Below are 55,572 nucleotides of genomic sequence, written 5' to 3' on the forward strand. Positions count from 1 at the left end.
TCACCTGGTTTGAGGGCCTTGAGGACGTCCGCGCCCTCGTCCCGGCCGACCAGCGCGTAGCCCTTGATCGGTGTGTCGCTCGGGCTGCCGACCGTGCGGACCACATCGTCTTCGACGATGACCTCGGCCGTGTTGGACGCACCTTGGGTGGCGCGCGCTCTGCTGTACGTGCCCCACAACGGGTTGAAGACGCCGATGCCGTCCACGTCGATCTTCGCGCTGTTGAGCTGCGTCACCTTGTGCGTGCCGTTGAGCGTGCCTTCGAAGAAGGTCTCCATCACGCTGCCGATGCCTGCCGCGTCGATGCCGACGGCACGGCCGTTGCCCGACTTCCGCAGCCGCCCGTCCTGGACGCCGACGCCTTCCGGCGCGTTGCTGTTGTCGATGTCGAAGAAGTCGCCGTTGATCGCCGCGACCGCCTCGGGTGCCTGCTGCGACAGGGGAGCGGCCCGCGTGACGGTGCCGGGGTCGACGTACCCGACCCGGACCTGCGCGAGGTCGACGCTCAGCGCGTCACCCCGGACCCACCCGTCCGGCTCGTACCAGTCGAACGAGGTGAGCGTGACGCTCGGCGCGACCGGTCTCTCGGTGCGCGCGGTCTCGATGCGTCTGGCGACGTCGGCGTGAGCGGGGGCAACGGGTGCCAGGAGGGCGGCGGTGATGATCACCGCAAGTGCACGTCTCGTCACGCCCCGGAACCTAGACTGGCCCGGTGAAGAACCGCCTGACGGTCTGCGCCTCGCACCTCGTCACCCTGCCGGGCGCACCGCACGGCCCGGTGCGTTCGGCGATCGCCACGGCTCGTGACGCCGTGAGCGCGTTCGACCCGGACCTGGTCGTCTTCTTCGGCACCGACCACCGCCGTGCGTTCCGCACGGTCGTCCCGACGTTCGCCGTGGTGCTGTCCGCCACCGCCCAAGGCGACGTCGCAGGACCGGTCGGCTCCTACGACGTGCCTTCTTCTTCGGGCCGCGCGCTGGTCGCCGACCTGGTGGCGCACGAGTTCGACGTGGCCACGGCCTACGAGGCAGCCCTGGACCACGCCTTCGGCCACACCGCCCGCGACCTGCTCGGCACGATCACGGCCAAGCCGGTCCTGCCGATCTTCGTCAACTGCGCCTCCCCGCCCCACGCGACGTTCCGCCGCGCCGCGTCGCTGGGCCGGCGGGTGGGCGAGTTCTTCGCGGACCGGCGAGTGCTCTACGTCGGCTCCGGCGGCCTGGCTCACGACCTGCCGGGGTTCCGCGAACCCGAAACCGGCGTGGTGCTCACGGAGGAGGAGCGCCAAGCCTGGATCAAGGACGTCAACGAACGCGCACGCCGCGAAGGCACCGTGCGCGCGTTGGTGCGCAAGTGGGACGAGGAGTTCCTCGACGGCATCGGCGGCACCTCCTGGGACTGGCTCGACTCGATCGGGGCCGACCTGGTGGAGCGCGGGGGGAACGGTGCCGCCGAGTGCCTGACGTGGACGGCCGCGTGGGCCGCGGGCGGGCGGCCGCTGCGGACGCTGGCGCACGAGTTCGACACCAGCGGCCGCGCGGTCGTCATGTCTCAGGCGTGACGTCGATCGTCGAGAGTTCGTCCGCCTCCGCGTGGTAGAGGCGGCCGAGGTCGATGAGCAGCGTGCCGAGTTCGCGGTAGTGCGCGGCCCGTTCCGGGTCGGGAAGCAGGCCGCAGGTGCGCAGCATGTTCTGGGCGAGGAGTTCTCCGAACTGTGGATAACTCTTCACCACCTCACGCGAAAGGCGTTGAAGAGAAGTCCTCAGCAGGTCCTCGGTCAGGATTTCCGCGGCCACGGCAGGATCCCCTCGGTCTCACGCCAGATGCTGTCGCAGTCCCAGCACGTCGGCCATGTGTTCTTTTCTTTCCATAGGCTCCGCTGCTGCGGCACATAAGGGGTGCCGCACAGCGTATCGCCAGGTAGCTCGCGCGGGATGGCGTGCCGTCGCCCTTCTTGAGGCGTCCATTGGAATCTCACGTTAATTAGTGTCCGTCTTGGAGGTCTTCCAAGCGAACGCCCTTTTGGGTTATGTTGGCTTCAAATGTTCTGAAGCGGGTGAGAATGGGTCTACGGTCCTCGCCATGCCAAAAAGATACTCGACCGCGCGGGGTCGTGAGTTCGGTGACGGGCTGCGCGCGGCCATCGCCGCGACGGGAATGACGGCGCGCGCCATCGCTGAGATCGTGGATTGGAACGAGGCCAAGGTCTCGGACGCCGCCAACGGCAAAGGAGGCATCACCGAGCTCGAGCTCGCCCTGTTGCTCGGGGCCTGCCGGACGCCGTCGGCGGAGCGGGTGCACCTGCACAAGCTCTTCAACGCCACCGGGGTCAGGGGGTGGCTGCAGGAGCACGGCGCGGTCGAGCCGATCACGCCGAGGACGCTGGTCGAACACGAGGCCAAGGCCAAGACGCTCGTGAGCTGGTTGCCGCTGCTGGTGCACGGCATGTTGCAGACACCCGACTACGCGCGTGCGGTGATCGCGGCGAACGCCAACGTGCCCGCGGCAGAGGTGGAGGCGCGCGTCGCTGCTCGGGTGGAGCGGAAGGAGGCGCTCCGGTCACGCATGTCGGCGACCTTCTACATCCACGAATCCGTGCTCAGGACGCCGGTCGGTGGAGAAGAGGTCATGCGTGCTCAGTTGCGGCACCTGGAAAAGGTGTCGGAACGGCCGCACGTGGTCGTCAGGGTCGTGCCGACGTCGATCGGGGCGCACGCGGGCCACGCCGGTGGCTTCAACCTGCTGAAGTTCGACAAGATCGAGCCGGTCGTCTTCGTGGAGAGCGAGAACGCCACCCTGATCATCGAGGCGGCGTCGGCCATCAAGAGCTACGACAAGGTGGTCGAATCACTCGGTCGGACGGCGTTGGACGCGGAACAATCCAGGAGGCTGATCAAAGACATCGTCGGTTAGGAGACCTTGATGGCCGAGTGGCGCAAGAGCAGCTACAGCGCTAATGCGAGTGAGTGCGTGGAGATCGCCACCGGCATCGGGATCCGGGACAGCAAGGCGACCGCCGTCCACGTCGAGGTGGGGGCGGCCGCCTGGTCCTCGTTCCTCGGCACCGTCAAGCGATCGGGCTGACGCCCAGGTCGATACGATCCGGGGCATGACGATGCCCGCCGCGATCGAAGCCGTCAGAGAAGCGTTCGCCGGGCTGGCCGCGGAGGAGTTCGACCTGCCGCCGCGGCAGACGTTCGCGGACAGCCGGTCGCTCGTCATGGCGGTGCACCACCGGCCGACGCGGTCGACGGCGGTCAAGGTGGTCAGCATCGAGGTCGAACGCGATCCGGTCATCACGGGCACGGTCGTGTACTCGCACCCGGACGGGCAGTTCGTGACGGACGCGGTGCCGCTCACGACGTTGCGGACCGGCGCGGTGGTCGGGGTGGCGACGGATCTGCTGGCCGACGAGGACGCGTCGCACCTCGCGTTGCTGGGAGCCGGGGCGCAGGCCGCCGATCAGGTGCGGGCGGTGCACGCGGTGCGGCCGTTGAAGAAGCTCGTCGTGTTCAACCGGAACGTCAAGAAGGCCGAGGCGTTGCTGGAAAGTCTCAAGGACGAGCTGCCGGACACCGTGGTGGACGTGGCGGCCACGCCGGCCGAAGCGGTGCGGGACGCGGACGTCGTGTGTTGCGCGACGGCGTCCACGGTGCCGTTGTTCGGGTGCGACGATCTGAAGGACCGCGTGCACGTCAACGCGATCGGGTCGTACCGGCCGGTGATGCGGGAGCTGCCGGAGGAGTTGCTCGCCACCGCCGGAGTCGTGGTGGTCGACCAGGTCGAGGCGGCGCTGAGCGAGGCCGGGGAGATCATCCGGGCGGTGCGCAGCGGTGTGCTGCGGCTGGAGTCGCTCGTCGAACTCGGTGCGGCGCTGGGGAATCCGCCGTTGCGGGAGGGCCGCACGGTGTTCAAGTCCGTCGGCGTCGCGGTCCAGGACTGGGCCGTCGCGCGGCTGCTGGCCTAGGGGGCAGGGTGTTCGGCTGGAAGAAGCTGAGGAAGAAGCTCGACGGCCTGTTCGACCTCAATGATCTGAACGAGGTGGTGGAAGGGCTCAGACCCGATCTGAGCCGGGGGTCGCTCGGCGTCGGGCCCGCCTTCCCGGGCGTTGCCGCGAACCCGGCCATGAGCAGTGACGCGCAGAAGCGCAGCGCGGAACTGCGCACCGGAGAGCTCGCGCTCGGCGTTCTCGTCGACTGGCGGGAGGTCAACAGCAACCCACGCGTGGTCCTGATGCTCGACGTGGAGACCGTCGACGGCATCTCGTTCCGCGGCATCGCGGACGAAGCCCTCACCATCACCGAGCTCACCCGGCTCGCCCCAGGGCAGACGGTGCCCGTGCGCTACCGGCCGGCCGTCATGGACCACTGCGTCGCCCTCGCCCGGGACGTGGATCCCGCCCGTGTGCGGCAACTCGCTGACGAGATCGCGAGCCGCAGGCGGGCCTGAAGCCTTGGCGTGGTGGCGTGGAACCAAAAGAGCGCTGGACGTGAACCCATCCGCCGCGGGGGTTCACGTCCAGCGCCTGTGAACCTTCCTGTCAGGCCATGCGCAACCCGTCAGGAAGAGCTCGTCAGACCTGCCACTTCTGGCTGGCCACGCCGAGGCATTCCCAGATGTGCGTTCTCGTGCCGTCCGCCGAGGAACCTCCCACGGCGTCCAGGCACTTGTTCGCCTGCGGGTTCACGATGTCGTTCGCTCCGGAGACCACCCATTGCTGGGCTGGGCTTCCGTTGCAGTCCCAGAGCTGGACCACCGTGCCGTTGCCGGTGCCGCCGCCGTTGACGTCGAGGCACTTGCCCAGCGCGCGGATCGTGCCGTCACCGGGACGGCTCCACTTCTGGGCGGCGTTGCCGTTGCAGCCGACGATCTGGATGGGCGTGCCGTTGGCCGTGTTGGCCCAGGGCACGTCGAGGCACTTGCCTGCGATGCCGCGGATCTCCGAACCGCCGCCGGTGGGAGGCGGGGAGTCGTTGGAGACGCGGACCCAGTCGATCACGAGCTGCTGCGGGAACGTCGTGCTGGCGTCCGGGTAACCCGGCCACTCACCACCGACCGCGAGGTTGATGATGATGAAGAAGGGCTTGTTGAACACCCACGGGTTGCCGTTGACGTCGGTCGGCGTGTTGCGGGCGTAGACGTTGCCGTCCACCGACCACGTGATCTCGCCCGGCTTCCAGTCAACCGCGAAGTTGTGGAACCCGTCCGAGAAGTTCGGGCCGTTGTAGGCGTGGGACTTGCCGCCCGCGCCCGAGTAACCGGGGCCGTGGATGGTGCCGTACACGGTGTTCGTCTGGTGTCCCAGGAACTCCATGATGTCGATCTCGCCGGAACCCGGCCACGGGTTGCCGCTGTTGATGTCAGCGCCGAGCATCCAGAACGCGGGCCAGATTCCCTTGCCGCGCGGCATCTTCATGCGCGCTTCGAACCGGCCGTAGGTCTGGGTGAACTTGCCCGCGGTGTTGATGCGCGCGGACGTGTACTGACACCTGCCGTACCAGCAGTTGTAGTTGCCGGGGTTCTCGCGCTTGGCCGTGATGACCAGGTTGCCCTGGCCGTCGTGGGCCGCGTTCGAGGTACCCGCCTGGTACCACTGGTGTTCCTTGTTGTTGCCGTTGTTGTTGCCCACTTCCATTTGCCACTTGCTGCCGTCGACACCGGTGCCGGCGGGAGCGTTGAACTCGTCGGCCCAGGTCACCGCCGCGTTGGCAGGGGGAGCTTGGCTGGTGGTGGCGACGGTGATCCCTGCGGCCACCATCAAGGCAGCGGCAAGGGCCGTCCCGATGCGTCGATGCATCGAACCGACCTTTCCGGGTGTTTAGTTGTGCGCCCAGTGGTTCGGAAGTGTTGTCATGCCGTGACTCTCGGTCAACGTGTAAACCTTTTCAGATTCTGGGCAGATGAGAGCGCTCTCAAGAGATCAAGCCTTCTGCCTGGGGTTGTTTGGGTGCAGATCGGCTTGGTGGTGGTTGTCCCGGTTCTGGCGGGTGCGGGGTTCCGTCACCGGTGCGGTGCTCGTGCGGACCTGGACGAGCTTGGGTTTCGTCATCGCCGCCGGCGTTGACAGGGATCGGGCCGGGCTGGGTGCGTACGTCGTCGACACCGCTTGCTCGGAGCCCGGAGGTGGGGACGCCTCGTCTTCGGCATTGCGCGCGGGTCGTGGCCGGCTCGGCTGCGCCGCCGAGGCCCGTGCTCGTTCGGCCCGGCGCGCAGCAGCCGAGCGCTCAGTCGCCTGGCGCCCGGCTGCTGTCCGGGCTCTGTCGAGCCCCTTGCGCGGTGGGTCAGCCGTTCGGCGTCGTGATCACGTTGAACACCGAGCCGCCGCTCGCCTGGCGGGCGCTGAGGTCCTCGAGGATGGTCGAGAGCGGGGAGTAGTTGTTGAGTTCGCCCAGCTGGCAGGCGCCGCTGCGGGCCTGCTGGCTGCCGTTGAGGATGCCGAGCCCCGCCTTGGTGATCTGGCTGAACAGCGGGCTGCCGCTGTCACCGTTGCGGGCGCAGATGTCGGTGTTGATGCCGACGTCGGTGGACAGGACCCGGCCGCACCGGGTGCCCACGAGGTAGCCCTCGCCGGCGCCGCTGTCGTAGGAGTCCGGGTAGTTCACCGCGCTGGAACCGGATCCGCTGGCGCAGACGATCGCGCCGGGCAGGATCTGGGCGAGCGGGGTGACCGAGGTGATCTCCTGGTTCTGCGAGGTCGCCTGGGGGCCGCACGGGGTGTCGGCGTTGCTGTCCAGGCCGCCGTTGCGGCAGTACTTGAGGACGGTGTTGCGGTTGGTCTGGCCCTCCAGCCAGGTGGTGGCGGTGGCCGCGTCCACGTACCGCAGGGCGGCGTAGTCGTAGGGGTAGGAGTTCTTCTCGATGCCGTGCTGGTTCAGGACCACCTGGCGGTTGTGCTCGGTCGGCACGTTGTTGGTCTTGGTGGCCATGCAGTGGCCCGCGGTGAGGACCCACGGGACGCCAGGGAAGGCACCGCCCGTCGTGCGCAGGTTGAACGCGCTGGTGCAGCCGCCGGTGGTGCCGTTGTCACGCCTCATGTCCAGGCGCAGGCCGCCGCGCATGGGGCCGTAGTTCGTGCAGTACAACGGGTGGCAGAAGCCCCAGTCGACCGGGTCGGCCGAGTACGGGGTGGGCTCCTTGAGCGTGCGCGCCGAGACCACGGCCGGGTCGGCGTTGAGCGCGCTCATCTCCTGGGCCCGGGCGGTCGCGCCGGGCTTCTTGAGCCAGGAGCGTTCCCAGACGACCACGCGGTTCTCGGTCTGGCTGACGGCCGGGAGGTAGACCGACTCGGCGCCCGCGCCGACCTGCTGCGCGATGCGGTCGTGGGTGGCCTTCAGGGTGGCCAGGGAGTTCTTCACCGTGCGGACGTTGACGTTCGCGCGGTCGGAGAGGGCGGCGATCTGGCGCTGTGCCGCGGCCGGCCTCGTCATCGCCACGACGAGCTTGCCACCCGCCTCCTGGTCGATCCACATGCCGCCGTACTCGGCGGCGGCGTCCTTCTTCAGCGTCGCTTCGAGTGCGGCGGCGTCGTTCTGGAGCTGGAGTCTCCGTAACGCCTCGCGCTCGCTGACCTTGTAGGTCGCTTTCAGGTAGTCGATCGACTCGCGGACCGAGTCCGCGTCGATCGTGATGGTCGGGCCGGCGTTGGCCGGTGCAGCCGTGACGGTCGACGCGAACAACAGGCTCGCGGTCACCGCCCCCAGGATCTTGGCTACTCGCAATGGGATCTCCTTGCCGATGTGAATGACTCGTCCTTCATAGCCGCGAACCGGGGCCGTCCGCCCACGTCTTCGCAAGATCTCTACGCAGTCTCCACACTTGACGTTGCAAGGCTAAGGGCATTAGCTTTTGAGCTATGAACGTTCGCCAACGGCTCAGTCCCGCCAGGGTCGTGGACGCCGCGCTGGAACTGGTCGACGAGCAGGGCGTGGAAGCGCTCACGCTCGCGGCCGTCGCCGCGAAGACCGGTGTTGCCACGCCCTCGCTGTACAAGCACGTCGCGAGCCTCGGCGAGTTGCGGGGGCTGCTCGGCGTGCGGGTGCTGGAGGAGATGACCGAACGGTTCACGAGCGCGGTCATCGGCCGTGCGGGCGACGACGCCGTGGCGGCGCTCATGCACGCGTATCGCGCGTACGTCCGCGAGCATCCAAAGCGTTACGCCGCAATGCCCATGGATCCGTTGCACGACGAACTGCAGCGGGCAGCGGGCGTGAAGTTGATGGAGGTCATGCTCGCCACGCTGCGGAGCTACGGCATGGAGGGCTCCCAGGCCGTTCACGCCACGCGGCGGTTGCGGGTGATCGTGCACGGCTTCGCGTCGATCGAGTCCAGCGGCGGTTTCGGTCTGCCGGAAGGACTCGACGACACCTACGACCAGCTCGTCCGGATGTACCTCGACGATCTCAGGGGGCAATCGTGAAGTGGACGCTGACCGCCGCGGGTGTGCTATTCCTGCTCTACCCGGCGTCGAGACCGTGGCACGACGAGACGACGGCGGCCGGTGCGGCGGCCTCGATGGGGTCGACCGCCTGGGTGCTGTCGCACCTGTTCGCGATGATCGGGTTCATCCTGGTGCCGATCGCGGTGCTGGAGGTCCACCGGACGGCCGCGATCACGTTCTGGGTCGGCGCCGGGCTCACGCTGCCGTACTACGGTGCGGAGGACTTCGGCCTGCACGCCGTCGCACAGCAGCCGAACGTGCTCGAACTCGCCGAGGCGGTGCGCTACAACCCGTTCGCCGTCACGACTTTCGGCGTCGGGCTGGTCACCATGGGCGTCGCGGCCGTCATGGTCGCGCTGAAGCTGCGGACACCGTCGGCGATCGTGTTCGCGGCCGGCTTCGCGTTGTTCCTGCCGCAGTTCTTCACGCCGCCCGCGGTGAGGATCGCGCACGGCGTCCTCATGATCGCGGGCTGCGTGTGGCTGGCGTGGGCCTCAGCGCGCCGTGAGGCGGAAGACCCGCAGCTCGCGGCCGCCTGATTTCGCCACGTAGTCCTGGAACGCCGGGTAGGCCGCGACCATCGTCGTCCAGGCGGCCTCCCGGTCGGCGCCTTCGAGCAGCGTCGCGCGCACGGCACGCACGTCGCCGCCCACGTTGACCTGGATGTCCGGGTTCTTCAGCAGGTTCGCCGTCCACGCCGGGTGGTGCGGCTTGCCCCAGTTCGACCCCACGACCAGCATCGAGTCACCGTCGGCCACGTACTGGACCTGGTTCTCGCGCTTCTCACCGCTGCGAGCGCCGGTGGTGATCAGCGTCAGGCCCTTCTGCTTCGACATCGACATGATGGTGAACTTGCCGCCGGTCAGCCTGTAGAGCAGCCGATCGGTCCCGACCACGGCCTTCTCCATCAACGACATTCAGAGCGCTCCCGTCGACCTCGCCGCGTGGACGGCGGCGGTTCTGTTGTGCACCCCCAGCTTGCGCATCGCGCCCCGGAGGTAGGCCTTGACGGTTTCGGTGCTCAACCCGAGTTCCGCGGCGATCTCGCGGTTGGACGCACCGACCGCGGCCAGCCGCAGCGTATCGAGTTCGCGCGGGGTCAGTCCGGACGGGACGCTCACCGGTGGCTCGCCGCCGAGGTTCTGGTGGACCTTGCGAAGTCGTTCGCGCAGCACGGGATCGCCGACGAGCTTGGCGACCTCGGCCAGCTCGCGCAACGCCGCCTGCGTGTGAATGGAAGGCATGTCCAGGTCCTGTGCGAATCCCTGCGCGATGGCGCCGGCCATCCTGATGGCCCGATCACCCACGGTGGTCTGCCCGCGGACGGCGCCGTAGAGGACACCGGTCACGGTCCCGCGGACCGTCACCGGGTAGGCGAACACCGATGTGAGGCGTTCGTTCACGACCACCATCTGGTCGAACTCGTGGGTGATCGCGCGGGTCGAGGCGTAGTCGTTGACGCGCACGGCGGTGCCCATCGCGATGGCCGTGCCACCGAGGCCGCGGCCCGTGCCGACGCGCAGGCCGTGCAACGACGTGCCGTGCGTGCCCTGGAAGCTGCTGAGCAACAGCTCGTGGCCGGGCGTCACCGCACCGCCGAACACGACGGGCAGCCCGGTGGCACGGCGGAGCATGTCCAGGCGCTGCGGCAGCAGTGCCTGGAAGCGGTCTGGCAGCACGTTCAGCAGTTTCGCCGACGACAGCACCCTCGAAAAGGGGTGCACCCCCGATCGGGGGTATACCGCGGGCGCGGACGCTCGCACCCTCTCGGACATGTCCAGCCACGACACCTACCGCGCGGCCCGCGACCTCATGCTCACGGACCCGGACGCGTTCAGCTGGCCGAGCTTCGGCGGCGGCTTCAACTGGGCGCACGACTGGTTCGACCTCATCGCCGAGGGCAACGACACCACGGCGTTGCACATCGTCGAGGAGGACGGCTCCGAGCGCTCCCACTCGTTCGACGCGCTGCGCCGCCGGTCGAACAGCGTGGCGCGGTGGCTCGCCCGGCACGGCGTCGGCAAGGGCGACAGCGTGATGATCATGCTCGGCAACCAGGCCGAGCTGTGGGAGTCGATGCTCGCGGTGATGAAGCTCGGCGCGGTGATCATGCCGACGACCACCGCACTCGGTCCCGCAGACCTGGCCGACCGGCTGCACCGGGGCGCGGTCCGGCACGTCATCGCCCGCGTCGAGGACGCCGGCAAGTTCGAGGACGGACCCCTGCTGATCTCGGTCGGCGGGCAGGCACCGGGCTGGCTCGACTACGCGGAGTCGGCCGGGGCGCCGGACGACCCGGTGCCGCACCCCGAGACCCGCGCCGACGACCGGCTGCTGCTGTACTTCACCTCCGGCACGACCAGCCGTCCGAAGCTCGTCGAGCACACGCAGGTGTCGTACCCGGTCGGGCACCTGACCACGATGCACTGGATCGGCGTCAAACCCGGCGACGTGCACCTCAACATCAGCTCGCCCGGCTGGGCCAAGCACGCCTGGAGCTGCTTCTTCGCGCCGTGGATCGCCGAGGCGACGATCTTCGTCTACAACTACGGGCGGTTCGACGCGGCCGCGTTGCTGGGCCAGATCCGGAGCAAGGGCGTCACGACGTTCTGCGCGCCGCCGACGGTGTGGCGGATGCTGATCAAGGCCGACCTGAGCGGAGGACCCGGCTCGTTGCGCGAGGTCGTGGCCGCGGGTGAGCTGCTCAACCCCGAGGTGGTCGAGCAGGTCCAGCAGCAGTGGGGGCTCACGATCCGCGACGGGTTCGGGCAGACCGAGACCACGCTGTCGGTCGGCAACGTGCCGGGCGCGCCGGTGAAGCTCGGGTCGATGGGAACGCCGTTGCGGGGCGTTCCGATCGTGCTGGTGGACCCGATCACCGGCGAGCGGGCCGGGGAGGGCGAGATCTGCATAGATCTCTCGCAACGGCCGATGTCGCTCATGGTCGGCTACCACGGGGACCCCGAGCGCAACGCCGAGGCGATGGCCGGCGGTTACTACCACACGGGCGACATCGCGAGTCGCGACGAGGACGGCTACCTCTTCTACATCGGGCGCACCGACGACGTGTTCAAGGCGTCGGACTACAAGATCTCGCCGTTCGAGCTGGAGAGCGTGCTGATCGAACACCCGGCGGTGACGGAGGCGGCGGTCGTGCCGGCGCCGGACGCCCTGAGGTTGGCGGTGCCCAAGGCTTATGTGGCGTTGAGCGCGGGGTGGGAGCCGGACCGGGAGACGGCGTTGCAGATCCTCAAGCACGCGCGGGAGAACCTGGCCCCGTTCCAGCGGATCCGGCGGCTGGAGTTCTTCGAGCTGCCGAAGACCGTGTCGGGCAAGATCCGGCGGGTCGACCTGCGGGAGCGCGAGGAGAAGGGCGTCGAAGGCAGCGGGGAGTGGCGCGACGACCAGTTCCCCGAACTGCGGTCCTGACGCCGCCGCAAGCCAAGCTGATCGACACTGGCGTGGCAGGCCGATCACTGGAAACGTGAGGTGCTCACCGGAGCAGGGAGCGCGCATGGTCCGCAAGATCTCAGGTCGTCCGGCGGTGATCACCGGGGCCGCCTCGGGCATCGGCCGCAGCCTCGCCCAGCGGCTCTCCCGGCACGGCTCGCCGGTGGTCATCGCCGACGTGGACGAGATCGGCCTGGAGAAGACCGCCGCGTCGCTGAACGGCCCGGTGCTGAGCCGGATCCTCGATGTCCGCGACGCCGACGACGTGCACCGGTTCGCCGGGGAGGTGCGGGACTGGCTCGCCCTGCCGCTCGCGGCCGTGTTCAACAACGCGGGCGTCGCCACCTCCACCACCGTGCTGAACTCCGTGGCGGAGGACGACTCCTGGCTGTTCGACATCAACTACTGGGGTGTCGTGAACGGCACGCGGGCGTTCCTGCCGCAGCTGGTGAAGCAGAACTACGGCGTCGTCGTGAACACCTCCAGCGTGTTCGGGCTGCTCGGCATGCCGAAGCAGAGTGCTTACTGCGCCGCGAAGTTCGCCGTCCGCGGCTTCACCGACTCGCTGCGCCAGGAACTGCGCGGCACCGGCGTCTCCGCCGTCACCGTGCACCCCGGCGGCATCAAGACCAACATCATCCGCAACGGCCGCATCCACGCCGAGCTCGACGAGCTGGGCCGGTCCAGGGACCAGATCGAGGCCGACTTCGACCGGATCGCCCTGACCACACCGGACAAGGCGGCCGAGATCATCCACCGCGGTGTCGAACGGGGGAAGGCGCGCGTCCTGGTCGGGCCGGACGCGTACCTGTTCGACCTGCTGTCCCGCATCGCCCCCACGTCCTACTTCACCGTCATGGCGCGCCTGTACCAGCGGTGAGGCATGATCCACCGCATGGTCTCCTCGGCGGTGGTGCGGCGAACCGAGCAGTGGTTCGTCCGGCAGGGCGCGCCGACGATGATCGAGGGCTACGGCTTCCGGTCGCACGTGCTGCCGCGGATGTTGCCCGCGTTGACGTTCGTGGCGGTCGGCAGCTTCGCGTGGCTGGTGTTGCAGCAGTCCAGCGGTTTGTCGCGCGGGGTGCTGCTCGGCGTGATCGTCGCGGTGATGGTCGCCGCCTGGGTGCTGCTGTCGGTGTTCGTGCGGCGGCTGCCCGAGTTCTCGGCGCGCACGACCGTGCTGGTGCTCGTGGTGTACGCGGCGATCCCGGTGATCACGCCGCTGGTCCAGTACGTGCTGGAGATCCGGTTCCGGGCGCCGGACGGGGATCCTGATCCCGAACCGGTGTGGGGCGCGCTGATCTGGTTCGTGGTCGTCTTCGGGCTGGCGTTCGTGGCGACGATGCTCGCCACGACGTACGGGCTGGGGTCGTTGCTGCGGGCGGCGATCCGGCACGTGATCGCGGACCTGCGCAACAGCGTGCACCTGCTCGGCCGGGCGTTGCCGCCGATGCTGTTCGTGACGCTGTTCCTGTTCTTCACCGGTGAGCTGTGGCAGGCGATGAACAAGCTGCCGTGGCCGCGGGTCAGCCTCGTGGTGCTGCTGTTCGCCGCGATCACCGTGCTCGCGGCCGCCGCCCGGCTGCGCGACGAGATCGGCCGCGTCGAGCAGGACCTGCGGCCGGAGGTGCTCGCGGTCGCGTGCAAGGGCACCCCGCTCGCGCACGTCGAGATCACCGAACCGTTGCCGCCCAGGAAGTTGAACGGCAGGCAGAACCGCAACCTGCTGGTGATGCTCGCGATCCGCCAACTCGTGCAGGCCGCGGTGATCGGGCTCGCGCTGTTCGCGTTCTTCGTGCTCCTCGGCCTGATCGTGGTGACGCCCGAGATCGCCGAGCAGTGGATCGGCGAACCCGCGAAGCTGTCGTGGCTGGGCATCCCGCAGGCGATGCTGCGCAACGCCACGCTGTTCGCGGCGTTCGGCAGCATGTACTTCTCGGTCACGTCGATGAGTGACGCCGAGCACCGGCGCCAGTTCTTCGCGCCCGTGCTGGAGAAGGTCGAACGGACCCTGGAGGTCCGCGCGGTGTACCTGGACGTCAGGGAACGGGCTGCGGCCTGAGGTCCTTCGACGGCGGGGCACCGAACTGGCGCCGGTACTCGCGGCTGAACTGCGACGGGCTGTCGTAGCCGACCCGGTGGCTCACGCTCGTCACGTCCCGGTTCGTCGCGAGCAGCAACCTGGCCTCCTGCAACCGGATCTGCTTCTGGAACTGGATCGGGCTCATCGCCGTGACCGCCTGGAAGTTGCGGTAGAACGCCGACTCGCTCATGCCCGCGATCCGCGCGACGTTCTCGACCTTGAACGACTCGGCGTAGTTCTCCCGGATCCACCGCACCGCACGGGAGATGTGGCGCAGGCCGCTGTCCTGCGCGCCGAGCTCGCGGACGACCGCGCCCTGCTCGCCGGTCATGACCCGCCACAGGATCTCCTGCTTGATCAGCGGGGCGAGCGCCTTGGCGTCGCGCGGCGAGTCCAGCAGCCGCGCGAGCCTCGTGACGGCGTCGACGAGTTCGGGGGAGGCGGTGCTGACGGCCAGCCCCTCCGGCACCCCGGCGGACTTCGGCAGGTCGTTGTTCCTGAGCAGCTCGGCGACCTTGTCCGGGTGCAGGACCAGGCCGAGGCCGAGCGCGGGTTCCTCGGGGCTGATGTCGACGTAGTTGCCGGTGATCGGCATGTCGATCGACGCCACCAGGTACTGGCCGGCGCGGTAGTCGTAGGTGCGCTCGCCTAACGCGATCCGTTTGCGGCCTTGGGCGACGAACGCGAGGATCGTGCCGGACATGGACGGCGCCGGCGGGCCGCCCGTCGTCGTCCGCGACACCAGGACGTCGTCGATGATCGAGGTCATGTCCGGGCGGGCGTGTTTGGTGATCAGCGCGCGTAGTTCGTCCACGTCCCCGATGGTCCCCGCCGGTGGGACGATCAGGCAAGTCAGTCGACGAACGTGAGGGCCTCGGCGAGGGGTTTGCGGGTCAGGTCCGGGACCTCGCAGTCGGGCGCCGGGTAGCCGATCGGGAAGAGGATGTACGGGCGTTCGCCGTCGCGGCCGAGCATCTCGGTGAGGAATGCCATCGGGTTCGGCGTGTGGGTGAGGGTCGTGAGGCCCATCGAGTGCAGCGCGGCGATGAAGAAGCCGCACGCGATGCCGACGCTTTCGTTGGTGTAGTAGGTCTTCCTGCCGTTCTGCTGCTTCTGCGCGAACGCGACCACGAGCCAGGGCGCGACCTCCAGGAACTCCTTGGTCGCGTCGGTCTCCAGGTGGGCCAGCGCCGCGTGCCACTCCGGCAGGTCCCGTTCGTGGTAGAAGCGGTGCTCCTCTTCTTCGGCCGCCGCACGGATCCGCGTCTTGAGCTCGGGGTTGCTGGTGGCGACGAACCGCCACGGCTGCTGGTGCGCGCCGCTCGGAGCGGTGTTGGCCGCTTTCACGGCCAGTTCGATCGCCTCGGCCGGCACCGGGTCCGGCGAGAACCAGCGCACGGACCGGCGGGCGTCGAGCAGCTCGTGAAAGCGCCGGCCCCGGTCGAGCCCCTCCTCGACCGGCAGCCGGGGAGGCGTGAACGGGAGGAACGGGTGCTGGTGTGCGCGGGCCATGGTGCGAACGATGGCGTGTTCACGACTCTTTTGGCCAGCTCAAGTTTCTGCGGTCAGTTATAAGCTCAGCTGATGAATCTGCCCAACGTGACGGTGCGGCAGCTCGAGTACCTGATCGCGGTGGCCGAGACGGGGTCGGTGACCTCGGCGGCGTCCCGCTGCCACGTCTCGCAGGGCGCGATCTCGTTGGCGTTGAGCGAACTGGAACGCGTGCTGGACCTGCGGCTGGTCGTCCGCTCGCCGCGGCGCGGCGCGGCGTTGACGGCGGCGGGCACGCGGGTGCTGGCCGACGCCCGGCGCGTGGTCGGGGCGATGGGCGACCTCGGGGCCGGGGCGCGGGGGCTGAGCCAGGAGGTCAGCGGCGTGCTGACGGTCGGCTGCTACGCGCCGATCGCGCCGTTCCACCTGCCCGCGGCGATCGCGACGTTCGAGGCGGCGCACCCGGACGTGTCCGTGCGGTTCGTGGAGGGGAGCCTGCCGGAGATCGGCGAGGACCTGATCACCGGGCGGTGCGAGATCGCCTTCCTGTACGACCAGGACCTCGTGCCGGGCATCGCCACGACGCCGTTGTACGACCAGGCGCCTCGGGTGCTGGTGGCTGGTGATCATCGGTTGCGGCGCCGGCGGTCCGTGGCATTGCGCGACTTGGCCGGCGATCCGTTCGTGCTGCTCGACGTGGCGCCGAGCGAGCGGTACTTCCGGTCGGTGTTCGCGGCGGCCGGGGTGGAGATGGTGGTGACGCACCGGGCCCGCAGCTTCGAACTCGCGCGATCGTTGGTGGCGCGGGGGATCGGCTACTCGATCACCGTGCAGCAACCCGCGCTGACCACCTCTTACGAGGGGCTGGAGGTGGTGGCGGTGCCGTTGCGCGACGCGGTGCCCACCACGCCCGTCGTGCTCGGGTGGGCGCGCGGCGGAGCGTTGACCCGCCGCGCGCAGGCGTTCGCCGAGCACTGCGTCACGCTGTTCGGCTCCTGAGCCCGGCCAGAAGCCCTGTCGGCCTCGTGAGTCCGCTTCGCGAGCGTGTTTCACGGTGCCGGAGTGCACGCGGGGAGCTTTCGTTCGCGTGGACCGCACGCGAGGGCCCCGCGTGCGGCAGGGCAACGTGAAGCTGGTTCGGGTGGGGTGCGGACGGGACTTCCGGGCAGTTGCTCAGACGGCCTGCGCGATGGCGATGTTGCCCGCCAGCCGGTCGCCTGCCTCGTAGATCATGTACTCCCGGCCCTGGTACGTGCCGAACGACGGCGCGGCCGCCCGGCCGTTGTCCGGCGACCCGGACAGCGAGTCGTGGAAGACGCCGAGGTGGGTGCGCTTGCTGAAGTCCTTGCCCACCTCGGTGATGAGGATGTTGCCGCCGCTGCCCTTGTCGGTGTTGTAGACGACGTAGACGCTGTTGTTGCGGAACAGCAGGTGCGGGCCGCCGACGTTGACCGCGCCCACGTCCTGGTGCCGGATCAGCGGGGTCTGGGAGAACGTCCAGTCGCGGGCGTTGGCCGACCAGCCCCAGCCGATGTCGCGGTGGTTGGTGGTGTTGTTGAGCATGAAGACCATGACGTAGCGGGCGCCCCGCGACGGCAGGTCGTGCCGGAACACCCTGGCGTAGGAGGTCTCGGTGGTGCCGGCGGGCAGCAGGCGGGTCGACAGGACCTCCTTCTCGTAGGAGAAGTGGATGCCGTCGGCGGAGCTGGCGAGGCGGGTGACCGTGTTCTCGCCGTGGAAGTACAGGTACATGCGCTTGGCGTCGTCGTTCCACATCGCGTGCGGCGACGACACGTGCGACACCGAGTACTCGCCGGGCCAGTTCCTGGTGATGATCGGGTTGCCGGCGTACTCGGTGAACTTCTCGTCGAGCGTGTTCGCGTACGCCAGGCAGATGCCACCTGGTGCGTCGTGCGGCGCGTAGTAGAGGTAGTAGGCCGCGAGCGCGCCGGAGATCCGGTCTTTCGTGCCGCGGATGGTGGGGAAGATCAGTTCGCCGGTCGGGTTGTAGCGCAGTTCGTTCTTGACGAGGGCGAGCCTGCGGTAGCGGTAGTCGGGGAATCCGGCCGGAGCGGCCGCGGCGGGGGTCGCGCCCGCGAGCAGGGCGGCGCTCGCGGTGCCCAGCAGAACTTGTCGGCGGGTCGGTGCCATGGGTGCTCCTTCGCTCCGGGTGGTTTCGGACCGTAGGACGACCGGAGCGCTGAAACAAGACTGTAATACGTATTATCGGATCTGCGGACGCTCGGAGGCGGCGCCCGTCAGCCGAGGAGTGCGGCGAAGGTCTTGGCGAACAGGTAGGCGTCGCCCGGCCAGCGAGCCGACACGTAGTTGCCGTCCTGCACCACGAACGCGGGCCCGTCGTCGGTGGCCGTCCCCCGGTTGCCGAGCTCGACGGGCCCGCGTTCGAACACCGCGCCCGACGCGATGACCTCGTCCTGCACGTACGCGGGATACGTCCGGTAGTACCGCCCGCGCCGCCACGCCGTCGCGAAGTAAGCCATGCGCTCCATGTACTTGGGCAGGCACGTCGTCCGCCGCCCGTCGAGCACTCCGGCGCGCGCGAGCACCAGCACGCCGTGGCAGATCGCGCCCACGGGCCGGTCCAGCGCCCAGAACCCCTTGACGACCTGCTGGAGTTCCGCCGAGCCCAGGTACTGCCGCATGCCCGGCGCGTGCCCGCCCGGCAGGACCAGCCCGTCGAACTCCTCCGGCACCACCGGCCCCCAGGCGACCGGCGCGCGATAGCCGGGGTCGTCGAGCAGCTGCCGGTAGAACGCCTTGGGCTCGTCCTCCGCGCCGAGCTGCCCGAACAGGACGCCGGTCAGCAGCAGCGGATCGGCCGCGGGCGCCGCGCCGCCCCGTTCGGTCGCGAAGACGACCTCGTGGCCCGCGTCGGTGAGCAGCCGCCAGGGCACCGCCACCTCGGTGACGTCGAAGTCCTGGTCGGGGAGGGGGAGGAGCACTCGCACGGATCCGATCCTGCCACCTGCGGGACTGATACGTTGCCTGGTGGTCGGGTCGCTGAAGATCCAGCGCCCAGCGAGAAGGGTTGGCTCGATGAGCTTGCTGCGCAGCTACGTGTCGGGTGGGTGGCACACGCCCACGGTCGAGGGCGCTCCGTTGCACGACGCGGTGACGGGCGAGGAGATCGCGCGGATCTCGTCGGCGGGCGTCGACATGGGCGCGGCGCTGCGGTACGGCCGCGAGGTCGGCGGGCCCGCGTTGCGCGAGCTCACGTTCCACCAGCGCGCGCAGCTGCTCAAGGCGCTCGGGCTCTACCTCAAGGAGCACAAGGCCGAGCTGTACGCGTTGTCGGCGCGCTCGGGTGCGACCAGGTCCGACTCGTGGATCGACATCGACGGCGGGTTCGGCGTGCTGCTCGGGTACGCGTCCAAGGCCAAGCGCGAGCTGCCCAACGACAAGGTCTTCGTCGACGGGCCGGTCGAACCGCTCGGGCGCGGCGGCACGTTCGTCGGCCAGCACATCTGCACGCCGCTGCGAGGCGTCGCGGTGCAGATCAACGCCTACAACTTCCCCATGTGGGGGCCGCTCGAGAAGTTCGCGCCCGCGTTCATCGCCGGCGTGCCGTCGCTGATCAAGCCCGCGTCCCAGACGGCGTACGTGACCGAGAAGATGGTCGAGCTGATGCTCGCCTCCGGCCTGCTGCCCGAGGGCTCGTTGCAGCTGGTCTGCGGTTCGGCCGGCGACCTGCTCGACCACCTGACCCCGCAGGACCTCGTCGGGTTCACCGGGTCGGCTTCCACGGCCCAGCACCTGCGCACGCACCAGGCCGTGATCCGGTCGTCGGTGCGGTTCAACGCCGAGGCCGACTCGCTCAACTGCTCGATCCTCGGCCCGGACGCCCAGCCCGGCACGCCCGAGTTCGACCTGTTCGTCGGCCAGCTCGTGACCGAGATGACGACCAAGGCCGGGCAGAAGTGCACGGCGATCCGGCGCGCGCTGGTGCCCGCGCCGCTGATGGACGCGGTGGCCGAGGCGACCGCGGCGAAGCTGGCCGAGGTCGTGATCGGCAACCCGGCCGACAAGTCGGTGAAGATGGGCGCGCTGGCCGGTCTGGAGCAGCGCGAGGAGGTTCAGCGGTCGCTGAAGGCGTTGCGGGAGAGCGCTTCCGTCGTCTACGGCGACGGTGCTCTGTCGCTTGTGGACGCCGACGCCGAGCGTGGCGCGTTCATGTCGCCGATGCTGCTCCGCGCCGCCGCCGACGCCGTGCAGCCGCACGAGGTCGAGGCGTTCGGGCCGGTGTCGACGCTGATGCCGTACTCCAGCGTGGACGACGCCGTCGACCTGGCCGCCCGCGGCGCCGGGTCGCTGGTCGGCTCGATCGTCTCCGCCGACACCGACTTCGTGCGCGACGTCGTGATCGGCGCGGCGCCGTGGCACGGCCGGTTGCTGGTGCTCGACCGCGAGGACGCCGGGGAGTCGACGGGCCACGGCTCGCCGCTGCCGATGCTCGTGCACGGCGGTCCTGGTCGTGCCGGCGGCGGTGAGGAGATGGGCGGCATGCGCGGCGTGCTGCACCACATGCAGCGCACGGCCGTGCAGGGCAGCCCGCGCGCGTTGGGCGCCATCACGAACCGCTGGGTCACCGGTGCGCCCCGGACCGAGGACGCCGTGCACCCGTTCCGCAAGACGCTGGCCGAGTTGAAGATCGGTGACACCGTCACGGCGGGCCCGCGCGAGGTGACGATGGAGGACATCGAGCACTTCGCGTCGTTCACCGGCGACACCTTCTACGCGCACATGGACGAGGAGGCCGCCGCGGCCAACCCGTTCTTCGGCGGCCGCGTCGCGCACGGCTACCTGGTGGTGTCGTTCGCGGCGGGCCTCTTCGTGTCGCCGGAGCCCGGTCCGGTGCTCGCGAACTACGGCCTGGAGAACCTGCGGTTCGTCACGCCGACGTTCCCCGGCGACCAGCTGACGGTGACGCTGACGGCCAAGCAGATCACGCCGCGCGAGGACCAGGAGTACGGCGAGGTCCGCTGGGACGCCGACGTCACGAACCAGAAGGGCGAGTCGGTCGCGAAGTACGACGTGCTGACGCTCGTCGCGAAGAGCTAGCCGGATGGCTCGGAACCCTTGCCCGGCAAGGGTTCCGAGCCGTCAACGGGCTTCCTTGCGAGGGAGGGGCCGGGTGGCCGGTCCCTCCAGCACCGCGCCGTCGACGTCGAACCGCGACCCGTGGCACGGGCAGTCCCAGCTGCGTTCGGCGGCGTTGAACCGCACCAGGCAACCGAGGTGCGTGCACCGCATCGACACGCCGTGCAACTGCCCGTTCTCGTCGCGGTAGACGCCGGTCTTGCCGAGCCCGTCGCGGATGACGTGCGCGTGCCCCGGCGGCAGGTTCTCGCTGGACGTGGCGTCGGCGGGGACGACCCGGTCGCCGACCATCTCGAGCGCCACCTCGGCGTTCTTCCGCAGGAACGTCGGCAGCGACCGCAGGGACACCCGGTGCGGGCTGAACCGGTCGGCGAGTTCGTTCGGCTTGTCCGTCACCAGGTCCGCGAGCAGCCCGGCCGCGAACGTGCCGCTGGTGAGGCCCCACTTCATGTAGCCGGTGGCGGTGTAGACCGTGGTGTTGCCCGGGGTGTAGCTACCGATCATCGGCAGGTGGTCGTAGGCCGTCGGGTCCTGCGCCGACCAGCGGTGGGTGATCTCCTCGACCTGCCAGTGCCGGCGCGCGAAGTCCTCGAGCCTGCGGAACGGTTCCACGGCGGTCTTGCCGGTCGCGTGGCTCTGCCCGGCGAGGATCAGCTTGTCCTCGTGCGCCGAGATCGACCAGGACGGGCTGCCGGTGCTGATCGCGAGCGCTTGCGTGGGTGCGTGCACACGGGCCGCGATGCAGTACGCGCGGGTGAGTTCGAGGCGCGCGAAGTACAGACCGCGGTCCAGGGTCGGGTAGTGGGTGGCGATCACGATCTTCCCGGCCGTGACACTTCCGTCCTCTGTGGACACCACGTGCCCGCTGACGTCGGTGACCCGGCTGTGCTCGAAGATCCGGCTGCCGTCGCCGTCGACCTGCTCCGCGAGGCCCCGCAGGTACTTCACCGGGTGCAGGGCGATCTGGTCGTCGAGCCAGACCGCCGCGTGCACGGGGAACGGCAGGTCGACGTTCTTGCCCTCACGCACCGGCAGACCGGCGTGCCGGGCGTTGATCAGCTCCTTCGCGACGTCGCCGGCCTCCTCCTCGGTGTAGGCGTACGTGACGGCGGGGGAGCGGCGCAGGTCGCAGTCGATGCCGTCCGCCAGTTCGGCGACCCGGGCGACGGCTGCGACGGACGCGGCGGCGTAGTCGACGGCGGCACCGAGGCCGTGCCTGCCGCGGATCTGCGAGTACACAGTGGACTGGAGGGCGGTGACCTTGGCGGTGTTGTTGCCGGACACGCCGGACGCCACCCGGTCGGCCTCGAGCACCGCGACGCTCAGGCCGCGGCGCTTGAGCAGCAGCGCGGTGGTCAGGCCGGTGATGCCGCCGCCGACCACGGCCACGTCGAAGGAGTGCTCGCCGGTGAGCGGTGGGCGGGGTTCCGCCGGGAGGGCGGTGAGCCAGAGGGACTGGTCGGCGGTGGTGGTCATGGCGCGCGGTTACCCCGAGCAGGCGCGGGTATGCGGCCCGCGCACGTCCGGCCAGTCGTGGCTTTCCGCGGGTGTGCGACTCGGGCACGTCCGGCCAGTCGTGGCTTTCCGCGGGTGTGCGACTCGGGCACGTCCGGCCAGTCGTGGCTTCCCGCAGGGATGCGACTCGGGCACGTCTCTCCCCGCGTCCGGATAGTCCTCGCCCCGGGCGGGTATGCGAGGGGCATGAACAAGCACCGCGTCGTCGTTGTCGGAGGTGGGTTCGGCGGGCTGGGCGTGGTCCGCGGCCTCAAGCGCGCGGACGTCCAGGTCACCCTGGTCGACCGCACCAACCACCACCTGTTCCAGCCGTTGCTCTACCAGGTGGCGACGGCGTTGCTGCCCGCCGGTGACATCGCGCCGGCGTTCCGGGCGATCCTGCGCAGGCAGCGCAACGCCCACGTCCTGCTCGGCGAGGTCACGGGGTTCGACACGGCCGCCAAGCGCGTGCTCGTCGACCTGCCGGACGGCACCTCGCGGCACGTCGAGTACGACACGCTGGTCGTGGCGGCGGGGTCGCGCGACAGCTACTTCGGCAACGACCAGTGGGCCGAGTCCGCGCCGCCGATGAAGACCCTCGAACAGGCCGTCGACCTGCGGTCGAAGCTGCTCAGGGCGTTCGAGACGGCCGTGGTGGCCGACGACCCGAAGCAGTGGCTCTCGTTCGCCGTCGTGGGGGCCGGACCGACCGGTGTGGAACTGGCCGGGCAGATCGCGGACCTCGCGCGCAGGGCGTTGAAGGGCCAGTTCCGCGAGATCGACCCGCGTGACGTGCGGATCACGTTGCTCGACGCCGTGCCGCACGTGCTGCCGCCGTTCTCCGCCGAACTGCGCGAGCACGCGCGCGTGAAGCTCGAACGGCTCGGCGTCACCGTGATGACCAGCGCGATGGTCGACAGCATCGATGCCGAGGGCCTGACCACCAAGGACGGCGACCGCGTCGAGGCGCGCACGATCATCTGGGCCGCCGGCGTCCAGGCGTCGCCGCTGGCCCGCGCGCTCGCCGAGGCGACCGGTGCCGAGACCGACCGCAAGGGCCGGATCGTCGTGAACCCCGCCGACTGCTCGGTCACCGACGACGTGTTCGCGCTCGGCGACATGGCCAACGTCGACGACCTGCCGGGCATCGCCGAGCCCGCGCTGCAGGAGGGACATCACGTCGCCCGCGTCATCAAGGCCCGGCTGAGCGGGCGGCGCGCCAAGCCGTTCCGCTACCTCGACCTCGGCACGATGGCCACGATCTCGCCCGGTGACGCCGTCGCGGACATCAAGAAGCTGCGGCTCAAGGGGATCATCGGCAAGGCCGCGTGGGCAGGCGTGCACATCGCGTTCCTGGTGGGTTGGCGCAACCGCCTCGCCGTGCTGACCCAGTGGGGCTGGAACCTGGTCACCGGCCGGCGCGCCCAGCCGATCATCCTCGAGCCCATGCGCGCGATAGTGCGGAAATAGCGGCCACCTCTAGCGTCCAGACGGAAGCCGAAGGCTGGTTCGGTTCTCTCCGTGGTGGACAAGCGGAAGTGGACAGATGTCGAACCTGGTGAACCAACTGCCCGTCGAGGTCGTGCGCTGGCCCGTGGACGCGGCGGCGAGAGAGGCGTGCCACCGCAGCGGGACGCTGTGCCTGCTGGTGCTGGAGAAGAACGCCCCGGCCCCGGTCCTCACGGACATGCGCGAGGACTGGGTCCGCGCGCCGGTCCCGCATCAGGACCTGGCCGTGCGCATAGCCATGCTCAGGGCTCGCGCGGCCCGCTACGCCGTCCCGGAACTGGACATGTCCGGCATCCTGCGGTTCCGCACGCGCTCGGTGGTCCTCTCCCCGACCGAACGAGCGCTGTTCGCCGAACTGCTGCGCCGCTTCCGCTCCCTCACCACGCGCGAGGACCTGCTGCAGTGCCTTCCGACCAAGGACGGCGACACCAGCAACGCCCTGCACCTGCACATAATGCGCCTGCGCAGGCGCATAGCCCCGCTCGGCCTGGTCATCAAAACCCTCTGGAACCAGGGCTACCAGCTGGGCCCCGCAGGCCCTTAGCACGTTTGACGGTGGGTATTCGGTCTTCGTGAACACCGAGCTGCTGGGCATCTACCTCAACGACCACCTGGCCGGCGCCGCGGCGGGCACAGAACTGGCCCGCCGCATCAGCCGCACCCACCCCGAACTGCGCGTGCTGGCCGACGACATCGACGCCGACCGCAAGGAACTGCTCGACTTCATGCGCGCGGCAGGCGTCGAATCCCGCCCGCACAAGGAAGCTCTCGGCTGGCTGGCCGAGAAGGCGGGCCGCCTCAAGCTGAACGGCAGGCTCCTCGGCCGCTCCCCGCTGAGCGACGTCCTGGAACTGGAGACCCTCCGCGTCGGCATCGAGGGCAAGGCCGCCCTCTGGCGCACCCTCCTGCGCCTGAACAGCTTCGACGAAACCCGCCTCCAGCGCCTCGCCGCCCGAGCCGAGAGCCAGGCGGCCCTCGTGGACCAGTACCGCCTGGGCCTCGCCCCCAAGGCGTTCAACTCCCCGCACGTGTCCGGTGTGGACGTGGAACGCACCTTCACCGTTGCCACCACCCCGGAGGGCGTGGCCGAGTACCTCCGCGACTTCGCCCGCACCGAACAATGGGACCCGGGCACCGTCACCTGCACGCGCCTGGACACCGGTCCGGTGGTCGTCGGCTCGCGCTGGCGCAACGTCTCCCAGTTCCTGGGCCGCAAGACCGAACTGGTCTACGAACTCACCCGCGACGACTCGGCGGGCCTGCAGTTCGTGGGTCGCAACGACACCGCGACCTCGACCGACGACATCTCGATCACGCCGGGCCCGGCACCGGGTACGACGAGGATCGGCTACCACGCGCACGTGGAGTTCAACGGCGTCGCGAAGCTGGGCGCGCCGGTGGCGAAGCTGGCGATGGAGAAGCTGGGCACGGACACGGAGAAGAGCCTGATCAGGGTGCTGGGCGCAGTCCACTGACGCAGGCTCGCGCAGGGCAGCCGAGAGCTGAGCGGCACTGCGCCGAACGCCAGGCCCGACCGCGGTCGTGAACACGAGGTGACCGCCGTCCCGGCCCTGCGCGCGGTGGCGGCCGGACAGGTCCGATCGAGGGAACCGGTGCCGACCGCTGAACCGGTCCCAGGGCTGGCCCTGCCGGTAAAGGCGGAGGAAAATCCCAGCTCAGCGCCGATTCCTCCCCACCCGCCGTGATCCCTAGACTCCCTCGGGCCGGTGGGCTGAGACAGGCCCTTCCTCCTGCCACCCCCGGCCAGGACACAGAGGGAGTACTGGGGTGTTCGAGAACAACGTCACCAGGCGCGGCTTCGTCACGGGCGCGGCAGCCGTAGCCGGACTCGCGGGCCTGTCCACCATCGCACCGGCCCTGGCCAACGCCGCCCCCGGCCCCGGCGCCTCACCCGACCCCGCCCGTTCCGCCGACCAGCACACGCCTGCCGAGATCCAGGCCTCCGAGGTCGGCGCCCTGGCGATGATGACGTTCCAGAAGATCGACGGCACGCCCGTCTACTACTGGCGTTCCAACCGCGGCAACACGACCGCGCGCAACTGGCAGGCCACCGACGCGTTCTACAACGCCCTCGTCGCCTGGATCCGGGACCTGCGGTCGCTGTCGTCGGGCTACGGCTCGATCAGCTACATCGTGTCCGCGGGCTTCTACGTCAACAAGGCCGGGCAGCACGGGGCCGGCACGGCGATGGACCTCGACCACGTGCGGTGGTCCAACGGCAACGTCACCTCGCCGCTCGACCAGCACCACGCGTCGGGCACGGCCGCGCTGCGCAAGCGTTACCTGGCAACGGAAGCGGTGTGCCGCCGCCGGTTCCGGTACGTGCTGGACGGCTGGTACAACGCCGACCACCGCGACCACATCCACGCCGACTTCGGCGGCATGCCGGTGCGCGTGCTCAAGGACTCCGAGGCGGACACCAAGTTCGTGCAGGGCACCTGCAACAACTTCCGCGGGGCCGGGCTCGCGATCGACGGCATCTGGGGGCCGAACACGCAGTCCGCGTTCAACGGCCTCAAGTCCGCGCTCGGCGTGACCGGTGACCCGCACACCAGCACCTCCGTGTGGCAGGGGATGCTGTCGAAGATCGCGACCAAGGGCTTCGCGAACCAGAACATCTGAGGTTCCGCCCGAACAGAACAGCGAGGCCGGAGCCGGCACGGGCTCCGGCCTCGCTGTGCAAGGGCCTTCAGCGCAAGAGCAGTCAGTGCGGAGTGACTACTTCGGACACTTCTTCCACGCGAAGTGGTAGATGGTCTCGATCGAGCCGTCGGTCGAGTCCATCGCCATGAAGCTGGTCTTCTTCGGGTCGGAGGTGCCCTTGTCGACGCGCAGCTCCGTGTTGATGTTGAAGTTCCGCTTCGCGCCGCACGGGTGGTAGATGATCGACGCGACGTCCGTCTTGTGCGTGACCTGCCAGTCGTCGCTCAGCGCGCCGTTCCAGGTCTTGGTGCGCTGGTCGGTGTCGGACATCCCCTGGAAGTAGTAGCTGGCCTTCTGGGTTCCCCTGGCCCCGCGTTCCAGGTGGGCGAAACCTCTGTAGTCGGCCTGGGCGATGCCGAACGTGAACCCGCCGGGAACGTTGACCTTCAGGTTCAGCTGGCAGTTCTTCCGGAAATCGGTCGGCCGTGAATCCGGGCCCACCTGCGCCAGGTAGTCGCTGTAGGTGACGGTGAACGCCTTGTTGTCGGGGGAGACGGCGACGGCGGCGGTGCCGATGCGGCACCCGGAGCCGTTGACCGTGACGACGTCGATGGTGATCTGGCCCGTCGGGGGCGGGTCCGCGACCGGGGGAACGACGACGGTGGACAGAGCCAGGCCGGCTGCGGCCAGCACACTGATCATGGGAATGCCTTTCCGAATGTGCGACGACGTTCGGGCGGGCGGCGTGGTACGAGACCGTATCGGAAAGGATGTTGACGAACCGTCCACCAACCAGAGCAACATCACCGGACGTCCGCGCCGGTGAATGCGGATCGATTGTTCGTCACTTTTCGCGGTCGATCGGTCACTGGGGCAACGTGGTTCAGGCGGCACGCGTCGGTGAATCGCCGTCAGTGCCGTCAAAACGACATCAAGAAACCTGATGCTGGAACTCGCGCGCGAATCCGACACGCCTCGAACGGCCAAGAGCCGGGCGGTGTTCCGGAACTCGATTCGTGAAGCGTCCACCGCGACAACCGCAGAACACACGAAGGGCGCGTCCACTGATGGACGCGCCCTTGCGGGTGAAGCGGGAAGATCTAGCGCTGACCGTTGCCCATCGAGCCACCGAGGCCGAACAGGATGCGCTGGATGAGCTCCGGATCGACGTCCGGCTCGTCGCCCAGCGCCTCGGCCGCCGGGGAACGGCGCTTCTCGCGGCGCGGCAGCGGCACCGCGTTCGCGTTCACGCCGGTCGGCAGCGCCAGTTCGCACCAGATGAGCTTGATGCCGCCGGCCAGCTGGAGTTCGCCGGTGCGCAGGTCGGGGGAGGTCGGCGGCATGATGAACCGCGCGGCCTCCAACTCGACGACCAGGTAGTCGCCACTGAGTCGCAGTCGCAGCGTGATGAGCCGCGACGTCTTGGGATCGGCCGACTCCACGGCGGCCTCGACCAGCGCGCAGGCGACGGCCGAGCACTCCGCGGTCATGTTCCGCAGGCGCCATTCACCCAGGGTGAAGCGCACGAACAGATCCGCGCAGTTCACCGCGGTGGGCAGCGCGATGAGTGTCAGGTCGTCGACCTGGGCGGTCTGGGCGTTCGCCTGCATGCTGCCTCCGTTTCGCGTGCGGCGCGCGAGCCGAGACGGTCACCCGAATGGCCGTCACGGTGAGCGGGAATCTACATGGGTATACGCGGGAAGCAATGCCCTGGTTGACTCACCCGTCAAAAGTCACGTCCGGGTCACGACGAGAGGGCCCGACGCTCACTGTGAGTATAGCGCCGGGCCCTCAGGGTGATCGTCGTGGGTCAGCATCGCTTCCGGGCGAACTGATAGCCGGTGTTCACGCCGCCGTCGGTCGGGGCCGTGGACGTGCAGGCGGGTCGGCCGGAGGTGTTCGTGAATGTTCTGACCTCGGCGTTCACGTTCAGGCGCCGCGCCCGCGCCGCGCGGGGCGTAGGCGATCTCCGCGGCCTCGGCCGGGCCGGCGGGCTGCCGGTGCCGCGATGTCGTGGGTGGTTGCTCGTCGTGGGGGAAGAGCCGGCGAAGTGGTCGTCGGCGTGCGGGTTCAGCCGGTGGTTCTCGCGGAACTTCAACCGTGATTTCGCCGGGAGGAAATCTTAAATCGACTCAAGTCGCGGACGACCGACCGGGCGAACTTAAGCAAATTTAAGACCGATTAATCGTCTGAACGGTGGATGGGCGACGATCAGGGGTCGGCTAACTTCATGTCAGATCGCAGAAACCCAAGACCCACTGAATACGCCGGTCCCCACACCTGGCGCCGAGAGCCCCGGCTGATCCACCTCGTTACACCGGTGTGGGAAGGCAATGCGCGCACTGCTCATCGGGTTCCTCCCTCCTGCTCGGGACTCGGTGGTGCGGCAGCGGTGCCGCGCGGCCGGCCGGTGCCCGCCGGCGGCGTCGGACCCGTCCCACGGTCCGCGCCGCCGGCGGTGTTCGTCACCGGCCCCTGGCAAGCAAGCCCTGACCGGGCCGCACTCAGACCCTCCGGAGCCTCAATTGCACGCGTGCACCGCCCAACGGACCGCGATCGACGTGGAGCGACCCTCCCGTGCGTTCCGCGGCCCGGCGGGCGATGTCGAGCCCCAGCCCGGTGGACCCGCCACCGCTGGCCCCGCGCCGCACGGCGCGTTCGGTGTCCGCGATGCCCGGCCCCGCGTCCTCGACCACCAACGCCACCAGATCGGCCTGGTGCACCAGCGTCACGGCGAACCGGGTGCCTTCCGGCGTGTAGCGGAAGACGTTGCCCAGCAACGCGTCCAGCGCGGCCGCGAGGTCGGTGCGGGCGAGCGGCACCGGGGCGGGCCGGTCGGCGCCGCGCACGGTCCACGGCCGTTCCTGGTCGTCGGCGAGCGCGGACCAGAACACCAGCCGGTCGCGCACCACCCCGGCCGCGTCGGTGCCGCCCTCGTCGGGCCGCAGACCGGAACGAGCGGCCTTGATGATCTCGTCGACCTCCCTCTCCAGGCCCTGGACGGCCTCTCGGACGCGATCCGCGCCCGGACCACTCCCGAGCGCGTCCGCGTCCAGGAGGAGGGCCGTGAGAGGCGTTCTGAGGCGGTGCGAGAGGTCGGCGACCACCTCGCGTTCGGCGGCGAGCAGGTGCCGGACGCGTTCGGCCATGGCGTTGAAGGCCTTGCCGGCCTCCTTGACCTCCGGCGGCCCCTTCACCGGGACGCGGACCGTGAGGTCTCCCTGGCCCATCCGGCGCGCGGCCTCGGCGAGGCCGCGGGTGGCCCGCACGGCCCGCGCGCCCAGGCGGTCGGCGACGAGCACCGACCCGGCGACCAGGCCGACGGCGACGCCCGCGAGGACACCCCACGTGCCGATCACGCCGTGCGTGAGCTGCTCGTTCGGCACGAACGCCTCGACGATCACGATGCTCTCGCCGGTGGCCAGCGGTTGCAGATAGGCCACGCCATCAGGCCGTTCGACCGTGGACGCCCTGGCGAGCTTCTGCGCCTCCTCCAGGTCCAGGGCCGTGATGTGCGAGGTGCCGAGGGTGTCCGCCGGGGCGCTCAGGTGCACGGCCAGCCGGCCCTGCCCGCCGTAGCGGGTGAACCTGATCGCCTGCCGGACCTCCTGCGGCTTGCGGGTGATCAGCAACGCCGGCGTCATCTGGTTGGCCTGCTTCTCGGCCTCGCTCAGGGCACGGCTGTACGCGGAGTCCTTGACGACGATCGCGAGCGGGACGAGGAACGCCAGGGCCACCATGCTGGTCGCCGCGAGAGCGACCAGCACCAGTGACCGCCTCATCTCGGGTCGACCAGACGCACGCCGACTCCTCGCACCGTGTGCAGATAACGGGGCTGCGCGGCCCGTTCACCGAGCTTGCGGCGCAGCCAGGACAGGTGGACGTCGAGCGTCTGGTCGTCGCGGTTGGACGGCCACAGGCTCGCCAGGATCTCCGCCCGCGGCACCACGTCCCCCTGCCGTGCCGCGAGGTAGGAGAGCAGTTCGAACTCCTTGTGCGTCAAGGAGAGCTCCTGGCCGTCCACAGTGGCCCTGCGGAGGGTGACGTCGATCTCCAGGCCGCCGACCACGAGCTGCTTGCTGTCCCGCGCGCGGCGCAGCACCGCCTGCAGCCGCGCTTCCAGGATCTCGCTGGAGAACGGTTTGACGAGGTAGTCGTCCGCGCCCGCGTTGAGCAGCCGGACGATCTCGGTGTCGTCGTCGCGGGCGGTCGCGATGACGACGGGGGTGTTCGTGACGCCTCGGATCATCCGCAGCGCGTCACCGCCGTCGAGGTCGGGCAGCCCGAGGTCGAGCACCACGACGTCGTAGCTGTTGGCGGTGACTTCCCGCAAAGCCTCGATCGCGAGCGCGACACCGTGCACGATGTGGCCCTGGCCGGTGAGAGCGCGCGTGACCGCCGCTCGCACCACCGGGTCGTCTTCGACCAGCAGTACTGATGCCATGAGCCGCTACAGGAGGATTGCCGCAGTGAGACGGTCGGTCGGATACCTGGTCGCCTGGGCACTGGTGACCACGGTCGCCATCGGCCTGTCCTGGTTCGGCATCCGGTGGGCGATGGAACCCGCCCCGGCCGCGGACTTCGGCGCCCTGGGCACGGCGAGTTCCGCCGTGCTGCCGCTGCCGACCATCACGTCGATCAGCGTCGAGGTTCCCGAACCCGGCGGCTCCGTCGACACTCCGCCGCCTGTCACGCCTTCTTCCACCAGGCCTCCTGTGGTCACGACAACTGTTCCGGCTCCTCCCAGTAGTACGGATGCGCGTCCCACCTCGGCTCAATCTCCGCAGGGGGAATGGCAGGCGGACGGGTCATATGTGCACGCGTTCCACCTGCGCGGCGGGGACGTGGTCGTGCGCTACCGGCCGCAGGGCGTGCAGGCGCTGTCGGCCACGCCCGCGGACGGCTACGCGGTGAAGGTGGAACAGCCAGGCGGGCCGCTGGTGGTGAACTTCACCAACGCCGCCGGCCGGTTGTCCAGGCTGGAAGCGACCTGGACCGACGGGCCGACGGCGAAGGTGATCGAGCAGTAGGGCCTACAGGCCGATGGCCCTGGCGATCTGCGTCGGCTTGAGCACCCGCAGGATCGCCTCGTACAGGTAGTAGTCGCCGTAGGGCAGTGAGATCTCCACCCCGTCCTCGGACGGGCGGTTGCGGGTGCCGCGGGCCAGGATCGCCTCGGCGCGGGTCGACCTGGTGGTCAGGCACGTCGTGACCAGGCCGTCGAGGATCTTCAACGCCCGGTCGTGGTAGCGCGTCGTACCGGTGGCCTTGGCCAGGTCGAGCAGGCCGCACGCCATGATCGCGCCCGCCGACGAGTCCTTGATGTCGTTGACGCCCAACGGGGAGCGGTAGTCCCACACCGGAACGCCGTCCGGGGTGAGCACCGACAGGGCGTAGTCCGAGAGCTTGCGCGCGGTGTCGCGGAACTCGCGCAGGCCCGTGCGGCGGTACATCGTCGTGAAGCCGTAGATGCCCCACGCCTGGCCGCGCGCCCAGCACGACGTCGGGCTGTAGCCCTGCACGGTGTTCGGGCCGATGGGCGCGCCGGTGTCCGGGTTGAAGTCGAACACGTGCGGCGTCGAACCGTCCGCGCGGACGAAGTGCGTCTGGGTGGTCCTGGCGTGCGCGATCGCGATGTCGAGGAACTTGCGGTCGCCGGTCTGCTCGGTCGCGAACGCGAGCAGGTCCAGGTTCATCATCGTGTCGATGATGACGCGGCCCGCGTTGCCCGGGGTGCCGAGCGCGCCCCACGCGCGGATGAACCTGCCGGTGGCGTTCCAGCGCTGGATCAGCGTGTTCGCGGCGTCGATCGCGCCGTCGCGCCACTTGGTGCCGCCGGTCAGCCGGTACGCGGTGACCCACGACGGGTAGAAGAGGAAACCCAGGTCGTGGTCGCGCGGCTGGAGCCGGCGCGGAGCCAGCCGGTCGCCTGCGGCCTCGGCGAGCGAGCGGAACTGCGCGTCGCCGCTGTCGAGGTGCGCGAGCCACAGCGTGCCCGGCCAGAAGCCGCCGATCCAGCCGCCGTCGGCGACGTAGGTCCACTTCTCGGCCCTGGTGATCTCCGGGAACGAGGTGATGCCGGGCGCGACGGCCTTGAGCTTGGCGTTGCCGTAGTCGAGGGCCGCGCGGAGGGTCGCGGGCGAGGCGGCGGCTTCGCCCGCGCCGAGCGTCAGGCCTGCTCCGGTGAGCAGGGGAGTGGCTGCTGCGGACGCCAGAAGGGTGCGTCGAGACAGATTCACGAGACCGTCCAGTCCCTTTCATTTGTGCCGTGCGCCCGGCGCCACAGTGGCAGATCGGATCAACGCCTGTAAAGGTCCGTTAAAAATTGATTCCTCTGTCTTGTGCAAGGCGCTGACCTGGCCTAAAGGGCTGCGTCACGTACGTGAAACCGCAGGAATCCGACGTTGTAAATCGCATTGTTCATCCTTGTGAACAATGCGCTGTTCAGGTGCGGATCAGCACTGCGTCCACATGGCGGGGCCGCAGGCCGTGCCGGACCGGCTCGGCGAACAGCACGCCGCAGGGGCTGTGGTTGCCGTCCACCGCGTGGTCGGCGCCGCAGGTTTAGGTGTGGAAGCGGGTCTCGTCGGTCAGGCGAACGCCGGACGCCGGACGCGACGAGCCTGCCGCGCCGGCGCACCTCGATCACGTGGGCCAGGTCGCCCAGTCGCGTCACGAACTTCGTGAACGCCTCGCCGGGGTGGTAGCCGTTGTTCTCGAACCGGCTCGCGGTCTTGACGCACAGCAGGGTGAGTTCGTCCATCGCGGCGTGGTCGACCGGGAGCGCCCGCTTCGGCCGCCCTGCGGTGGTTGCGCCGCACGTTCGCCCTGGCGCGCAGGCCGGGGCCCGCGAGGTAGCGCTGGTACGTGGTGGGGTGCGCCGCCCAGCGACCGGTCAGGTGCCGGGCGGGGGTCCGGCGGCGGTGAGCGCCTGCGAGAAGCCGGTGCCGCGCTGGACGTTCACGAACCCGCACCAGCGCGCAGGTGTGGCTCAGCAGGGCGCGCTGGCCGACGGCCTCCGGATAGGCCTCGTGCAGGCGGCGCAACGGGTTCGCGGCCGACTGGAGGTAGGCGGGCGTGACGGCGACCGGTCTGCCGCCGTCCTTCACGACGAAGTACGCGAACCCTCGACCGCGGTCAGCGGCGACCGTTCGCAGGCGCTGACGTACGCGTGCCGGTAGAACACCGGCGCACCCGCGCGGCGCACCACCGCGTCCCCTTCGGCGGCATCTGTTTCCCTTGTGCTGCTGGAGAACTCGACGTGCACACCGTCACCGCACGGCCTGCCAGACGGCGAAGGGGACGTCGATCTCGTCGCGGCTCAGGCCACCGTGCTCGAACTTCACCGACGGGTCGGGCAGCGGGAAGCGCGGCGACGCCGCCACCGCCACGACCGGGCCCGCCTCCGGCTGCGGCAGCCCGAGGTCGGTGGCGTGGTGCACGGTCGCCGAGTCGCCCAGAGTCGTTGCCACACGGTCGAAAACGGCTTCCATCCGGTCGGCTTTCGGGTAGAGCCAGCGCATCCGGCCAGCGCCGCCGGAGGGGATCACGCACTCCTCGCGCACGATCGCGTCCCACGCCTCGACGAGGTCCGGATCGGGGTCGACCGCGATCATGCCGTGGTCCGAGTGCGCGATGACGGTCCATCCGGCCGTCGCCCACCGGGTGGCGTGCGCGTCCAGTCGCAGCATCGCCTCGTGCACCGACTCGTCGTAGCCGTTGCGGTGCACGTGGTCGGAGATGTTGACGTAGGTCCACAGGAACGTGGCGTCCTTGAGCGCCTTGTCGAGGTCCGCCACGACGTTCGCGACGAGCAGCGGCGGATCCTCGGCCTGGGCGGCGAGTTTGTGCGGGGCGGGAGCGGGTACTCGGGTCGTTCCTCGCAGCAGGGCCCGGGCCCAGGTGCCTTCGAGGTGGTCGAGTTCGCGGGCCAGCGCGGTCGCGCCGTGCCGTTCCAGCACGGTGGGCAGGTCCGGGATCGCCGGCGCGCCGTTGACGGCGTGCACGAGCCCGGATCCGTTGCGGTACACCGTTCCCGGGACGCGGTGGACGTCGGCGGGAACACCGGTCAACGAGGTCAGCAACGCCGTCGCCGTCGTCGACGGCACCGTCGAGGACAGCGTGGAGACGGAGGCGGACAACCAGGACTGTTTGGCCACGTCCGAGGAGAGACCGTCCACCGCGAGGACGATCACGCCGGATTCAGCCTTGCCGAGGGCGCGTTCGAGCCGGGAAGGTATCTCCGCCAGTGACATTCGGTGACTGTAACGCATCTCATCGAGCGAACCTTGCTCGATCGGAGGCTCAATTGCGCACAATGGCCGCCGATGAGGTAAAGAACACTTGAGAGAAGGGAAGGTGGCGGATGTCGGTCGGAGTTCTGGACGTGGGGTGCTTCAGTGCGCACCTGGTGGTCGTGGAACGAGACCTGACGCGTCCGCTGCTGTCGCACAAGGTCCGGCTGAGGCTGGACCGGGAGATCGACGCCCGCGGAGCGATCAGCGGGGCCGGCGTCGACTCCCTGAGCGCCGCCGTCCTCGCCGCCCGCAAGAAGGCGGGCGACGTCCCGTTCCTGCCCTTCGCGACCTCGTCCGTGCGTGACTCGTCGAACGTCGACGAGGTCATCCGCAAGGTCGCGCGCCGCACCGGCGTCGAGCTGAAGGTGTTGTCCGGCAAGGAAGAAGCCCGCCTGTCGTACCTGGCGGCCCGGCACTGGTTCGGTTTCGGCGCCGGACCGATGGTCGTGCTGGACGTCGGCGGCGGCACCGTCGAACTCGCCGCGGGCTCCGGTGCCGAACCCGACCGGGCCGTGTCGTTGCCTTTGGGGGCGAGGACGTTGACCCGCGCCGGCCTCACCGTGGCGGACATGCGCGTGGAGATCGCCGAGAGACTCGCGGCGGCCTTCCCGCCGAGTGAGAGCGCTCGCGCGGTCGGCTGCTCGAAGGTGTTCGAACAGCTCGCGCGCCTCGCCGGCGCGCGCAACGACGTCTACGCGCCGCGCCAGTTGCGGTTGAAGGACCTGGAGAAGTGGATCCCGCGTCTCGCGAAGCTCTCGGTGCGCGAACGCGCGGCCCTACCGGGGATCTCGCGCCACCGGGCCCAGCAGTCGCTGGCGGGCGCGGTGGTCGCGGAGGGTCTGATGAAGGTGTCCGGCCACGACGTCGTGGACATCTCGCCGTGGTCCACCAAGGAAGGCCTGCTGCTCTCGCTGGTGGAGCGCTCTCGGGCGCGCAGCTCGTCAGCGGCCTGAAGACCGTCCGCGGGTGGTTCAGCCGCTCAGCGCGGTCACGGCGTCGTCGACGTCGTTGAACAGCAACAGCAACTGGTCCACGGCGGTCATCTGCAGCGGGCGCAGGACGATCCTGCTGTCGCTGACGACGCCGAACTTGATGCCGAGCTCGTCCGCCTGCTGCTGGGTCTCGACGAGCGCGCGAATCCCCTCGGATCCGAAGAAGCGCACTTCCCGCAGGTCCACGACGAGCGCGGGCGGCTTGTGGTCGAGCAACTCGGCGAGTCTGCTGGTCACCGGGGCCGAGGACATCATGTCGATCTCGCCGGTGAGCGCGACGATCGGAATGGACTGGACGTAGGTGGTTCTCTGGCGAAGTTGGTTCATGAGGACTCCCGTCCGCACCGACCGTACGCGCCATCGACGGACGACCACAACCTGAAGCGCTGCGGACGTTGTGCCCGGTGTTGTGTCAGACCAGGAGAAACGCCTTGGTCAGCAGCATCGCGGCCACCAGCAGTGCGAACAACAGGATGAGACCGATCACGACGCGGGTCGTGGTGTTCCCAGGTGGTTTCGGTTCGTGGTGCGACAGACCCGAGGTCTGCCCTGATTCCGGCGGTGTGTCACCCGGCCGGACGCCCCCTCCGGGTTCGAGCCCGGGAGTGCGCAGCGGATCGGGATCGGGCGGTGTGGCTGTCATAGGGGCTCAGGTACCCCGTTTTCACGCTTCCAGTTGCGCCCAGACCACTTTTCCGTCGTTCCGCGGCGTAGTGCCCCAGCGAACGCTCAGCGCCTTCACGAGCTGCATACCGCGCCCGCGCGCGCTCGTCGGGTCCACAGGTCTGAGCTGGGGCAGCTGCGTCGACTCGTCGTGCACCTCGACGAGCATGCCCGCGGCCGTGCGACTGACCGTCAGCGTGATGGGGCCCTCACCGTGGTCGATGCCGTTGGACACCAGTTCCGTGACGACGAGCTGGGCGTCGTCGGTCAGGTCGTCCGTGAGGTCCCAGGAGGCAGCGGCCTCGCGCACCACCTGACGGGCACGTGCGCACGAGCCACCCTCGGCGCTCAGGGTCACGCGCACCTCTGCCAGTGGGTCGTTCAGCACAGGCGCATAGTCGCACATCCGGCGGGTCGTTCGGATCTTTCAGCCCCCCGGTGGTCGCATGCCCGGACGTCGTGCTGCACGATTTGGGTCGCACGAAGTCGCACGAGTCGGGCGTGGCGGAAGGAACGGCGACGATGGAGCTCAACGTCGGCAGCGAGGTCCAGCGGGGATGGCGAGTGCTCGCCGTCGCCGGGGAACTGGACATCGATACCGTGCCCGTGTTGTCCGCCCGGTTGGACGCGGACGTCACCGGGTCGCACGCCGTGCTGGACCTTTCTCAGCTCGCGTTCATGGACTCCACCGGGCTGGCCCTGGTGCTGGACTGGCACCGGCGGCTGGCCGAGGGGGGCGGGCAGTTGCGGATCGCGGCCGCCCAGGGGCCGGTTCGGCGGTTGTTCGAGCTGGCTGACGTGGCTGAGGTGCTGAGTCTGCACGCCTCGGTGGACGCCGCTGTGCAGGAAGCCGTGGATTCCGCCCACTGATTTGGGGGCCCGGTCCGTCACCAATGCGGTGGCTGGCTTTGGGCCCGAAGACTTGAGCCGAGCTTCGGTTTGTCATCGCCCCTTCGCGTCGACGGGGATGGGCTTGACTTCGGCGCCCTTGCGAGGCACTGGTCAACCGGAAGAGGCCGGGCTGAAAAGCGCCCGGCCTCTTCCGCTAGGGGTAGCACCTCGCACCCGAAGTCAAGCCCCAATCCCGGTGCTGTGTGGCTGGGTTTGTGCTGGTATGTGGGCTGGCTGCTTCTATTCGCCGGATACGCCCAGGTAGTAGGCGATCAGGCGGATGAGGTGCTCGGTGTCCACCGGCTTTGTCACGTAATCGGTCGCACCTGAGGCGAGCGATTTCTCGCGGTCGCCCTTCATCGCCTTTGCGGTTACCGCGATGACCGGCAGGTCGGCATAGCGTTCCATTGCGCGAATGGCGGAGATGGTCGCGTTGCCGTCCAGTTCCGGCATCATGATGTCCATCAGGACGATGGCCACGTCGTCGTATTGTTCGAGCGCTCGGACGCCCGTGATGCCGTTGTCGGCGAAGATCGCTTCCAGGCCGTGGAGTTCGAGGACGCTGGTCAGGGCGAAGACGTTGCGCAGGTCGTCGTCGACGACCAGGACCTTTTCGCCGTGGAAGCGCATCGAGGTCGAGTTCGCGACCACCGGGGCCGGGGTGACGATCGGCGTCGGTTCGGGGAGCACCACGGCTTCGGAGACCACTTTGCCGAGGGGGAGGCAGAGGGTGAAGGTGGAGCCGATGCCCGGTTCCGAGCGGACCCGGAGGGCGCCGTTGAGGAGCTGGGCCAGTTCCCGGCTGATGGACAGGCCCAGGCCCGTGCCGCCGTACTTGCGGCTGGTGGTGCCGTCCGCCTGCTGGAACGCCTCGAAGATGACGGCCAGCTTCTCGGCCGGGATGCCGATGCCCGTGTCGTGCACGTCGAAGGCGACCGTGGAGGGGTCGTCCATGCGGACGTGCAGGCGGATGCCGCCGTCGTGGGTGAACTTGACGGCGTTGGAGAGCAGGTTCCTGAGGATCTGTTGCAGGCGGTGTTCGTCGGTGTGGAGGGTTTCCGGGACGTTCGGGTCCACGCGCACGGAGAACTCGAGGTTCTTCTCCGCTGTCAGGGGCAGGCAGAGCGTTTCCACGTAGCGGACGAGTTCGTCCAGGCGGACCGGGTCCTCGTGCAGCGTCATGTGGCCCGCCTCGACCTTGGTGAGGTCGAGGATGTCGTTGATGAGCTGCAGGAGGTCGGAGCCCGAGGAGTGGATGGTGCGGGCGAACTCGACCTGCTTGGCGTTGAGGTTGCCGTCGAGGTTGTCGGCGAGGAGCTTGGCCAGGATCAGCAGCGAGTTCAGGGGGGTGCGGAGTTCGTGGGACATGTTGGCCATGAACTCGGACTTGTACTTCGAAGCCGTCTGGAGCTGGCGGGCCCGGTCCTCGAGCTCCTCGGAACCCGCGCGGAGTTCGGTGGTGAGGCGCTGCGACTCGACCAGCAGGGCGTCGGTCCTGGAGTTGGCCAGCAGGGTGTTGACGTTGACGCCGATGGCTTCCTTCAGCTGGTCCAGGAGGTCCAAGTGGACGTCGGAGAACTCGTTGAGGGACGCCAGTTCGATCACGCCCAGGGTCTCGCCCTGGAAGAGGACCGGGAGGATCACCAGGTTGACCGGGGCCGACTCGCCCAGGGCCGAGGAGACGGTCAGGTAACCGCCCGGGACCTGGGTGACGAGGATGGTCTTCTTCTCCAGCGCTGACTGGCCCACCAGGGACTCGCCCATGGCCACGTGGGTGGTGCGGGCGGAGTCCAGGCGGAAGCCGTAGGTGGCGGTCAGCTCGAGGGTCTGCTTGGAGTCGTCCTCCTCGATCTGGAAGAACGCTCCGTGGTGGGCGCTGACCAGCGGGGTCAGCTCGCTCATGATCAGCGACGCCAACGCCCTGAGGTCGCGGTGGCCCTGCATGAGGCCGGACAGCCGCGCCAGGTTCGTCTTGAGCCAGTACTGCTCGCGGTTGGCCCTGGTCGTTTCCTTCAGGTTCGCGATCATCTGGTTGACGTTGTCCTTGAGCTCCGCGAGCTCGCCGGACGCGTCGACGGTGATCTGGCGGGTCAGGTCGCCCGCGGTCACGGCGGTGGCGACGGCCGCGATCGCGCGCACCTGGGTCGTGAGGTTCGAGGCCAGCTGGTTGACGTTGTCGGTCAGCTTCGACCAGGTGCCGGCGACACCGTCCACTTCGGCCTGACCACCGAGCTTGCCCTCGGTGCCGACCTCGCGGGCGACGCGGGTGACCTCGTCGGCGAACGACGAGAGCTGGTCGACCATCGTGTTGATGGTGGTCTTGAGTTCGAGGATCTCGCCGCGGGCCGAGACGTCGATCTTCTTCGTCAGGTCGCCCTGCGCCACGGCGGTGGTGACCTGGGCGATGTTGCGGACCTGGTTGGTCAGGTTGTCCGCCATGAAGTTCACCGAGTCGGTGAGGTCCTTCCAGGTGCCCGCCACGCCGGAGACGCGGGCCTGGCCGCCCAGGATGCCCTCGGTGCCGACCTCGCGGGCGACGCGGGTGACCTCGTCGCCGAACGCGCGGAGCGTGTCGACCATGCCGTTCAGGGTCTCGGCGAGGGTCGCGACCTCGCCCTTCGCCTCGACGGTGATCTTCTTCGAGAGGTCGCCGTTCGCGACGGCGGTGGCGACGGTGGCGATGTTGCGGACCTGGTCGGTCAGGTTGTCCGCCATCAGGTTGACGTTGTCGGTCAGGTCCTTCCACGTACCGGCGACGCCCTGCACGCGGGCCTGACCGCCCAGGCGGCCGTCGGTGCCGACCTCGCGGGCCACGCGGGTGACCTCCTCGGCGAACGAGGACAGCTGGTCGACCATCGTGTTCAAAGTGGACTTGAGCTCGAGGATCTCGCCGCGCGCGTCGACGGTGATCTTCTGCGACAGGTCGCCGTTCGCGACCGCCGTGGCGACGTGGGCGATGTTGCGGACCTGGTTGGTCAGGTTGTTCGCCATGAAGTTGACGTTGTCGGTCAGGTCGCGCCAGGTGCCCGCGACGCCCGGCACCTGCGCCTGACCGCCGAGGCGGCCCTCGGTGCCGACCTCGCGGGCGACACGCGTGGCCTCGTCGGCGAACGAGGAGAGCTGGTCGACCATCGTGTTGATGGTGGTCTTGAGCTCGAGGATCTCGCCGCGCGCGTCGATGGTGATCTTCTGGGTCAGGTCGCCGCGCGCGATCGCGGTGGTCACCGAGGCGATGTTGCGGACCTGGGTCGTCAGGTTGTTCGCCATGACGTTCACCGACTCGGTGAGGTCGCGCCACGTGCCCGCGACGCCCGGCACCTGCGCCTGACCGCCGAGGCGGCCGTCCGAGCCGACCTCGCGGGCGACACGCGTGACCTCGTCACCGAACGACGACAGCTGGTCGACCATCGTGTTGATCGTGGTCTTGAGCTCGAGGATCTCGCCGCGCGCGTCGACGGTGATCTTCTGCGTCAGGTCGCCCAACGCCACGGCGGTCGTGACCTGCGCGATGTTGCGGACCTGGGTCGTCAGGTTGTCCGCCATGAAGTTCACGTTGTCGGTCAGGTCTCGCCAGGTGCCGGCGACGCCGGGGACCTTCGCCTGACCGCCCAGCTTGCCGTCCGTGCCGACCTCGCGGGCCACGCGGGTGACCTCGTCCGCGAACGACGACAACTGGTCGACCATCGTGTTCAGCGTGTTCTTCAGCTCCAGCATCTCGCCGGAGACGTCCACCGTGATCTTCTGCGTCAGGTCGCCGTTCGCGACGGCGGTGGCGACCGAGGCGATGTTGCGGACCTGGTTGGTCAGGTTGTTCGCCATCGAGTTCACGTTGTCGGTCAGGTCGCGCCAGGTGCCGGCGACGCCGGGGACCTTCGCCTGACCGCCCAGCCGGCCCTCGGTACCGACCTCGCGGGCGACGCGGGTGACCTCGTCCGCGAACGACGACAGCTGGTCGACCAGACCGTTCACCGTCGAGCCGAGCGTCGCGAACTCACCGCGCAGCGTCTGGTCCGACATGCGCTTGGTCAGGTCGCCCTCGGCCACGGCGGCGAGCACGCGACTCAGCTCCGTCGTCGGCCGCATCAGGTCCTCGACCAGGCCGTTCACCGAGTCCGCGATCAGCGACCAGCCACCGGCGGTGCCCGCGGGCGCCACCCGTTCGGTCAGCCTGCCCTCCTGGCCCACGGCCTGGCGGACCCGGCCCAGCTCACCGGCGAGCCACTGGTTGCGCTCCGCGATCTCGTTGAACACGTCGGCGAGCGCGGACACGGGGCCGCTGCCCGGCACGACGAGCCTGCGCCGGAAGTTGCCGTCACGCAGGTCTCTCATGGCGGAGAGAACCCGTTCGAGGGTCGCGTCCGTCTCTTCGTTGGCCGTGGTCACTCCAAGCCTCCGTGCCTCGGTGGTCGTAGCCAAGCCTGCCACGTTAGGTTGGGAGCGAGGTAACTTGATGCCGCGATGCACGCCAACTACCCGCAGGAGGCCGTGATGATTCGGCCGCTTGCGCTGGACGAGAGCGGATGAGCAGCGTCGTGGGCATCGACCTGGACGGCTGGCAGCGCCTGGTGGACGGGCTGCGCGAAGCCGTTTTCGTCGTGGACCCGGCCGGTGTGGTGCGCGTGCGCAACGCCGCGGCCGCCGACCGGTTCCCCCGCCTCGGCGTCGGCGGGCAGTTCGACGTGCACGTCGCCGGACGCCAGCACGAGCTGGGTGAGGGCTGGAGTGCCTGGTACTTCACGGATTCCACGCTCGACCACGCCCACCTGCGGCTGGCCGGCGGCAGCTCGCGGGAACTCACGCTGAAGACGATCGTGCAGCTCGCGGCCGAGTTGCTGGGCGAGCACTGCGTCGCTGTGGTGCCCGCCACACGCGACCGGCTGGAGTGGTGGCGCTGCGGAGGCGGCGAGCCGACGGTCGCCCGCACACCCAGGCGTGCCTCCGAGCTCACCGAGGTGCTGACCGGCACGTCCACCCTGACCAGGATCACCTCATTGGGTGAGGGCAGCTGGGGCGTGCCGGACGACTTCGGGCGCGCGCTGGCCGTGCCGCTGGGCGTCGGCGGTGCGCTGGTGGTGCTGCGAAAGGGTGATTTCACCCCCAACGACGTGGAACGCGTGCGGCTGTTCGGCAAGCACGCGGCCGTGGCGCTGGAGTCGTCGTCGAAGCTGACCGAACAGCAACGCACGATCGAGGTGCTGCGGTCGGCCCTGCTGCCGCTGCCGCTGCCCGAGGTGCGCGGTGTGACGCTCGCCTCGGTGTTCATCCCGGCCCACCAGCGCGCGCTGGTCGGTGGCGACTTCTACGACGTGCACCCGCGCACGGACGGCTCGGCGACGTTCGTGCTGGGCGACGTCTGCGGCCACGGCCTGGAGGCCGCGGTCCACAGTGGACGGGTGCGGCAGTCGCTGCAGGCGCTCTCCCTGGTCGAGACGAACCCGGTCCGGCTGTTGCACCTGCTCAACACCTCGTTGCGCGCCACCGGCTCGAAGCTCTTCACCACGCTGGTCGTCGGCGAACTCGTGCCGCTCGCGAACGGCGGCGCGCGGCTCTCGCTCGCGTCCGGCGGGCACCCGGCGCCGCTGGTCCTGCGGGCGGACGGCAGCGTGCACGAGGTCAGCGCGACCGGCGCGATCGTCGGCATCCTCGCCGACGTCCGGTTCTCCGGCGAGCAGGTCACGCTGAACCCCGGCGACACGCTGGTGCTCTACTCCGACGGCTTCACCGAGGCCCGCGCGCACACCGACCGCACGGAGTTGTTTGGCGAGCAGCGGTTGCGGGAAGTGTTGAAGGAATGCAAAGGCCTCTCGGCGGAGGAGATAGCGCGGCACTGCGAGCGGGCGGTGCTCAAGTGGCTTGATCACGACGATCACGACGACTTGGCACTGCTCGCCCTGCAGGCCGTGTGACCAGCCGCGTGCTGTGAACGAATTTCCCGGTACAAGGGTTCACCGGCCGTTCGTTTGCCACGACAGCTCCGCGAGTTGAGATCTGCGCATGTCCCACTCTCACGATCACCCGCACGGTGATCACACGCACCACCACCACGAGGTCGAGCCCGTCGAAGGCAGCTGGCTCGACCCCGGGGACGACCGCCCGTCGTCGGTCGAACGCCGCAGGTTCCTGGCGGGTCTCGGCATCGCGGCCGGCGCCGTCGGCGTCGCGGGCGCGGTCGGCACGGGGGAGGCGCACGCCCACGCGCCGGTCAACCCGTGGGGTGGCGGAGACCGCTGGTACGCGGGCGACCACCACATCCACACCCAGTACTCCGACGACGGCCAGTACACGATCGCGCAGCAGGTCGAGAAGGCGCACGAGTTCGGCCTCGACTGGGTCGTGATCACCGACCACGGCGGCCCGGCGCACCAGAAGTTCTCGATCGACCAGGTCACGCCCGACATCGAGAAGGTCCGCCGCGCCCAGCGCGACGTGCTCGTCTACCAGGGCCTCGAGTGGAACATCCCCGGCGCGGAGCACGCCACGGTGTTCCTGCCGCCCGGCAAGCACACCGTCGACATCCTCAAGGCGTTCGAGTTCGCCTACGACGGCCGCATCGCGAGCAACGCCGAACCGCTCGCGCTGGCCGCCCTGCGATACCTGGAGGCGCAGGTCCTCTCCGGACGGACCGAGATCGCGCTGATGTTCGCGAACCACCCGTCCCGGCGTGGCGTCGACAGCCCGCACGAGCTGCGCGGCTGGCGCGACGCGGCCCCCGGCGTCGCGGTCGGCATGGAGGGCGCGCCCGGTCACCAGGCCGCCGGCATCCCGAAGTCGGCGGGCGGCCCCGGCCGTGCGCGCGGCTACTACGACACGGCCACGCCGAGCGCCGAGGCGTTCCCCGGCTACCCGCCCGAGTCCTACCGCACCCACGGCGGCTTCGACTGGATGACCGCCAAGGTCGGCGGCGTGTGGGACGCGCTGCTCGCCGAGGGCCGTCCGTGGTGGATCACCGCGAACTCCGACGTGCACCAGGTCTTCAACGACACCTTCACCCAGGGCAAGCAGGACTACGCCACCACGGGCTCGAAGGGCGCGCCGATCGACTCCGGCGTCCAGCAGACCGGCTACGGCGACTTCTTCCCCGGCCAGTACGGCGCGAACATCGTCGGCGCCCGGTCGAAGTCCTATGTGGACATCATGCGCGCGATGCAGGCGGGCAAGGTGCTGACCGTGCACGGCCGCCTGGTCGACGGCCTGGAGCTGCGCGTGCGGTCGCGCGACGACCTGCGCGGCGTGACGCTGGGCGGGCGGACGTTCGTGCGCCGCGGCGGCGACGTCGAGGTCACCATCGAGGTCACCCGTGCGTCCGGCCCGAACTTCGCTGGCCTCAAGCCCGTGCTCGCCAAGGTCGACCTGATCTCGGGCCCGGTCACCGGTCCCTCGATCGACCGCGACGCGTTCCTCGCGCTGGAGACGGTGGTCACCAGGACGTTCGAGGTGCCGCGATCGGGCAAGATCCGGTTCACGCACACGTTCAAGAACGTCGAGCGCGCGTTCTACCTGCGGTTGCGGGGCAGCGACGGCAAGCGGCTCACCCCGTCCGGTGACCCGATGATCGACGAGCTCGCGAACTCCGACCCGTGGCAGGACCTCTGGTTCTACGCCAACCCGGTGTTCGTGGACGTGATCTAGGACTTCGCAGGTCCACTATGGTCGGGCTCGTGTCCATGAAGCGCGAGCCCGACCGCCTGGTCCTCTTCACCGACGCCGTGGTCGCCATCGCGATCACCCTGCTGGTGCTGCCGCTGGTGGAGATCACCGCGGAACCGGACGAGGGACCCCCGATCGAGCTGGTCTCGCACCACTGGCCGCAGATCTTCAGCTTCCTGCTGAGCTTCGCGGTGATCGCGCAGCTGTGGTTCACCCACCACCGGCTGTTCGAGAACGTCCGCGAGTACACGACGCCGCTCATGGTGCTGAACATGGCGTGGGTGCTGACGATCGTCGTGCTGCCGTTCCCGACGGAGCTGGTCGGCACCTACGGCGACGACACGTTCGTGAAGCTGTTCTACGTCGGCACGGTCCTTGCGAGCAGCGTGCTGCTGACCGCGATGACGTTGCTGGTGCACGGGAATCCCCGGATCGGGCGCGAGGTGGCCGGGTTGTCGCGGCCGGTGGTGCTGCGGGCCGTCCTGCCGGCGGTGTTGTTGCTGCTGGCGTTCGTGCTGGTGCCGTTCATCAGCTACTACAGCATGCTGTTGTTGTTGCTCAGCCCGTTGGCGTCGCGGATCCGATGACGGACAGGAGTTGGAGCTTCTCGTAGCTCTCGCTGCCCGGCGTGGCCGTGTAGACCAGCAGGTAGTGGTGCTGGTCGGGGTCGAGCAACGTCTGGCACTGCAGTTCCAGCGCACCGATGCTCGGGTGGACGTAGCGCTTGACCTCTCGCGGTCGCAGGCCGATCTCCTGGGCGTCCCAGACGGTCCGGAACTCGGCGCTGCGGGCCAGCAGCAGGTCGGCGTAGTGCGCCGCGCGGGAACGCGGGCCGCGCCGGGTGAGGGCCTCGCGCAGGCCCGAGGCGAACATGCGGCCCAGGAAGTCGTGGTCCTCCGGGGCGTAGAGCGCGCGCGACGACGGGTCGGCGAACCAGCGGTAGCCGAGGCTGCGCTCCGGGCCGGTGTAGCGCGACGCGTCCCCGGTCAGCGCGACGCCCAGCGGGGTCTGCCGCAACGTCTCACCCAGCTCGGTGACGATCTCGGCCGGGGTGTCGTACAGGCGGTCGAAGATCCGGGCCAGGCCGGGGCTGACGTGCTCGCTCAGCACGCCGCGCGGCGGTGGCGGGTGGCCCGCCAGGCGGAAGAGGTGGTCGCGTTCGTCCAGTGACAGGTGCAGGCCCTGGGCGATGGCGGCGATCATCTGCGGCGACGGGTGCGGGCCGCGTTCCTGCTCCAGACGCGCGTAGTAGTCGGTGGACATGGTGCAGCGCGCGGCGACCTCCTCGCGGCGCAACCCGCTGGTCCGGCGCCGCGGTCCGCGCGGCAGTCCGATGTCCTCCGGCTGCAACGCCTCCCTGCGGCTGCGCAGGAACGCGGCCAGGCCCGCTCGGTCGATCACGTCGGCACTCCTCTCGTCAAGCACAGTTCTAACTGGCGCGCCCGGCCGTAGCCACGGATCGTCAGGTCCTGGATCCGCCCCGGCGGGTCCGGCCACCGTGGAGGACACCACGACGGACAGGGGAGAGCACGATGAACGGGTTGAGCGGCAAGCGGGTCGTCATCACCGGCGGCAGCGACGGCGTCGGACTGGGTCTCGCGAGGCACTTCGCGGCTGCCGGAGCGGAGGTCGTCCTGCCGGTGCGCAACCAGCGCAAGGGGGAGGCGGCGCTCGCCGCGATCCGGCGGCGGACCCCGGACGCCGCCGTGTCGTTGCGTTCGCTCGACCTCTCGTCGATGCGGTCGGTCAACGCGCTGGCGGACGTGCTGCTGGACGAGGGCGAGCCCGTGCACGTGCTGCTCAACAACGCCGGCGTGATGACCCCACCGGACCGGCAGACCACCGAGGACGGCTTCGAGCTGCAGTTCGGCACCAACCACCTGGGCCACTTCGCGCTGGTGACGCGCCTGCTGCCGTTGCTCAAGGGCGGCCGGGTCGTCTCGCAGATCAGCATCGCGGCCAACCAGGGCGCCATCAACTGGGACGACCTCAACTGGGAGCGTTCCTACGACGGCGGCAAGGCGTACAGCCAGTCCAAGATCGCGTTCGGCCTGTTCGGGCTGGAGCTCGCCCGGCGCAGTGAGGCTCAGGGCTGGGGCATCACGAGCGTGCTGGCCCACCCCGGCGTCGCACCGACGAACCTGCTGGCCGCCCGGCCCGAGATCGGCCGGTCGAGCGACACGCTGGGCGTGCGGCTGATCCGGGTCATGTCGAAGATCGGCGTGCTCGGCACCGTCGAGTCGGCCCAGCTCCCGGCCCTGCTCGCGGCGACGGCACCCGACCCCGCGCCGTTCTACGGCCCGCGTCGCTTCGCGCACCTGAGCGGCCCGCCGGCCCCGCAGAAGCTCTACAGCCGCCTGACCAGCGCCGACGAGGCGCGACGGGTGTGGGAGGTGTCCGAGGAACTCGTCAGCGGACTCCGTGCGGGCGGAACTGGACGCTGATCCGCGGCCCGACGACCTTGGACGTCTTCGGGATGGCGTGCTCCCAGGTGCGCTGGCACGAACCGCCCATGACGAGCAGGTCGCCGTGCCCCAGCGCGTACCTGTGCGTCTCACCGCCCCCGCGCGGCCGCAGCAGCAGCGCGCGGGGTGTGCCGACGGACAGGATCGCGACCATCGTGTCCTCGGTCTGGCCGCGGCCGATCGTGTCGCCGTGCCACGCGACGCTGTCCCTGCCGTCGCGGTAGTAGCAGAGGCCCGCCGTCGTGAACGGCTCGTTCAGTTCGGCCCGGTAGTGCCTGCTCAGCCGGTCGCGGGCGGTCGTGAGGACGTCGAACGGCAGCGTGCCGCCGTAGAAGCAGAGCAGGCGCGGCACGTCGACCACCGAGTCGTACATCTGGCGGCGTTCGGCCCGCCACGGCACCTCGGCGACGAGCCGGTCGAACACCGCGTCGGCGCCGGACAGCCAGCCCGGTTGCACGTCGATCCACGCGCCGTGGGCCAGTTCGGTGCGGCGCGGGGCGAGCGGGGCCAGTTCCGGCTCCGCCTCCAGGTCGAACAGGGATCCCTGGCGCATGGGACCGCAGCATAATCGAACAGGTGTTCTAGGGCACGTCAGGGCTTGAGCACGGCCCACACCGCGTCCGCCACGACCTCGCGGGCCTGCGCCAGGTCGAACACGCCGAGCAGGAAGCGGCGCACCGCCTCGTGCGCCGGGCCCATCGCGACGGGTTCCAGCGTCCACGGCGGCACGGACCGCAGCTCGCCGGACGCCATCCGGTCGAGGAACCAGGCGAGCACCGGGGCGAACTCGGACGTCTTGACCGCCGGGTCGGCGTGGTCGGGCGCGGCGTAGAGGAACCGGGCCCGGCTCGGGTTCGCCATGACCCAGTCGAGGTAGCTCAGCGTCAGGCCGCGCACGCCCTCGGCCGCGGTCGGTGCCTGCAGCGCGGGCAGCATCGCGGCCACGCACCGGCTGTAGCTGTCCGCGTAGAGCTGGGCGAACACGCCCGCTCGGCTGCCGAAGTGGTGGTAGATGCTGCCGTTCGACATGCCGGAGCGCTCGGTCAGGGCCGCGATCGTGACGGCGTCCAGGCCGCCTTCCTCGACGAGCCGCAGTGCCGCGTGCAGGAGAGACTGTCGTCGGTCGGACACGAGCGTTAGAGTACCGCTCTGGAGCGACGCTCTAGACGAAGGTGGAGAGCAATGGCGCTGTCGATTCCCGGCCTGCTGCGCGACCGCGCGGCCCGCACGCCCGACGCCGAGGCGGTGCGGTACCGCGGTGGGGGCGGCTGGGTCTCGCTGACGTGGGCGCAGCTGCAGGACCGGGTCGCCGCCGAGGCGTTCGGACTCGTGGCCGCGGGGCTGCGCAAGGGCGACCGCGTGGCGTTGATGGGCAGGACGAGCATCGAGTGGATCGTCACCGACCTCGCCGTGCTCGCCGCCGGTGGCGCCACCACGACGATCTACCCGAACAGCACGGCCGGCGAGGTCGCGCACATCGTCGGGGACTCCGGCAGCCGGATCGTGGTCGTCGAGACCGACGAGCACGCCGCGTCGATGCCGGACGGTGTCGAGGTGCTGCGGTTCGGGGCGGTCCCGCGCGGCGAGGGCGACTACGACGCGCTGGTCGACGTGCTCGCGCCGGACGACCTCGCGACGTTGATCTACACCTCCGGCACGACCGGCACGCCCAAGGGCGTCGAGCTCACCCACGAGAACTGGCTGACGACGGCGGAGGCCATCGCGTCGCTGGGCATCCTGCGGCCGGACGACCTGCACTTCCTGTGGCTGCCGCTGTCCCACGCGTTCGGCAAGGTGCTCACGATGGCGATGATCGCCGCGGGCGTGCCGACGGCGGTGGACGGCGGTGTCGAGCGGATCGTCGACAACCTGGGCGAGCTGCGGCCGTCGATCGTGGCCGCCGCGCCGCGCATCTTCGAGAAGATCCACGGCCGGATCGTCGCCGGGGCGCGGGAGAAGGGCGGTGCCACCGAGAAGATCTTCCGGTGGGCCGACCGCGAGCACGGCCCGGCGACCCGCTGGCTCGCGGATCGCCTGGTGTACCGCAAGTTGCGCGACCGCGTGGGCGGGCGGATCCGCTACTTCGTGTCGGGCTCCGCACCGCTCGCGCCGGAGATCGCCGAGTTCTTCGAGCGCGCGGGCATCACGATCCTGGAGGGCTACGGGCTCACCGAGTCGTCCGCGGCCACGTTCTTCAACCGGCCGGGCATGATCAAGATCGGCACCGTCGGCCCGCCGATCCCCGGCATGGACGTGAAGATCGCGGACGACGGCGAGGTGTTGCTGCACGGCCCCGGCGTCATGCGCGGCTACCACAACCGGCCGGACGCGACGGCCGAGACGTTGATCGACGGCTGGCTGCACACCGGGGACATCGGCGAACTCGACGAGGCGGGCCGGTTGAAGATCACCGACCGCAAGAAGGAACTGATCAAGACCTCGGGCGGCAAGTACGTGGCGCCGGCCAGGATCGAGAGCATGATCAACGCGGCGTCGCCGTACATCAGCAACGTGATCGTGCACGGCGACCGCCGCAAGTACTGCGTGGCGCTGGTGACGCTCGACCCGGACACTGCCTCGGGTCTCGCCGACGCCGAGGAAGAGGTCGGCAACGCGATCGAAGCGGTCAACGCGCAGCTCGCGCGGCACGAGACGATCAAGCGGTTCGCCGTGCTGGAGCACGACTTCAGCGTCGAGGACGGGCTGCTGACCGCGTCGCTCAAGCCACGCCGGCGCGAGATCGAGAAGCGGTACGAGGACGTTCTCGACGGCCTGTACTAGTGGTGCGGCTCGCAACGCCGGCGGCGTGATCCACGCTCAGCAGGACGCCTCGCCGCACCGCCCCCACGCCCACAGCCAACCAGAATGAGGACGTGGGGGGCGGCACCACGATGCGCCCGTCTGACCGCGAATTCCACCGGTAGCGTTGCGAGCCGCACCACTGGCGAACCGCCCACCGGCGGAAGTGGTGGGCGGTTCGCGAAGACGTCCGGTCAGCGGCGGCCGCGCGGTTCGTCGTCGCGTTCGACCTCGACGCGTTCCTTGCGGACCTCGCCCTTGACCTCCCGCTGCTCGGTGACGGCGTTCTTCTCGAGCCGGACGCGTTCGGTGGCCTCGGTGCGCTTCTGCACCACCGGTTCCTCGCGGTGCAGCGTGACCTCGGCCGACTCGTCCGTGAAGGCCTTGCCCGCGGTGCCCTTCGCGGGTTCGCGGACGACCCGGACCTCCTCGTGCGTCACCGGCACGGTGATGTTGCGCTGCTCGGTGACGGTGTGCTTGACCAGCCGCACCCGGCCCGTCTCGACGTTGCGGGTGCCGACGTCGAGCTTCTCCTCGGAGAGCGTGACCTCGGCGCCCTCGTCCCGCACACCCGTGCCACGCCCGCCCTCGGCACGCATCTCGTTGCGGCCCAGGGCATCGCCCCGCGTGGCGTTGCCCTGGGCGGCGGCGCGCCTGCGGTCCTGCCCGCCGTCGATCCGGTCGTGCTCGCCGGTCTTGGCCTGCGGGATCATCCCGTAGTGCCGGTAGAGGGCGTCCTGCTCCTCGTCGGTCATGTGGTCGTCCGAGGTGCGCACGCTCGGCGCGTCCTTGACCTGCTGCTTCGAGACGGGAACGGTGATCCCGCCGCCCGCCACCTCGCCCTGCTGGATCGGGACGAAGCTCTCCTTCATGCCGAACAGTCCGGTGTGGACCTCGGCCCACATCGGCCTGCCGGTGCCGTCCTCCAGCCAGACCCGTTTGACAGACCCGATCTTCTCGCCCTGGTTGTCGATCACGTCGCAGTCGTACAGGGCGTCCACGTGCTTCTGGTCGATCATTGCGTCGTCCCTCTCGCGATTGGCTGGTGGCTTGCCACCGCGAGGTACCCGCGGTCCGCTGCCACATCGCGGGTGACCGCCGACCGGGTGACCGTGCGCGGGCGGCGGTTCAACCGACCGGGCGACCTGATGTTTCACCAGGCGACGACTCCCGCGTCGTCGAAGAAGCCGCCGCGCGGGCCGTCGTCGGACAGGGTGGCGAGCCTGATCGCGATCGCGGCGCCCTCCTCGGGTGTGCGCTGTGACGCGTGGCCGGTGAAGTCGGTCGCGACGTAACCGGGGCAGCAGGCGTTCACGACGACGTTCGTGCCCTCGAACGCCCGCGCGTACTGGACGGTCAGGCTGTTGAGCATCGACTTCGACGGCGCGTAGGCGGCCATGACCGGGCCGGTGCGCAGCGCCAGCGAACCCATGTTGCTCGACACGTTCACGATGCGCGGCGCTGGCGCCCGGCGCAGCAACGGGAGCACGGCGTTCGTGACCCGGACGACCCCGAACACGTTGGTGTCGAGGACGGTCCGGACGGTGCCGAGGTCGAGGGCGGTCGGGTCCTGGGGCATCGGGCCGCCGATGCCGGCGTTGTTGACCAGCACGTCGAGCCGGTCGAGCGAGGCCGCGGCCGTGGCCACGCTGTCGTCGGACGTGACGTCGAGCGCGACGCCGAACGCGTCGATTTCCTTCGCCCGCAAGCGTTCGACGGCTTCCTCGCGGCGGACGTCGTCGCGCGCGCCCACCGCCACCCGGAACCCGAGCGCGCCGAGTCCTTCGGCGATCGCGAAGCCGATTCCCTTGTTCGCGCCGGTGACCAGCGCGGTCTTCGTGTCGTTCACGTCGTCCATGCTCGGCGCGCGTCCGGGCGCTGTCCAAGATCGATTCAGTAAGCCCTGATACCCGCCGGGTATTAGCCTCGGCGGTGTGGACGACCTGGAAACCCGCGAGTTGCGCTACTTCGTCGTCTTGGCCGAGGAACTGCACTTCGGGCGCGCGGCCGCACGGCTCGGCATCGCGCAACCACCGCTGTCGCGGGCGATCGGCCTGCTGGAACGGCGGCTGGGCGTGCGGCTGTTCGACCGCGACCGCCGCGGCGCCGCGCTGACCGACGCGGGCCGCGTGCTGGCGCGGGAGGCCCGGATCGCGCTCGACGCGGTCGCGGCGGCGGCTCGCCGGACGCGCCGCGCGGGCGACCCGGACCGGCCGCTGGTGCTCGTGACGAAGGCCGGGGCGTCGCACGAGTTGCTGCGCGCGTTGCTGGACGAGGTGCGGGTGCCGGTCGAGGTGCTGCTGTGCGAGGTGGGGGAGCAGGCGCACCGGCTGCGCGACGGGCAGGCCGACGTGGCGATCATGCACCGGCCCTACGACGACCTGGCCGGGTTCGAAACCGAGGACGTGCACGTCGAGGGCCAGGTGGCGATCGTGCCCGCCGCGCACCCGCTCGCGGCGCGGGAGAGCGTGACGCTGGCCGAGGTCAGCGACGTGCCGGGCCTGCCGATCGCCCGCTGGCCCCGCCTCGACGGCACGTACCCGGACGGCCCGGGGCCCGAGGTGCGCACCCAGTCGCAGCTCGCCCAGCTCGTGGCGCTCGGCCTGACCCTGCTCGTCATCCCCGCCTCCAGCCGCGCCTGGCAGTGGCCGGAGCACGTCGCGGTGCCGGTCACCGACGCCCCGGACGTGACGACGGTGCTGGCCTGGCCGCCAGGATCGCCCTCGGACGAGCTGGTCCGGGCGGCCAGAAACGCCAAGGCGCTAGCCGCAGACCGCTCCGCCTGAGGCCGAGCCGACGAGCTTCGCGTACTTGGCGAGCACGCCGCGTTCGTAGCGCGGGGGCAGCGGCGCCCAGCCCTCGCGGCGGCTCTCCAGGTCGGCGTCCACGTCGAGCGTGCCCTCGGCGACGTTCAGCGTGATCCGGTCGCCGTCGCGCACGAACGCGATGGGCCCGCCGTCGACCGCCTCCGGTGCCACGTGCCCGACGCAGAGCCCCGTGGTGCCACCGGAGAACCGGCCGTCGGTGAGCAGCAGGACGTCCTTGCCGAGGCCGGCGCCCTTGATCGCGGCGGTGATCGCGAGCATCTCGCGCATGCCCGGCCCGCCCTTCGGCCCCTCGTACCGGATGACCACGACGTCGCCCGCGGTGATCGTGCCGTCCTCCAGCGCGTCCATCGCGGCGCGCTCGCGGTCGAACACCCGCGCGGTGCCGGTGAAGACGTCCGAGTCGAAGCCCGCGGACTTGACCACGGCCCCCTCCGGCGCGAGCGTGCCCTTGAGGATCGTGATGCCGCCGGTGTGGTGGATGGGCTTGTCGAGCGCCCGCAGCACCAGGCCGTCCGGATCGGGCGGGGCGATGTCGGCGAGGTTCTCGGCGACCGTGCGGCCGGTGACCGTCAGGCAGTCGCCGTGCAGCAGACCGGCGTCCAGCAACGCCTTCATCACCACGGGCACGCCGCCGATGCGGTCGACGTCGGTCATCACGTGCCGCCCGAACGGCTTCACGTCCGCGAGGTGCGGCACGCGCGCGCCGATGCGGCTGAAGTCGTCGAGGCTGAGCTCCACGCCGGCCTCGTGCGCGATGGCCAGCAGGTGCAGCACGGCGTTGGTCGAACCGCCGAACGCCATGACGACCGCGATGGCGTTCTCGAACGCCTCCCGCGTCATGATCTGCCGCGCCGTGATGCCCTTGCGGAGCATCTCGACCACGGCCTGGCCGGACCTGCGCGCGAACCCGTCCCGGCGCCGGTCGGTCGCCGGGGGAGCGGCGCTGCCGGGCAACGCCATGCCGAGCGCCTCGGCCGCGCTGGCCATGGTGTTCGCCGTGTACATGCCCCCGCACGCGCCTTCGCCGGGACAGATCGCGCGTTCGATGCGGTCGACGTCCTCGCGGCTCATGAGACCCCTGGCGCACGCACCGACGGCCTCGAAGGCGTCGATGATCGTGACCTCCTTCTCGGTGCCGTCGGTCAGCGTGACCCGGCCCGGCAGGATCGACCCGGCGTAGAGGAACACGCTCGCGAGGTCGAGCCGCGCGGCCGCCATCAGCATGCCGGGCAACGACTTGTCGCACCCCGCGAGCAACACCGACCCGTCGAGCCGCTCGGCCTGCATCACGGTCTCGACGCTGTCGGCGATCACCTCGCGCGACACCAGCGAGAAGTGCATCCCCTCGTGCCCCATCGAGATGCCGTCCGACACCGAGATGGTGCCGAACTCGAGCGGGTACCCGCCCGCCGCGTGCACGCCGTCCTTCGACGCCTTCGCGAGGCGGTCGAGCGAGAGGTTGCACGGGGTGATCTCGTTCCACGACGAGGCGACGCCGATCTGCGGCTTCTCCCAGTCCTCGTCACCCATGCCGACGGCCCGGAGCATCCCGCGCGCGGCGGTGCGTTCCAGGCCGTCGGTCACGTCGCGGCTGCGGGGCTTCACGTCCGGTGTATCGGTCATGACCGCACGCTAGTCGTCCGCGGGTGCGCTCTCATCCCGAGACTCGCGGAAGTGGTCACACCGTGCGTCGTGGGCCGGCAGGTGCCGAGGGCGGCGCGGGCGGTCGCGGTCGCGGTGGGTGAGCCGCACGTCGTGCGGCGGCGGTGGGGGTGACCGGCGTGGCCACCCCCACTGCGGGTGCGTCAGGACGGGTTCGCCGCGTGGGTCAGGGTCTCCCAGGCGATGAACAGGTTGTCCGTCGCGTGTGGACGGTTGGACTCGGTGTAGACCTTGGTGTTGGCCATCGCGACGCCCATCCGGGTGTTCAGCGCGTTGTAGCTGACCTCCGGCGTGGGCCCGAGCTCGCGGCTCAGCCTGCCGCCGCACAGCCAGGACGGCATCGGCTCGCCGTTCTGGTACTTCGAGTGCAGGCCCCAGGCGTGCCTCATGCGGTCCTTGATCTCGCCCCAGATGTCCTGGCCCTGGATGTGCGCGGTCTCGGCGAGGTGCGAGGCGGCGGACAGGCCGTAGGCGGTGTGGGCGAAGTCGCGGCAGGTCTCCTGGGTGAGGCCGTCGACGAACGTGGACTGGTCGTGCCAGTAGGAGACGATCTCCGCCCTGGTGTCGATGCCGCTGCCCGGCGGCGTCTTCGGCAGCGCGCCGTCGGTGTTCAGGTAGATGAACGCCTGGATGCGCGTGCGGAAGATGCCGATGGCCTTGTCGTAGGCGGCGCGGTCCTCCAGGAAGACGGCGATGCCGATGGACGCCTCCATCATGCTGAGTTCCCAGTTGCCGTTGGTGTTCGCGCGGCCGTTCTGGATCTCCGGCAGGTAGACGGTGCGCAGCATCGTGCCGAACCTGGCGCTGTTGGGCCAGTTCCCGTACACGTGCTTGATGATCTCGGCGGCCTTCGGCCAGCTGCTCGCCGACCAGGCCGTCTGCAGCGGGGCGTTGGAGTTGGTGTGGTCGCGGATCGTGTTCGACCAGGCGTCCATGATCTGGATCGCCTTGTTCGCGTACCGGACGTCGCGGGTGACGTACCAGGCGAGGGACAGGGTGTAGGCGGCGAGGGCGTCCTCGCGTTCGTCGGTGCACCCGTTGTTGGGGTTGCTGACGGGACCGCATTCCACGACGGCACGCGG

General features: G+C 69.7%; 55 protein-coding genes (2 of these 55 cut by a window edge). 26 read left to right on the forward strand and 29 right to left on the reverse strand.

Annotated elements, in window-relative coordinates:
• Positions 1-689, reverse strand: the beginning of a protein-coding gene (locus tag QSK25_RS00835) for a phosphodiester glycosidase family protein (protein WP_285630933.1). The gene continues 2,422 nt to the left of window position 1, outside the view; only the first 689 of its 3,111 coding nucleotides appear in the window; it begins with the start codon at positions 687-689; its stop codon lies off the left edge, out of view.
• Between the two features lie 23 nt (positions 690-712).
• On the opposite strand from QSK25_RS00835, the gene QSK25_RS00840 reads away from it, so the two are divergent.
• Positions 713-1,561 (forward strand): DODA-type extradiol aromatic ring-opening family dioxygenase, encoded by an 849-nt coding sequence (locus QSK25_RS00840; RefSeq protein WP_285630936.1) that lies wholly within the window; start codon positions 713-715, stop codon positions 1,559-1,561.
• Here the strand turns inward: QSK25_RS00840 and QSK25_RS00845 are convergent.
• Together QSK25_RS00845 and QSK25_RS00850 are read right to left on the reverse strand one after the other, a co-directional pair.
• Positions 1,545-1,796 (reverse strand): hypothetical protein, encoded by a 252-nt coding sequence (locus QSK25_RS00845; RefSeq protein ID WP_285630939.1) that lies wholly within the window; start codon positions 1,794-1,796, stop codon positions 1,545-1,547. The two genes, QSK25_RS00840 and QSK25_RS00845, sit on opposite strands and share 17 nt — an antisense overlap.
• Positions 1,778-1,978, reverse strand: coding sequence for an HC3 family zinc finger protein (locus QSK25_RS00850; protein WP_285630942.1), 201 nt, complete (start codon positions 1,976-1,978; stop codon positions 1,778-1,780). The genes QSK25_RS00845 and QSK25_RS00850 overlap by 19 nt, the downstream gene beginning before the upstream one ends.
• Positions 1,979-2,082: 104 nt before the next feature.
• On the opposite strand from QSK25_RS00850, the gene QSK25_RS00855 reads away from it, so the two are divergent.
• Genes QSK25_RS00855 through QSK25_RS00870 form a run of 4 tightly spaced genes read left to right on the forward strand, consistent with a single transcriptional unit; the run spans position 2,083 to position 4,449 of the window.
• Positions 2,083-2,913 (forward strand): DUF5753 domain-containing protein, encoded by an 831-nt coding sequence (locus QSK25_RS00855; protein ID WP_285630945.1) that lies wholly within the window; start codon positions 2,083-2,085, stop codon positions 2,911-2,913.
• A 9-nt stretch (positions 2,914-2,922) separates the two neighbouring features.
• Positions 2,923-3,084 carry a DUF397 domain-containing protein gene (locus QSK25_RS00860; RefSeq protein ID WP_285630948.1) on the forward strand — a complete coding sequence of 54 codons (162 nt, stop codon included), beginning with the start codon at positions 2,923-2,925 and terminating at the stop codon, positions 3,082-3,084.
• A 25-nt stretch (positions 3,085-3,109) separates the two neighbouring features.
• The gene (locus QSK25_RS00865; protein ID WP_502881791.1) at positions 3,110-3,967 is read left to right on the forward strand and encodes an ornithine cyclodeaminase family protein; all 858 of its coding nucleotides are present in this window, start codon (positions 3,110-3,112) and stop codon (positions 3,965-3,967) included.
• A gap of 8 nt (positions 3,968-3,975) precedes the next feature.
• Positions 3,976-4,449: a hypothetical protein gene (locus QSK25_RS00870; RefSeq protein ID WP_285630951.1), complete on the forward strand. Its 474-nt coding sequence runs from the start codon at positions 3,976-3,978 to the stop codon at positions 4,447-4,449.
• 124 nt (positions 4,450-4,573) lie between these two features.
• On the opposite strand, the gene QSK25_RS00875 is transcribed toward QSK25_RS00870, so the two are convergent.
• Both QSK25_RS00875 and QSK25_RS00880 read right to left on the reverse strand, forming a co-directional pair.
• Positions 4,574-5,797, reverse strand: coding sequence for a family 16 glycosylhydrolase (locus QSK25_RS00875; protein WP_502881792.1), 1,224 nt, complete (start codon positions 5,795-5,797; stop codon positions 4,574-4,576).
• Between the two features lie 484 nt (positions 5,798-6,281).
• Entirely contained in the window at positions 6,282-7,718 is a 1,437-nt protein-coding gene (locus tag QSK25_RS00880; protein ID WP_285630954.1) for a trypsin-like serine protease, read from the reverse strand.
• A 134-nt stretch (positions 7,719-7,852) separates the two neighbouring features.
• Here QSK25_RS00880 and QSK25_RS00885 point away from each other — a divergent pair, with 134 nt between their 5' ends.
• Together QSK25_RS00885 and QSK25_RS00890 are read left to right on the forward strand one after the other, a co-directional pair.
• Positions 7,853-8,416: a TetR/AcrR family transcriptional regulator gene (locus QSK25_RS00885; RefSeq protein WP_285630957.1), complete on the forward strand. Its 564-nt coding sequence runs from the start codon at positions 7,853-7,855 to the stop codon at positions 8,414-8,416.
• A complete protein-coding gene (locus tag QSK25_RS00890) occupies positions 8,413-8,976 on the forward strand; it encodes a hypothetical protein (RefSeq protein WP_285630959.1) in 564 nt (187 codons plus the stop codon). The genes QSK25_RS00885 and QSK25_RS00890 overlap by 4 nt, the downstream gene beginning before the upstream one ends.
• Here QSK25_RS00890 and QSK25_RS00895 read toward each other — a convergent pair.
• Positions 8,932-9,354 (reverse strand): nitroreductase family deazaflavin-dependent oxidoreductase, encoded by a 423-nt coding sequence (locus QSK25_RS00895; RefSeq protein ID WP_285630962.1) that lies wholly within the window; start codon positions 9,352-9,354, stop codon positions 8,932-8,934. The genes QSK25_RS00890 and QSK25_RS00895 overlap by 45 nt on opposite strands.
• Entirely contained in the window at positions 9,355-10,116 is a 762-nt protein-coding gene (locus QSK25_RS00900; protein WP_285630965.1) for a helix-turn-helix transcriptional regulator, read from the reverse strand.
• A 94-nt stretch (positions 10,117-10,210) separates the two neighbouring features.
• On the opposite strand from QSK25_RS00900, the gene QSK25_RS00905 reads away from it, so the two are divergent.
• The 3 genes from QSK25_RS00905 (at position 10,211) to QSK25_RS00915 (ending at position 13,949) form a co-directional block, all read left to right on the forward strand.
• Positions 10,211-11,866 carry an AMP-binding protein gene (locus tag QSK25_RS00905; RefSeq protein WP_285630968.1) on the forward strand — a complete coding sequence of 552 codons (1,656 nt, stop codon included), beginning with the start codon at positions 10,211-10,213 and terminating at the stop codon, positions 11,864-11,866.
• 85 nt (positions 11,867-11,951) lie between these two features.
• A complete protein-coding gene (locus QSK25_RS00910) occupies positions 11,952-12,767 on the forward strand; it encodes an SDR family NAD(P)-dependent oxidoreductase (RefSeq protein ID WP_285630971.1) in 816 nt (271 codons plus the stop codon).
• Positions 12,768-12,770: 3 nt separating this feature from the next.
• Positions 12,771-13,949: a hypothetical protein gene (locus tag QSK25_RS00915; RefSeq protein ID WP_285630974.1), complete on the forward strand. Its 1,179-nt coding sequence runs from the start codon at positions 12,771-12,773 to the stop codon at positions 13,947-13,949.
• On the opposite strand, the gene QSK25_RS00920 is transcribed toward QSK25_RS00915, so the two are convergent.
• Together QSK25_RS00920 and QSK25_RS00925 are read right to left on the reverse strand one after the other, a co-directional pair.
• Positions 13,927-14,784 (reverse strand): AraC family transcriptional regulator, encoded by an 858-nt coding sequence (locus tag QSK25_RS00920; protein ID WP_285630977.1) that lies wholly within the window; start codon positions 14,782-14,784, stop codon positions 13,927-13,929. The genes QSK25_RS00915 and QSK25_RS00920 overlap by 23 nt on opposite strands.
• Before the next feature lie 38 nt (positions 14,785-14,822).
• Positions 14,823-15,482 carry a nitroreductase family protein gene (locus QSK25_RS00925; protein WP_285630980.1) on the reverse strand — a complete coding sequence of 220 codons (660 nt, stop codon included), beginning with the start codon at positions 15,480-15,482 and terminating at the stop codon, positions 14,823-14,825.
• Positions 15,483-15,554: 72 nt separating this feature from the next.
• On the opposite strand from QSK25_RS00925, the gene QSK25_RS00930 reads away from it, so the two are divergent.
• The gene (locus QSK25_RS00930; protein ID WP_285630983.1) at positions 15,555-16,460 is read left to right on the forward strand and encodes a LysR family transcriptional regulator; all 906 of its coding nucleotides are present in this window, start codon (positions 15,555-15,557) and stop codon (positions 16,458-16,460) included.
• Positions 16,461-16,634: 174 nt separating this feature from the next.
• On the opposite strand, the gene QSK25_RS00935 is transcribed toward QSK25_RS00930, so the two are convergent.
• Positions 16,635-17,612, reverse strand: coding sequence for a hypothetical protein (locus QSK25_RS00935; protein WP_285630986.1), 978 nt, complete (start codon positions 17,610-17,612; stop codon positions 16,635-16,637).
• 107 nt (positions 17,613-17,719) lie between these two features.
• On the reverse strand, positions 17,720-18,430 hold the full coding sequence (locus tag QSK25_RS00940; RefSeq protein WP_285630990.1) for a type 1 glutamine amidotransferase domain-containing protein: 711 nt from the start codon (positions 18,428-18,430) through the stop codon (positions 17,720-17,722).
• A gap of 88 nt (positions 18,431-18,518) precedes the next feature.
• On the opposite strand from QSK25_RS00940, the gene paaZ reads away from it, so the two are divergent.
• Positions 18,519-20,540 (forward strand): phenylacetic acid degradation bifunctional protein PaaZ, encoded by a 2,022-nt coding sequence (gene paaZ, locus QSK25_RS00945; protein ID WP_285630993.1) that lies wholly within the window; start codon positions 18,519-18,521, stop codon positions 20,538-20,540.
• A gap of 42 nt (positions 20,541-20,582) precedes the next feature.
• Here the strand turns inward: paaZ and QSK25_RS00950 are convergent, their stop codons facing one another.
• The gene (locus tag QSK25_RS00950; protein ID WP_285630996.1) at positions 20,583-22,055 is read right to left on the reverse strand and encodes an FAD-dependent oxidoreductase; all 1,473 of its coding nucleotides are present in this window, start codon (positions 22,053-22,055) and stop codon (positions 20,583-20,585) included.
• 225 nt (positions 22,056-22,280) lie between these two features.
• Between QSK25_RS00950 and QSK25_RS00955 the strand changes: the two genes are divergently transcribed.
• The 4 genes from QSK25_RS00955 to QSK25_RS00970 all read left to right on the forward strand — a co-directional run bounded on the left by QSK25_RS00955 (position 22,281) and on the right by QSK25_RS00970 (position 26,225).
• Positions 22,281-23,543 carry an NAD(P)/FAD-dependent oxidoreductase gene (locus QSK25_RS00955; RefSeq protein ID WP_285630999.1) on the forward strand — a complete coding sequence of 421 codons (1,263 nt, stop codon included), beginning with the start codon at positions 22,281-22,283 and terminating at the stop codon, positions 23,541-23,543.
• A 76-nt stretch (positions 23,544-23,619) separates the two neighbouring features.
• Positions 23,620-24,126: a helix-turn-helix domain-containing protein gene (locus tag QSK25_RS00960; RefSeq protein WP_285631002.1), complete on the forward strand. Its 507-nt coding sequence runs from the start codon at positions 23,620-23,622 to the stop codon at positions 24,124-24,126.
• A 28-nt stretch (positions 24,127-24,154) separates the two neighbouring features.
• Positions 24,155-25,057 carry an SRPBCC family protein gene (locus tag QSK25_RS00965; protein WP_285631005.1) on the forward strand — a complete coding sequence of 301 codons (903 nt, stop codon included), beginning with the start codon at positions 24,155-24,157 and terminating at the stop codon, positions 25,055-25,057.
• A 313-nt stretch (positions 25,058-25,370) separates the two neighbouring features.
• Positions 25,371-26,225, forward strand: coding sequence for an extensin family protein (locus tag QSK25_RS00970; protein WP_285631008.1), 855 nt, complete (start codon positions 25,371-25,373; stop codon positions 26,223-26,225).
• A gap of 96 nt (positions 26,226-26,321) precedes the next feature.
• On the opposite strand, the gene QSK25_RS00975 is transcribed toward QSK25_RS00970, so the two are convergent.
• The 4 genes from QSK25_RS00975 to QSK25_RS00990 all read right to left on the reverse strand — a co-directional run bounded on the left by QSK25_RS00975 (position 26,322) and on the right by QSK25_RS00990 (position 30,690).
• Positions 26,322-26,948 (reverse strand): DUF4360 domain-containing protein, encoded by a 627-nt coding sequence (locus QSK25_RS00975; RefSeq protein WP_285631011.1) that lies wholly within the window; start codon positions 26,946-26,948, stop codon positions 26,322-26,324.
• A gap of 398 nt (positions 26,949-27,346) precedes the next feature.
• Positions 27,347-27,856 carry an ATP-binding protein gene (locus tag QSK25_RS00980; protein WP_285631014.1) on the reverse strand — a complete coding sequence of 170 codons (510 nt, stop codon included), beginning with the start codon at positions 27,854-27,856 and terminating at the stop codon, positions 27,347-27,349.
• 894 nt (positions 27,857-28,750) lie between these two features.
• Positions 28,751-30,028 (reverse strand): HAMP domain-containing sensor histidine kinase, encoded by a 1,278-nt coding sequence (locus QSK25_RS00985; RefSeq protein ID WP_285631016.1) that lies wholly within the window; start codon positions 30,026-30,028, stop codon positions 28,751-28,753.
• On the reverse strand, positions 30,025-30,690 hold the full coding sequence (locus QSK25_RS00990) for a response regulator transcription factor (protein ID WP_285631019.1): 666 nt from the start codon (positions 30,688-30,690) through the stop codon (positions 30,025-30,027). Before QSK25_RS00990 ends, QSK25_RS00985 begins: the two co-directional genes overlap by 4 nt.
• Positions 30,691-30,715: 25 nt before the next feature.
• On the opposite strand from QSK25_RS00990, the gene QSK25_RS00995 reads away from it, so the two are divergent.
• The gene (locus QSK25_RS00995; RefSeq protein ID WP_285631022.1) at positions 30,716-31,276 is read left to right on the forward strand and encodes a hypothetical protein; all 561 of its coding nucleotides are present in this window, start codon (positions 30,716-30,718) and stop codon (positions 31,274-31,276) included.
• Between the two features lie 3 nt (positions 31,277-31,279).
• Here the strand turns inward: QSK25_RS00995 and QSK25_RS01000 are convergent, their stop codons facing one another.
• The gene (locus tag QSK25_RS01000) at positions 31,280-32,485 is read right to left on the reverse strand and encodes a glycoside hydrolase family 88 protein (protein ID WP_285631025.1); all 1,206 of its coding nucleotides are present in this window, start codon (positions 32,483-32,485) and stop codon (positions 31,280-31,282) included.
• A 636-nt stretch (positions 32,486-33,121) separates the two neighbouring features.
• On the opposite strand from QSK25_RS01000, the gene QSK25_RS01005 reads away from it, so the two are divergent.
• The gene (locus tag QSK25_RS01005) at positions 33,122-33,427 is read left to right on the forward strand and encodes a hypothetical protein (RefSeq protein WP_285631028.1); all 306 of its coding nucleotides are present in this window, start codon (positions 33,122-33,124) and stop codon (positions 33,425-33,427) included.
• Positions 33,428-33,517: 90 nt separating this feature from the next.
• On the opposite strand, the gene QSK25_RS01010 is transcribed toward QSK25_RS01005, so the two are convergent.
• Entirely contained in the window at positions 33,518-34,501 is a 984-nt protein-coding gene (locus QSK25_RS01010) for an alkaline phosphatase family protein (RefSeq protein ID WP_285631033.1), read from the reverse strand.
• Positions 34,502-34,611: 110 nt separating this feature from the next.
• Between QSK25_RS01010 and QSK25_RS01015 the strand changes: the two genes are divergently transcribed.
• On the forward strand, positions 34,612-35,496 hold the full coding sequence (locus QSK25_RS01015; RefSeq protein WP_285631039.1) for a Ppx/GppA phosphatase family protein: 885 nt from the start codon (positions 34,612-34,614) through the stop codon (positions 35,494-35,496).
• 18 nt (positions 35,497-35,514) lie between these two features.
• Here QSK25_RS01015 and QSK25_RS01020 read toward each other — a convergent pair whose 3' ends face one another.
• The 3 genes from QSK25_RS01020 to QSK25_RS01030 form a co-directional block, all read right to left on the reverse strand.
• Positions 35,515-35,862, reverse strand: coding sequence for an STAS domain-containing protein (locus tag QSK25_RS01020; protein WP_285631041.1), 348 nt, complete (start codon positions 35,860-35,862; stop codon positions 35,515-35,517).
• Between the two features lie 85 nt (positions 35,863-35,947).
• Positions 35,948-36,178, reverse strand: a complete 231-nt coding sequence (locus tag QSK25_RS01025; protein ID WP_285631043.1) for a DUF6480 family protein — start codon at positions 36,176-36,178, stop codon at positions 35,948-35,950.
• Between the two features lie 21 nt (positions 36,179-36,199).
• Complete coding sequence (locus QSK25_RS01030) at positions 36,200-36,586, reverse strand: ATP-binding protein (protein ID WP_285631045.1); 387 nt, start codon at positions 36,584-36,586, stop codon at positions 36,200-36,202.
• Between the two features lie 113 nt (positions 36,587-36,699).
• Here QSK25_RS01030 and QSK25_RS01035 point away from each other — a divergent pair, with 113 nt between their 5' ends.
• On the forward strand, positions 36,700-37,068 hold the full coding sequence (locus QSK25_RS01035; protein ID WP_285631047.1) for an STAS domain-containing protein: 369 nt from the start codon (positions 36,700-36,702) through the stop codon (positions 37,066-37,068).
• A 261-nt stretch (positions 37,069-37,329) separates the two neighbouring features.
• On the opposite strand, the gene QSK25_RS01040 is transcribed toward QSK25_RS01035, so the two are convergent.
• Positions 37,330-41,472, reverse strand: coding sequence for a hybrid sensor histidine kinase/response regulator (locus QSK25_RS01040; protein ID WP_285631049.1), 4,143 nt, complete (start codon positions 41,470-41,472; stop codon positions 37,330-37,332).
• Between the two features lie 137 nt (positions 41,473-41,609).
• Between QSK25_RS01040 and QSK25_RS01045 the strand changes: the two genes are divergently transcribed.
• The 3 genes from QSK25_RS01045 (at position 41,610) to QSK25_RS01055 (ending at position 45,323) form a co-directional block, all read left to right on the forward strand.
• Complete coding sequence (locus QSK25_RS01045; RefSeq protein WP_285631051.1) at positions 41,610-42,995, forward strand: PP2C family protein-serine/threonine phosphatase; 1,386 nt, start codon at positions 41,610-41,612, stop codon at positions 42,993-42,995.
• Between the two features lie 88 nt (positions 42,996-43,083).
• Positions 43,084-44,718 (forward strand): PHP domain-containing protein, encoded by a 1,635-nt coding sequence (locus QSK25_RS01050; RefSeq protein WP_285631053.1) that lies wholly within the window; start codon positions 43,084-43,086, stop codon positions 44,716-44,718.
• Positions 44,719-44,753: 35 nt separating this feature from the next.
• Positions 44,754-45,323: a TMEM175 family protein gene (locus QSK25_RS01055; protein ID WP_285632937.1), complete on the forward strand. Its 570-nt coding sequence runs from the start codon at positions 44,754-44,756 to the stop codon at positions 45,321-45,323.
• Here the strand turns inward: QSK25_RS01055 and QSK25_RS01060 are convergent.
• The gene (locus QSK25_RS01060) at positions 45,295-46,137 is read right to left on the reverse strand and encodes a helix-turn-helix transcriptional regulator (RefSeq protein WP_285631055.1); all 843 of its coding nucleotides are present in this window, start codon (positions 46,135-46,137) and stop codon (positions 45,295-45,297) included. The genes QSK25_RS01055 and QSK25_RS01060 overlap by 29 nt on opposite strands.
• Positions 46,138-46,205: 68 nt before the next feature.
• Between QSK25_RS01060 and QSK25_RS01065 the strand changes: the two genes are divergently transcribed.
• Positions 46,206-47,180, forward strand: a complete 975-nt coding sequence (locus QSK25_RS01065) for an SDR family oxidoreductase (RefSeq protein WP_285632939.1) — start codon at positions 46,206-46,208, stop codon at positions 47,178-47,180.
• Here QSK25_RS01065 and QSK25_RS01070 read toward each other — a convergent pair.
• Complete coding sequence (locus tag QSK25_RS01070; RefSeq protein WP_285631057.1) at positions 47,146-47,754, reverse strand: alpha-ketoglutarate-dependent dioxygenase AlkB; 609 nt, start codon at positions 47,752-47,754, stop codon at positions 47,146-47,148. The two genes, QSK25_RS01065 and QSK25_RS01070, sit on opposite strands and share 35 nt — an antisense overlap.
• Before the next feature lie 38 nt (positions 47,755-47,792).
• The gene (locus tag QSK25_RS01075) at positions 47,793-48,332 is read right to left on the reverse strand and encodes a TetR/AcrR family transcriptional regulator (protein WP_285631060.1); all 540 of its coding nucleotides are present in this window, start codon (positions 48,330-48,332) and stop codon (positions 47,793-47,795) included.
• 51 nt (positions 48,333-48,383) lie between these two features.
• Between QSK25_RS01075 and QSK25_RS01080 the strand changes: the two genes are divergently transcribed.
• The gene (locus QSK25_RS01080) at positions 48,384-49,982 is read left to right on the forward strand and encodes an AMP-dependent synthetase/ligase (RefSeq protein ID WP_285631063.1); all 1,599 of its coding nucleotides are present in this window, start codon (positions 48,384-48,386) and stop codon (positions 49,980-49,982) included.
• Positions 49,983-50,194: 212 nt separating this feature from the next.
• Here QSK25_RS01080 and QSK25_RS01085 read toward each other — a convergent pair whose 3' ends face one another.
• Positions 50,195-51,019: a DUF2382 domain-containing protein gene (locus QSK25_RS01085; protein WP_285631066.1), complete on the reverse strand. Its 825-nt coding sequence runs from the start codon at positions 51,017-51,019 to the stop codon at positions 50,195-50,197.
• Between the two features lie 134 nt (positions 51,020-51,153).
• Complete coding sequence (locus QSK25_RS01090; RefSeq protein WP_285631069.1) at positions 51,154-51,858, reverse strand: SDR family oxidoreductase; 705 nt, start codon at positions 51,856-51,858, stop codon at positions 51,154-51,156.
• Between the two features lie 76 nt (positions 51,859-51,934).
• Between QSK25_RS01090 and QSK25_RS01095 the strand changes: the two genes are divergently transcribed.
• Complete coding sequence (locus QSK25_RS01095; RefSeq protein WP_285631074.1) at positions 51,935-52,786, forward strand: LysR family transcriptional regulator; 852 nt, start codon at positions 51,935-51,937, stop codon at positions 52,784-52,786.
• Here the strand turns inward: QSK25_RS01095 and ilvD are convergent.
• Together ilvD and QSK25_RS01105 are read right to left on the reverse strand one after the other, a co-directional pair.
• Positions 52,763-54,451: a dihydroxy-acid dehydratase gene (gene ilvD / locus QSK25_RS01100; RefSeq protein WP_285631076.1), complete on the reverse strand. Its 1,689-nt coding sequence runs from the start codon at positions 54,449-54,451 to the stop codon at positions 52,763-52,765. The genes QSK25_RS01095 and ilvD overlap by 24 nt on opposite strands.
• A gap of 182 nt (positions 54,452-54,633) precedes the next feature.
• Positions 54,634-55,572, reverse strand: the 3' portion of a protein-coding gene (locus tag QSK25_RS01105; RefSeq protein WP_285631079.1) for an alginate lyase family protein. The gene runs 120 nt beyond the window's last position; only the last 939 of its 1,059 coding nucleotides appear in the window; its start codon lies off the right edge, out of view; its stop codon occupies positions 54,634-54,636.

Source organism: Lentzea sp. NBRC 102530 (assembly GCF_030269365.1).
In the GTDB taxonomy this organism is placed as follows: domain Bacteria; phylum Actinomycetota; class Actinomycetes; order Mycobacteriales; family Pseudonocardiaceae; genus Lentzea.

What these genes read in the sequence shown, in the direction of transcription:
- QSK25_RS00915 (WP_285630974.1), top strand. Translation starts at nt 12,771, where the DNA reads ATGATCCACCGCATGGTCTCCTCGGCGGTGGTGCGGCGAACCGAGCAG.
- QSK25_RS00930 (WP_285630983.1), top strand. Translation starts at nt 15,555, where the DNA reads ATGAATCTGCCCAACGTGACGGTGCGGCAGCTCGAGTACCTGATCGCG.
- QSK25_RS01080 (WP_285631063.1), top strand. Translation starts at nt 48,384, where the DNA reads ATGGCGCTGTCGATTCCCGGCCTGCTGCGCGACCGCGCGGCCCGCACG.
- QSK25_RS00875 (WP_502881792.1), bottom strand. Translation starts at nt 5,797, where the DNA reads ATGCATCGACGCATCGGGACGGCCCTTGCCGCTGCCTTGATGGTGGCC.
- QSK25_RS01015 (WP_285631039.1), top strand. Translation starts at nt 34,612, where the DNA reads ATGTCGGTCGGAGTTCTGGACGTGGGGTGCTTCAGTGCGCACCTGGTG.
- QSK25_RS00905 (WP_285630968.1), top strand. Translation starts at nt 10,211, where the DNA reads ATGTCCAGCCACGACACCTACCGCGCGGCCCGCGACCTCATGCTCACG.
- QSK25_RS00980 (WP_285631014.1), bottom strand. Translation starts at nt 27,856, where the DNA reads ATGCAGGCGAACGCCCAGACCGCCCAGGTCGACGACCTGACACTCATC.
- QSK25_RS01085 (WP_285631066.1), bottom strand. Translation starts at nt 51,019, where the DNA reads ATGATCGACCAGAAGCACGTGGACGCCCTGTACGACTGCGACGTGATC.
- QSK25_RS00935 (WP_285630986.1), bottom strand. Translation starts at nt 17,612, where the DNA reads ATGGCACCGACCCGCCGACAAGTTCTGCTGGGCACCGCGAGCGCCGCC.
- QSK25_RS01020 (WP_285631041.1), bottom strand. Translation starts at nt 35,862, where the DNA reads ATGAACCAACTTCGCCAGAGAACCACCTACGTCCAGTCCATTCCGATC.
- QSK25_RS01045 (WP_285631051.1), top strand. Translation starts at nt 41,610, where the DNA reads ATGAGCAGCGTCGTGGGCATCGACCTGGACGGCTGGCAGCGCCTGGTG.
- QSK25_RS00975 (WP_285631011.1), bottom strand. Translation starts at nt 26,948, where the DNA reads ATGATCAGTGTGCTGGCCGCAGCCGGCCTGGCTCTGTCCACCGTCGTC.
- ilvD (WP_285631076.1), bottom strand. Translation starts at nt 54,451, where the DNA reads ATGACCGATACACCGGACGTGAAGCCCCGCAGCCGCGACGTGACCGAC.
- QSK25_RS00985 (WP_285631016.1), bottom strand. Translation starts at nt 30,028, where the DNA reads ATGAGGCGGTCACTGGTGCTGGTCGCTCTCGCGGCGACCAGCATGGTG.
- QSK25_RS00865 (WP_502881791.1), top strand. Translation starts at nt 3,110, where the DNA reads ATGACGATGCCCGCCGCGATCGAAGCCGTCAGAGAAGCGTTCGCCGGG.
- QSK25_RS01055 (WP_285632937.1), top strand. Translation starts at nt 44,754, where the DNA reads ATGAAGCGCGAGCCCGACCGCCTGGTCCTCTTCACCGACGCCGTGGTC.
- QSK25_RS00885 (WP_285630957.1), top strand. Translation starts at nt 7,853, where the DNA reads ATGAACGTTCGCCAACGGCTCAGTCCCGCCAGGGTCGTGGACGCCGCG.
- QSK25_RS00895 (WP_285630962.1), bottom strand. Translation starts at nt 9,354, where the DNA reads ATGTCGTTGATGGAGAAGGCCGTGGTCGGGACCGATCGGCTGCTCTAC.
- QSK25_RS00910 (WP_285630971.1), top strand. Translation starts at nt 11,952, where the DNA reads ATGGTCCGCAAGATCTCAGGTCGTCCGGCGGTGATCACCGGGGCCGCC.
- QSK25_RS00860 (WP_285630948.1), top strand. Translation starts at nt 2,923, where the DNA reads ATGGCCGAGTGGCGCAAGAGCAGCTACAGCGCTAATGCGAGTGAGTGC.
- QSK25_RS00990 (WP_285631019.1), bottom strand. Translation starts at nt 30,690, where the DNA reads ATGGCATCAGTACTGCTGGTCGAAGACGACCCGGTGGTGCGAGCGGCG.
- paaZ (WP_285630993.1), top strand. Translation starts at nt 18,519, where the DNA reads ATGAGCTTGCTGCGCAGCTACGTGTCGGGTGGGTGGCACACGCCCACG.
- QSK25_RS01090 (WP_285631069.1), bottom strand. Translation starts at nt 51,858, where the DNA reads ATGGACGACGTGAACGACACGAAGACCGCGCTGGTCACCGGCGCGAAC.
- QSK25_RS00950 (WP_285630996.1), bottom strand. Translation starts at nt 22,055, where the DNA reads ATGACCACCACCGCCGACCAGTCCCTCTGGCTCACCGCCCTCCCGGCG.
- QSK25_RS00925 (WP_285630980.1), bottom strand. Translation starts at nt 15,482, where the DNA reads ATGGCCCGCGCACACCAGCACCCGTTCCTCCCGTTCACGCCTCCCCGG.
- QSK25_RS00960 (WP_285631002.1), top strand. Translation starts at nt 23,620, where the DNA reads ATGTCGAACCTGGTGAACCAACTGCCCGTCGAGGTCGTGCGCTGGCCC.
- QSK25_RS00855 (WP_285630945.1), top strand. Translation starts at nt 2,083, where the DNA reads ATGCCAAAAAGATACTCGACCGCGCGGGGTCGTGAGTTCGGTGACGGG.
- QSK25_RS01050 (WP_285631053.1), top strand. Translation starts at nt 43,084, where the DNA reads ATGTCCCACTCTCACGATCACCCGCACGGTGATCACACGCACCACCAC.
- QSK25_RS00955 (WP_285630999.1), top strand. Translation starts at nt 22,281, where the DNA reads ATGAACAAGCACCGCGTCGTCGTTGTCGGAGGTGGGTTCGGCGGGCTG.
- QSK25_RS01025 (WP_285631043.1), bottom strand. Translation starts at nt 36,178, where the DNA reads ATGACAGCCACACCGCCCGATCCCGATCCGCTGCGCACTCCCGGGCTC.
- QSK25_RS01010 (WP_285631033.1), bottom strand. Translation starts at nt 34,501, where the DNA reads ATGTCACTGGCGGAGATACCTTCCCGGCTCGAACGCGCCCTCGGCAAG.
- QSK25_RS01070 (WP_285631057.1), bottom strand. Translation starts at nt 47,754, where the DNA reads ATGCGCCAGGGATCCCTGTTCGACCTGGAGGCGGAGCCGGAACTGGCC.